The following is a 57,671-nucleotide window of genomic DNA, read 5'->3' on the forward strand; positions in this document are numbered from 1 at the left end:
GAAGAAGGAAGAAGGAAGAGGGAAGAAGGAAGAAGGAAGAGGGAAGAAGGAAGAAGGAAGAGGGAAGAAGGAAGAAGGAAGAGGGAAGAAGGAAGAAGAAATATTAATGCCCAATGCCCAATGCCCAATGCCCAATTATCAATATTTAACGGAATTATTGGAGAGAGCAGAGCAAATTCAGGAGTGGCTGAAACCGATTACTTACTACAATATATTAGGGCCGATCGGGCTGGCTATTCGCAAGGCAATTTTTCGGGTTCCCGATGAATGGCTGGACAAGGATAGCGCTCCTGAAATTGCTTCTGTGCGAGCGTTGCAGCAGTTGGCTCATAAATTGCGGCAAGCTGCTGTTTCGCAGTCGGAGGAAACTATTTCAGTAGCACATTTAGCACAGACATTTGCGGAAACTCCGGCTTTACAAGCAGAGTTTGAAAAGTGGCTTGAGATTTATGGATATTTGAGCGAGGTGGGAACGGATATCGCTGTTCCTACTTGGCGAGAACAACCGGAAGTTTACCAAAAACTGCTAATAAGTATGGCTCAAAAAGCCGACGTTAATTTAGTCAAAAAGCGGAAATTAGGCTTGAATTTTTCGCAGAAGTGGCGGCTAGATAAATGTCAGGAAAGAGCGCTCGTCAAAAACGAAATTAGCGAAATTTACGCGCGGTTGTTGGCTCATTTACGCTGGACTTTTTTGGAGATTGAAGCTTGCGGATTGGCTACGCAGGTGTTTCAGGAAAGCGGGGATATTTTTTATCTGGAATTTGAGGAAATTCAGCAGTGGATTCGTAGCGGGGCGAGTGTTTCCTTTAAGGATACAATTAGGGAAAGGCGCGATCGGCTAACAGGCGATCGCGATCGCCCAATTCCCCCTGTCGTCTACGGCAATTTGCTGCCAAACTCTCAGAAAAGGGCGATCGAACTTGCCACATCCGCAACTAATATTATGCAGGGAATTCCCGCGAGTATCGGTCGTGTCGAAGGCTTTGTCAAGATTTGCCGCACCGCGAGCACAGATTTAGGAGAAAATGCGATCGCAGTAGTCCCATACACCGATGCAGGTTGGGCGCCGCTGCTATTAGGAGCAACAGCAATTATTGCCGAAGTTGGTGGCCAACTATCTCACGGAGCAATTATCGCTCGCGAGTACAAAATTCCCGCAGTCATGAATATTCCCGAAGCGACAACTCGCTTGCGAGACGGTCAAAAAGTCCGAGTAGACGGATATCTCGGCACTGTAGAATTGCTGGAATAATTAGCAATAGGCTTTCTGGCCTGTTCCACAAAGAGTTGATTTCTTGTGGGACAGGCCGGAAAGCCTGTTCATAAAAAGATTATTGAAAATGGTGCAACATCTCAGCAATCTCGTAAACCGGCCCCCACCCCACAAAAAAGCTTTCCTAAGCCTTTAAGAAATTCTGGATAACATAGTTCCCCACCTTTCTACCCGCACTCAAACCATCTACGTTAGCACTCATGAAATGAATGCCTCCGTAAAGGCGACTCATGCCCGATTCGTCGGCGGCTTCGCTGAAGTTGTCAAAGGTTCGCAAAGTGTTGACACTCCTGTCCCCCCGATCTCCAAAGGCGTAATCCGAACCAAATACAGAACTCATAACAGGATCAGCAGCACCGCTAAAGGTACTGTGGCCCGACGTGTACTCAGGGAACGGCGGAGTAGTTAGCAGCGGAGTCCACAGGGGGTCGGCTGTCGTTTCGGGATTGTTGTCTGTGTCAGCTTGGCGGATAGCTGTCACCGGCCGCCACGAGTTGTACTGGTACTTGGCATCCCAGCAGCTAATAGCTGCATCGGCTTCGGCAATATTCAGCAGGGCGAACAAGCGGGCGCTATCTTCTAAGGATTGACCAGTGAGAGTCGCTGTTTCTTCGGCGATTTGGTTCCAGTGACCCGGAGGCGTAAACGTCCCAGCGCCGTTGGCCCAGAATTTGGCGATGACTGTTTGCTCTGGGGTGCGTGTGAGGCTGTCACTTTTGCCGATTTCTTTGACGTAGTTAAGTTCCTCTGCGTACTTGGCGCTGTCAAGGGTGGGCGGACCCGACGGGCGGAACTGGGAACCGCTAGTCATAGCAAAGGGAGTCACGTCCCGCCACTGTGGCGCGAGGGCGGAGGCCAAAGCGGGGGGAGTCGGCACCCAACTACCGGGTTCGGTTTTGGGGGTGTACTGCACTACTTTCGTGATGCCGTCTGTGCTCCGGGAACTGATAATTTGGTCGGCAACTTGCTGTCCCAGGGCTATCCCGTCTTGTTTGGCTTTGCCGTCGGTAATTGTAGCTAGAGACGATGCGTATGCTTCGTCAAATGTGACTGCTTGTGCTGGGTAGAGGTTGACTAAGACGCGGTGGGCGGCTGCGGCGGTGGCTGCTTCTGCTGATGTACCTGCGGGTGGGTCTATTTCCACGAGGTAAGGGGTGTATTTTTTGCTGATGGAGTTAACAGCATCGTAAATGGCTGCGTGAACCATTGCCATGTTGCGGGAGGCGAGGGGAGGCGGGGTGTTGGCTGTCCGCACTGCATTCAGCATGACTCCGTTCCACTTGATGACAGGGTTTCCCGATAGCTGATTTGTGAATTGGTCGCGGTTGATTGTGCTGCTGTTGACTCCCGGCAATACTGTTAAATATTCGCCCGTGAGTTTGTCTTGAATTACGGTGCTGTTGTTGTTGACTCCGGTGCCTTGTTGGATATTTAAATCTTCAAAGGTGAGGCCGTCTAGCAATCGAATTTTGTCATTGCCGTTGCCGAAGTCGGCGATGTAGTCGGCTGTAGCTACAGTTGGGCCCCCGCTGCCTTTAGCAATGGCAAATATATCATCGCCTGCGCCGCCGCTGATGGTATCGCTACCTGCGCCACCGTAGAGGGCGTCGTTGCCGGAATCGCCGGCCATGAGGTCGCTGCCTTTGCCTCCCCAGAGGATGTCATTATCTGCACCGCCGGTGATAGTGTCGTTGCCTGTGTCGCCGCAGATTTTGTCTTTGCCAGCATCGCCTTCGAGATAGTCGTCTCCGCTGTTGGCATAAATGATGTCGTTGCCATCCAAGGCGTTAAATCTGTCTGGTTGGGTGGTTCCTTCGAGATAGTCAAAGTTAGAACTAGGGGTCAGGGATGCCATCTTTATTGATTGGATATTTTGATTAAGGTGGAAAGGTTGGTACTGTAGGTAGATGCTTAGGTGTGTTTACCCCTGACTTAATATTAAACTTTGTGGTGGGGATGTAAACACCACAAAACAGCTTTATTGAATCTTTAATATTTAACGGGCTTTTTATGAACTTTTGCGGTCTGAAGCTACGTAAAAATACAGTCATTAAAACGGCCTTAGATACTGCAACTTTGTTAAAGTTTTACAAAAAAGCTGTTTGTTTTAATATTTAGAGCAATATAGTTTTTACCTTCATAAAAGGTGCGGATTGTGTAACTGAGTAAGTATATATTGATTAAGCACTTCTCAAAGCTGCGATCGGGTCGAGTTTGGCGGCTTGGCGGGCGGGGACAACGCCGAAAAAGAGGCCAACTGCACCGGATACACTGACAGCAAGGGCGATCGCCACGGGCGAAATACCAGCTTGCAAAGGCGTGAAATTACCTACAAGCAAGATACCGCCGACACCTACGCAAGTACCCACTATCCCTCCGGCGGCTGATAAAATTACAGCTTCGACAATAAATTGAAATAAGATATCTTGTTGGGATGCGCCGATCGCCTTTCTAAGTCCAATTTCCTGAGTACGTTCGCTGACTGAAACCAGCATAATGTTCATAATCCCAATGCCGCCTACTAATAGGGAAATGCTGGCAACAGCAGTTAACATAAGTGTCAGAGCCCCCGAAATGGCACCCATTGTTGCCATTAAATCTTTCTGATTTCTCACCGTAAAATCATCTTCGGTAGTAACTTTGTGCCGCAGTCTCAGCAGGTTTTCAACCTGAAATTGAGCCGCGTCCATTTTCGATTCATCTTTAATCGAAATGAATATCGAGGTGACAGCTAAACCGTAGGGAGATTTCCGCCCGACAATGCGATTGGCCATTGTGGCGATCGGCACCACAGCCGAGTTATCGTAATTCGTACCAAAAGATGTCCCTTTTGGCGCCAATACTCCAATTACTTTCATACTGACATTTTTGACTCGCACTTGTTCGCCGAGGGGGTTAGCATTGCCCAAAAGTTTCTCGGCCAATTCTGAACCGAGAACAACAACTTGATTGTTTTGCCTGACATCGAGATCCGTCAAAAATCGCCCTTTAGCCATTTCAAAGTTTCTGACTGTGAGAAATTCTGGAATTGTGCCGAAAATTAGAGATGAGACATTTTTGTTGCTGTAGCGAACTATTTCGGAACTGTTGAGTTCTGCGGAAACGCCTTGAACCGACGGGACTTGAGTTGCGATCGCCTTAGCATCTTCTACTATCAGTGTTTGAGGCGCATTTGAGATAGCACTCCGTCTAGCATTGGGAACTCCGGGCCTCACGATTAATACGTTTGTACCGAGGGCTTGAACTTGTCCTCCTACAAATTTTTGAGCTCCTTCTCCAATTCCAATCATGGCAATTACTGAGGCGTTGCCGACAATCATGCCAATCATCGTTAAACTGCTGCGAGTTTTGTTGGCTAGTAGCGTTTGACCAGCCATTTTGACGCTTTCAATAAAATTCATAGTTTGTTATTGGTTATTGGTTATTGGTTAGGAGTTATTTTGATAACAATCAACACTCAACCGTGAACAGTCAACAGTCAACCGTCAACAGTGAACAGTCAACAGTCAACACACTAATTAAGCACTTCTCAATGCTACAATCGGGTCTAATTTAGCAGCTTGTTTTGCAGGTACGATGCCGAAAAATAAGCCGATACTGCCGGAAACACCGACTGCAAGTGCGATCGCCACTGGGGAAACACTAGCTTGCAGGGGAGTAAACGCAGACACTAAAAAAACGCCGCCGATACCGAACCCAGTGCCGATCGCGCCACCGGCTGCTGACAAAATCACAGCCTCGATCATAAACTGAATCAAAATATCCTGCGGAGAAGCTCCGATCGCCTTTCTCAGCCCAATTTCCTTCGTGCGTTCGGTAACAGAAACCAGCATGATATTCATAATCCCGATGCCACCCACAAACAGCGAAATTGCCGCTACGAAAGCCAACATCAACGTCAAAGCACCGGTTATGCTGCCCAAAGTCTTCATTAAATCTTTCTGATTTCGGACAGTAAAATCATCCTCTTTCGTAATATTGTGGCGCAGTCGCAGCAAATTCTCTATCTGAAATTGCGCCGCTCTCATCAAAGTCTCGTCTTTAATGGAAACCGAAATAAATGTTACCTTTGTACCGTAGGGAGACGAGCGACCGACAATCCGGTTTACCATTGTTGTCAAGGGCAAATAAACGTTCATATCTTGATTGTCGCCAAAACTAGAACCTTTTCCCTGCATGACTCCTATTACTTGAAAAGTAGAGTTTTTGATACGAATATATTGACCGATCGGCTGTGTATTGCCAAACAATTGTTCTGCTGCTTCCGATCCTAAAGCAACCACATTTTCTTGTCTTGCTAAATCCAGTTTGTTTAAAAATCGACCTTGAGCAACATCAAAGCTTCTTACCGAAAGAAATTCGGGAGTAGTTCCGACAATGGAAGACGAAACATTTTTATTGCGGTAAGTAACGAGTTGACTGTCGTTGAGAGTTGGTGCAACTTCTTTGACAGAAGCAACTTGAGATGCGATCGCATCGGCATCTTCCAACACCAATGTCTGAGGTGGAATCACCGGGCGACTTTGCGCTTCAGGACTTCCGGGAATCACAAATAGCAAATTTGAACCCAGAGAGTTAACTTGTCCGGCAATAAATGTTTGAGCTCCTTCGCCGATACCGATCATAGAAATTACGGAAGCATTACCGATGATAATTCCTAACATCGTCAAGGTGCTGCGAAGCTTGTTTGCCATCAAAGTTGTGACGGCCATTTTGACGCTTTCAACAATATCCATAAGTCGATTTTGGATTTGGGATTTTGGATTTTAGATTAGGGAATTGGGATTATTGGTGTCAACTTAATATTTAAACCCATAATAAATCTCGCTTGTAGTCGAGTCTCGATCCCCCTAAATCCCCCTTAATAAGGGGGACTTTGAATAGTCTTGTCCCCCCTTGTTAAGAGGAATCTTGACTGCTCTTGTCCCCCCCTTATTAAGAGGGACTTTGACTGCTCTTGTCCCCCCCTTATTAAGGGGGGTTAGGGGGGATTTCCGGGTTTGAAAACACAAGAGAGCGAGATAAATAATCCCCTATGCCCTATTTCTGATTCTTGATAATATCCTCTAATTTTTTACCTTGAGGAAGTTCGGTAAAAACGCGATCACCCGCTTTGGCACCCTCCAAAATCTGAATTTTGTTACCAATAGTCGAGCCAACCGTAACAGGCTTAAACTTCGGCTGTTGTTTCTCATCGGGAACCAGCACACCCGTTTGACCTTTATTAGTCACAATTGCCACTGTCGGCACAACCAAAGCATTGCTCAACTTTTGACCAACAAATCTCAAATCTACGTTCATCCCCGATTGCAAGAAATCCTTGCCCGTAGCAATGGCAACTCGCACTTGAAATAGCGTCACATCCCGTTCCTTAACAGCTTCGGGTGCAATTAATTTAACCTTGCCTTTAAACACTTTATCTGGATAAGCATCGGCGACTATTTCAACTTCCTGACCCGGTTTAATTTGACTGATATCAGCCTCCGGGACTTTAGCCAAAACTTCCACATCTCTAGCTAAAGCGACAATCGATGTCGAAGTTGCCGAAGTTGCTTCCGAGGCCGAAGTTGCGGGAGTTACAAAAGCTCCTTGGATAGCGTATCTTTGGGTAATAATTCCAGCAAAAGGAGCGCGAACTTTCGTATCTTCTAACTGCACTTCTTGAAAGCGGACTTGAGCTTGAGCTTCCTCTAATTCAGCTTTAGCTTGAGCTATTTCTTCCGGGCGAGAACCGTTTTCTTGTGCCGCCAATTGGCTTTTTGCTTCAGCAACTGCTGCTTCGGCTTTGGCGATTTCTTCTGGACGGTTGCCGTTTTCTAGCTGCCCTAATTTGCTTTTAGCTTCGGCAACTTCTGCCTCACCTTTGGCAATTTCTTCCGATCGCGTGCCGTTTTGCAATTGCTTCAATGCTTGCTGTTCGACTTGCACAGCAGCTTGCAGTTGCTGAATTTGCGACAGCCGATTTTCTTGTAGTTGTTGCAGGCGTCTTTGAGATTCTGTTAATTTAGCTTGGGCAGTACGATTTTCTTTAATTAATTCATCGAGTTTATCTTTAGCAAGAGCACCTTCTTCCACTAGCGGTCGGTTGCGTTCCACCCGTTGAGCTGTTAGTTCAGCTTGAGCTTTACTCGATTCAATTTGCGTTTGTGCTTGGGCAATTTCTTGTTTGACACTGCCGGTTTGAGCGTCTGCTAAACGAGCTTGAGCTTGGGCTAAACGAGCTCGCCCTTGGCTGACTTCTTCCACGCGGCTGCCGGCTCGCAGTTGCTGCAAGCCAGCTTGAGTTTGCTGCAAGCGGGCTCTGGCTCCTGCAACTTCTTCTACGCGACTGCCGGCTTGGACTTGCGCCAGACTGGCCTCGGCTTGCTCTAAGCGCGCTCGGGCGCTGGCGATGTCTTCCGATCGATTCCCGGCTTCGATTTTGGCGAGTTTTGCTCGCACGCTGGCTTCGCGGGCTTTAGCTTGGGCTAGTTGAGCTTCTACATCGCGACTTTCCATGCGGGCAACAATCTGTCCTGCTTCCACTTTATCGCCCTGTTCGACAAACAATTCTGCGATCCTGCCGGAACCCTTGGGGCTGAGATTCACGCGCTGTACCGGCTGCACCGTGCCGCTGGACGTGATCCGCACCGTGAGGTTTTGCGCTTCCACCGGCACTGTCATAGTGGCGATCGCATCTACTTTCGGCTGCGATCGACTTTTTGCTACATATATAGTGGTCGGTACAGCTAGCAACCCGGCTGCAACCAACCCAATCGCCCACCGCTGCGGTTTGCGCGCGGGTTTCTTCGGAGACTGCTTTTGGGCGGTTTTTTTATCTGCTATTTTGGTGTCTGCGGCCTTGGTGTCTACAGTCTGAGTATCTTCCACCTTGACCTGAGCAGTTTCCTTTTTGGGGCTAACGATCATACCGACTCACCTAATTTAATCTCAGGATTACCTTTAAAGGTAGAATTTTTTCTGATGCTTGGCATCGTCTTTCAGACTCATCCGATCGGGTGAATTTAAAAAAGTTCCCCAACCAGCACCTGTAAACAATTATAGCTAATCTTTGCAAATTATTAAATAATGTTAAGTTTTTTCATCCCAAAGAGGTGGCCCCGAACTGAATCGCTGCCGGCTGCTGGCAAATAAAAATATATTTTAGCAGATAATATTGTTTTTGGGATCTAGGAGTGCGCTTCTCACCAGCAACAAAGGTGGATTTGACATTGATCGACCGTCACTAGGTTATTGCAGACTCGTGATAGCGATCGCAGCGGGATCTGCCAGTGCGAATCTCGCAACGACTAAAGTATGGACACACTTATTCTCATAAACCCGGTTTCACGGGTAGCGGTGCGTAAGTCCTGAATACATATCCGCCCGGTGTCCACAACAGGTTAAAATATTTTTCAAATTCGTTAAAAATGGAAAATATCAACAATGAATCGTCCTCAAAGTGTTACAGTTCTGGCAATCTTGCAGCTAATTAGCGGCATCTTCAGTTTGCTTGACGGCTTGTTCATCTTACTTTTTGCTGGCATTGTTGGCGGTCTCGGTGCGGCTGTCGGCGGGGCGAAAGTTGGCACTGTAATCGGCAGCTTCATTGCAATTTTTGCGGCGCTCAGTTTTATTTTAGGCCTCCTCTCCTTACTCTTAACTTGGGGTTTGTTTCAACTAAGAAATTGGGCTTGGACGGGAACGTTAATTGTCCATATCATCGCCATCCTCGCGCAAATTGTCAAAATGTTTGGCAGCGGGGGTACAGCAGTCAATTTTTTAACTCTGGGTTTTGCAGGGGCTAGCATTTACTACCTGCTGCGACCGGATGTTAAACAAGCATTTCGTGTCTGATTTCCTTTTCATTAACGGTACTGAATTCTCGGATCTAAAAAAGCATAGGAAATATCAACCGCCAGATTAATGAGTACAAAACTGACAGACACAAAAATTACTCCGCCTTGGACAATTGGGTAATCCCGCGTCAGAATACCGCTATAAATCCAAGAACCAATTCCCGGCCAGGAGAAAATCGTTTCAGTCAAAATAGCCCCGCTTAAAAGAGTGCCAAACTGCAAACCGATAGTTGTGACGATCGGCAAAAACGCATTTTTCAAAGCGTGTTTCAAAATCACCCAATATTCCGGCAATCCCTTAGCCCTCGCCGTGCGGATGTAATCTTGAGAAAGCACTTCCAGCATCGCAGAACGAGTGATGCGAGCTATAATCGCCAGAGGAATAGTTCCTAAAGTCAAAGCTGGAAGGATTAAATGGGCGATCGCATCCCGCAAAGCCGCCAAATCCCACCTCAGCAACGCATCCAAAACATAAACACCCGTAATCGACTTAAAACCAAACCCCAAATCTACACTAATCCGTCCGCTAGGAGGCAGCCATTTCAGATAAACAGCAAACAAATAAATCAACATCAATCCCAACCAATACACGGGCAAAGATACGCCAATTAACGAACCGCTCATCGCTAGATTGTCCAGCCAGCTATTTTTCCGAACAGCAGCCAAAATCCCCGCCGGAATTCCGATAAAAAGTGCCACCAACATCGCCACCACAGACAATTCCAAAGTAGCAGGCCAGCGACTTCTAATTTCATCAATTATCGGAATACCGCTAATAATACTATTTCCCAAATCCAAGCGCAGCAAATTCCATAAAAAAGCCAAATATTGCACAGGTAAAGGCTGATTTAAACCTAATCTCGCTCTCAACATTTCCACCTGTTCGGGAGTTCCCCGTTCTCCCAACAGCACTGTAGCTGGGTCTCCCGGTATCAAATGCAAAAATATAAATACAAGCAGAGTGATTCCGAAAAGGACTGGCAATAGTCCCAGCCAACGTTTGGCAATATATTGAAACATGGCTTTATTTTAGTTTGTAGAGTGCGTCAGCTTGAAGAATTGTTAAATTTTCATAAGTTTTAATGGGCTGACGAACCCTACCATTGTGATTAAAACCCGATCAAACTATTTCTCATGGCGAGAGTGTTAGCTTTCGCGAACCGAATAAAAGCAATCGCAAAGCCTTAAGCAAAATCAGATCGCAATAAGAATAAGTATAATGTAAAGTGCTTAGGGGCGAACATTATCCTCGATTTTCAAGACTTACTAACTTCCTCAAAAGACTCCGACCCCAAAGGGCTCGGAATCCAACCTTGAATATTCTTGCGTTTCCCTAAAAGCGGCTGCGAATGTACGATCGGCAAACGCACAGCTTCCTCGTGTAAAATCTCGCTAACTTCCGCATAAATTTTCGCCCTAGCTGCTTTATCCCCACTCGCCCTCCCCCGATCCAAAAGTTCCAGAACTTTCGGATTTTTCCAATTTCCCAAATCGGCCGTCGAACCAGGCCCGAAGTGAGGATAATAAAAATTGTCCGGGTCGCCATAATCTCCAGTCCAGCCCATCATAAAAGCTTGAAATCCGGGAGGTTTGAGCCGATCGGCTAAATAAGCAGACCAATCCTTTGTCAGTAATTTTACCCGAATCCCGATCGCGCTCAAATCCGCCGCAAATGCCTCAGCAATCGGCTTCGGCGTGGGAAAATAGGGACGGCTGACGGGCATATACCACAAATCCAAATCAAAACCGTTCGGATAACCGGCTTTCGCAAGCATTGCTTTAGCTTGCTGGGGGTTAAATTCATAATCTTTAACTCGCTCAGACTCCGCCAAATTCAGCGCAGGCGGGATAAATTGCGAGTCGTAATTTCCCAGTTCTCCCCAGAAAGCTTTAACTATTGCTGGCTTGTTAATTGTTTGGGCGATCGCCCGCCTGACTTCCGGTTTTGATAAAGGTTCGTAACTCGGATTTAACCCTAAATAACCGACATTAAAAGAAGGTCGCACAACAGCTTCTAAATTAGGATCTCCCTGAACTTCTTTCAGTTGATCCGGCGTTAAATCGACCGTCAAATCAAGTTGACCCGCTCTCAATTGAGCCAGCCTTGCCGCCGGATCATCAACAAAACGAATTACCAATTGATTGACTTTTGGCGTACCAGTTTTCCAATAATTCGGATTTTTTTCCAAAACAATGCGATCGCCCGATCGCCATTCCTGAAACACAAAAGGCCCCGTACCCACCGCCAGCGACCCCGGAGTGCCGTATTTAGCACCCGCTTTTTTCACCGCCGCCGGACTCGCCATCCCGAAATAACCAGACCCAATCGCCGAAGGAAAAGCAGCAAAAGCTTGATTTAAAACAAACTTAATTGTAGATTTATCAACAACTGCCACATCTTTTACCAAAGAATTTTTATCTCCCTTAAACCCGCCAAAAAAATCTTTCCAAATCGGATAATTCTTGCCCGCTTCTCGAAAACCGTTAGGATTTTTGGCATCCCACCAGCGCTCCACATTAAACTTAACAGCTTCCGCGTCAAAATCCGTGCCGTCGTGAAACTTTACTCCGGAACGCAACTTAAAAGTCCAAGTTTTACCATCTTTAGAACTTGACCATTCAGTAGCGAGACTCGGCTCAAGTTCCACAGTTCCCGGTTTGAAATCAGTCAAGCGATTGTAAATTTGGTCGATGGCAATAACTGAATTCCCGTCAGTAATATTTCCCGGTTCCAGATTGACCGGCGGCCCGCCCGCACCGTAAACTAAAGCCCCAGCCGGAACCGCAGCAGGAGTTAGCGGAGTTGGAGAATTATTGCTAACCGTGTTTGAGGGCGTGCCGCAATTTGATAAAATTACACCCATCCCAAAAACTAGAACTAATAAAACTAAACGCCAGGATTTTAACAATCTCATTTCCATAACTCCTGTTTAATAAAAAATTGTACTCATATAAATTTATAATTGGCTCATTCTCCCCCTCTCCCGCCTCTGCGTTCTCTGCGGTTCATTTAGTAAATTCTATATTAAAATACAATAAAATGAAAACACCCCATAAAATGGGCTGATGATATCATAATCAATGGCAAAATCTCAACTTACAACTTTACATTAGGCTACGCAACCAGCATGAAAGCCAAAGTTTGCTACCAAGCTATAGGGGCCATTCCATTGTATATCGTAGATTTTAAATTTACTCCACAGATGAATGTGAGAGTTGAACTTTCGTCTAAAATTTTATCTCTCCACCCCGTCGGGGGATGGTATGGGTTTTGGAGCGAGCCACAAGCAAAGCGATCTATTAATTCGACTGTTTGAAATACGATCTACGTGTGGAGCGTAAACATTCCTTTTCCCACCCAAAATATCTTTGAACCTCTGCATATAACAACCAGATTCGGCATTGGCAAACATCAATATTTTTCTCTCTTCTCTTTCTCTGCGCCCTCTGCGCCCTCTGCGGTTCGTTGAAAAAAATCTAGTTTACTTCCAGTAATAGGATGGCTATAGGCGATCGCACCCACCCTACAAATCAAAACTCTCTTCACCAATACTTCCCAGTTCCCCACTACCCAGAAACTCTTCCTCCTCTACTTCCTCAATCCCAGACTCGAAACTTTCCACCACAAACGGCAAACCAGCCGCCATCAAACCCCGTTGAATCAGTTCCGGCGTTTCGTCAAACAAAACAAATAGCGGATGAACAGCCTCAGCTTCATCGCTGTAAATATGTCTGTAGCGGTACGGCATCACCCATTCGTAACCTTTATCCAGCCAAACCTGAGACTGTCGCCAGCGGCCGAGCAACTCCGAAAATTCTTCGCCCGGACGATGAATGAAAATCAAAATTTCCACTCCAATTTTAACTTTCCATTCAGGATCGCACATCAAAATCGCCAAATCGCAGGGCAAACAAACTGCCTGTCCGGGCGATATGCTAGTGCCGCCTCTTCCCGCATACGAAACCCCGTCCCGTAAGCGCGCAATTGGCAAAGGAATGGTAATTAAACTATCATGGGCGCGGCGGATACTCGGAATCATTTCCATGTAAACCCGATATTTTTTCAGCAGTGCGATCGCGGCAGAAGATTCGCTGTACTCTGCTAGTAAGGCCTCGTAATGTGATTGTTTAACAGACATTTTCAAACCAAAGAATAAGTAATTATTAATTGCTGCTAATTGCTAATCGTTCGCTTCTCGTTACCAGGAAGCCCCGGATAATGAAGATTTGGAGGCTGAGCCTCCCAATTATTTTCTCCTTTTAATCGAGGCTGTACCTCCTCCAAAGGTCTTCCCAGGCAGAGCCTGGGAACGATTGAAATAGTCATTGGTTATGCGTTAATTGGTACTAACTAATAACTAATAACTAATTAGCCTTTTCTTTTTTACAGCTTCTGGAACACTGCGAACATCGGCAGATACATCGACAGCAAAATCGAACCTACGATACCACCGACGACAACAATCATCAGAGGTTCTAGCATACTGGTAAGTCCTTTTACTGCTTCTTCCACTTCCGTTTCGTAGAAAGCGCCAACTTTCATCAGCATCTTGTCAAGTTCCCCAGTTTCCTCGCCAATTGCCATCATTTGAATAGCCAAAGACGGGAAAACTTGCTGTTCTTGCAAAGCAATACTGATCATGCCGCCGCTTTGAATTTCCTGCCGGGCATATTCGATCGCATTAGATATCGCCTGATTCCCAGCCACATCTCGCACAATTTCCAAAGAATTGAGAATCGGCACCCCCGATCGCGTCAGCGACCCAAATATGACGCAAAACCGAGCCACAGCAGATTTTTCGATCAAATCTCCGAAAATCGGCAACTTCATGGCAATCCTATCAATTTGTAGGTGACCCATTGGAGTTTTATAGTACATATCGAAGGCAAATTTTAGCGCTATAATCACCCCAATAACCGTCAACTGTTGGATCGGAGGCCAAGCCGTACAAAATGCACTAATTCCCAACATGATCAGCGTAAAAGTTGGTAAATCTGCACCAATATCCTTAAAGATTTTAGCGAAAGTTGGTAGCAAGAATATAGTCATTGCGAAAAAGATCACGATCGCAATAAAGAACACAGTCTTCGGATAAGACATTGCCGAATTAATTTCAGCCTCCGTCTTGTGATTTTTTTCCATCATCACGGCCAGACGGTCGAGGGTTTCATCTAGCACCCCCCCGACTTCTCCCGCCGCCACCATACTGATAAACAGTTGGTCAAAAACATCAGGAAACTTAGCCATCGCCTCTGCCAAGTTTATCCCCTCCTGCACGTCAGCATTCATGCTTCTGAGCGCTCGCTTCAGCTTAGCATTAGAACACTGCTCGTGCAGCACGGAAAGGCATCTCACGATCGCCACCCCTGCATTAAACATAGCCGCAAACTGACGAGCAAAAATAGCCATATCCTTAACAGTAAGACTGGTAAGGTTATACTCAATTTGCTCCTGAATCTTACTGAAATCAAAGCCACCTTTCGGTTTTTCACGGATAACGTTGGTAGCCACAGCTCACCTCTGAAAATTTATTAAAAGTTATGACTCATCAGTCATCAGTCCTCAGTTCTTTCTACGGACTCCTGACTAATGACTGCTGACTGAATTAATGAGCTTTTACCGGGGCGCCACCAACAGGTGCCGGACCGATCAAGCGTTCGAGTTCGTCAGCCTTAGAAGCCTTGCTCATTGCCGCTTCCCAAGTGACTTTACCGCTCTTGTAAAGTTCAGCGAGAGCCATTTCCATCGTCCTCATGCCCAATTTCGCCCCCATCTGGATTTGGGAGTAAATCATTGGAGTTTTGCCCTCCCGGATCAAGTTAGCCATAGCTGGAGTATTCACCATGATTTCCATAGCGCAGCAGCGGCCGCCCCCAATTTTCACTACCAAATTTTGGCTGCAAATTCCCACCAAAGAGTTAGACACCTGGGCGCGGACCTGGGGTTGTTGAATTGGCGGGAACACGTCCAAAATCCGATCGATCGTTGCACCCGCAGAATTAGTGTGCAACGTTCCCATCACCATGTGACCCGTTTCTGCAGCCGAAATTGCCAGACCGATCGTTTCCAAGTCCCGCATTTCCCCCACCAGAATCACATCAGGATCTTCGCGCAAAGCTGCTCTGAGCGCATTAGCAAAGCTCTTAGTATCTTCGCCCTTTTGGCGCTGGTGGAACAAACTCTTGATATTAGGAAACACGTATTCGATCGGATCTTCAACTGTTAGAATATGTTCCGCGCGCGTCCGGTTGACCAGATCCAACAAAGCCGCCATCGTAGTAGTTTTCCCGGAACCCGTTTGTCCCGTCACCAACAGCATACCCCTGGGTCTTTCCGTCAGATCCCGCAAAATCTGCGGCACGCCTAAAGCATCAGCATTAGGAATCTTAGAAGCCAGAGCCCGCATACAAGCAGCCCAAGCACCCCGCTCCCGGTAAACATTGACGCGGAACCGAGCCAATCCCCGAACGCCGTAAGCGCAGTCGAGTTCCCACTCCATTTCCAACTGCTTGCGCTGCATATTGTTGAGCATTTGGAAAATTAGGATCTGCACTTCCTCAGCAGACAGAATGTCGCCGTATTGCGTCTGAGGAGTTAGTTTACCGCTGACTCGGAAGAATATAGGCGCGCCCGCTTGGATGTGTATGTCCGAACCCCCTTGCTCTACCAGGGACTCCAGTACGTCTTCAATCATTAGACCCATAGATACCTCTCCTCGATCAAATTGATAGTTATTGACCAATCTAGCTCAGTTAACAGTCAACAGTTAACTGCTGAATCAATCCAAAAAGCGTGGTGTCAAGCAGTACGGACAATCCAGCATCTCCGGCTTCAATTCCGCCTGACAAGTTTTGCAGGTAAGCCCCTGCTTGCGTTTGGCTTTCATTTCAGCCTCCAGGCCAGAGTCAGTAAACGTCACCCGCTCGACTTCTTCAAAAGTAGTCGCGCCTTCCCGCACCAATTGCAAGCTGTAAGCCAACAACGTTTTCATCCCTTCTTCTACTGCTGCTTCCTTAATTTGCTCTGTGGGAGCTCCTTGAGTGATCAGAGTTTGAAGCCGCTCAGTATTTTTGAGGAACTCGTAAACCCCTACCCGTCCTTTGTAGCCTAGGCCGCCGCACTTCCGACAAAGTTGCTCGCGTTCTGCCAGTTCCTTCCTTTCCTCCACCGGTATAGTGTTGGCTTTGTAAATAGTCAGATCAATTTCTTGAGAAGCCGACAGACCGTACTTGCCGAGTTCTGCGGCAGTAGGCTGGTAAGGAATGCAGCATTTGTCGCAAACGCGCCGCATCAGACGTTGAGCCAACACGCCCAACAGAGCAGCCGAAACCATGAACGGTTCTACGCCCATTTCTGCCAAACGCGCGACTGCCCCGGCTGCGTCGTTCGTGTGCAGCGTCGTCAGCACCAAGTGTCCCGTCAAAGCAGCTTCCAGAGCTGTTTTTGCCGTTTCCTTGTCCCGCGTTTCCCCCACCAGCATCACGTCAGGGTCTTGCCGCAAAAATGCGCGCAGGATGTTGGAAAAAGTCAAGTCTTTTTCCCGAATTACTTGACATTGGGTAATTCCTGGCAAAGCATATTCGATCGGGTCTTCCGCCGTACTGATATTAACCCCCGGATCGTTCCGTTCCGCCAGAATCGAGTACAGAGTAGTTGACTTGCCCGAACCCGTCGGCCCCGTCACCAAAATCAGTCCGAACGGACGGCTAGCACTCTCTCGCACTAAAGCCAGAGTTTCTTCGTCAGAGATTAACAAACCCAAACCCAACTGAGTGCTGGAACTGTCCAAAATCCGCAGCACGATTTTTTCGCCGTACCGGGAAGGCAAGCTGTTCACCCGGAAATCCACCGTGCGTCCCTCAAACACCCGGCGGATGCGGCCGTCTTGAGCTTGTCGGCGTTCGGCAATATCCAGGTTGGCAATAATCTTGAAACGAGCCGTAATCGATGCGACTACCTGCTTGGGAAACCGGAAATACTCTTGCAGCACCCCGTCTTTCCGCATCCGTATCCGCATGAATTCTTCTTGAGGTTCTACGTGGATGTCAGACACCTTTTCCGACAAAGCTTTAGCCAAAATGATATTGACGGCCTTAATTACGGGAGCAGCCTCTGCATCGTCCAAGGTGTTAGCGAGGTCTTCTTGGTCGCTACTCTCCTCTTCTAGCGAGAGCTCGCCAAAATCTCCCTCCCCTAAATCCATCTTTCTCTGCTTTTCGATTTCAGCTTTTTTAGCTTCCCTCTTAACTTGGTCGTCTTGATAGGCAGAAGTTATGTCCTGATAGTCGTCTGGCGTAATCACCCGTCGCTGCAAAGCCAAGCCGTGAGGCTGTAAAATCCGCCGCAAATCTTCTATCGCGTTGAGGTTGTCGGGATCTACCATTGCCACTAAAACCGCCGCAGGCTCAGTTTCAGTCTTTGCTACGGGTAAAAACCGACCTTGGTGACAAATGTCGATCGAAATCTTCAACGCCTCGAGCATAACTCCGAGTTGCTCGTTAGACATTTCGCTCATCTCCGGGTCAAATGCTTCAACGCCGTAGACTATCTTCCGTTCAAACATCTGCTGCTTCTTGTAAAGTCGCAGCAATTCTGGGGGTAATGGCTGCCCGGTAAGTGCTTCTAATACCTCCGTCAAACGCTTGCCGGACTTCTGGCTTTCAATTTGAGCTTGCTTCACTTGCTCGCCGTTGACGTAACCCGACAGAATCATCTTGGTGAGAGCCGGAGTAAATTGGCTCACAGAAACTATGGATGTGTTGGAGCGAAGCGGGGATGTGCTAGTCATAAAAAACACTCAATAGGTGGGAAACTCAGTCACAAAGAGTGCTGAGAGGAAAACCAAGGCGGGGTTTTAACCCTCGTATTCTTTGCTTATGGATCAGCTATCATTTTCTTGCTCAATCCCTATCTCTCAAGTGTAAGCTCGAAGTCCCCTCTAAGCTTCGTCCACAAATTGACGAGATGTTGGAGGGATTTGCCGGTGCTTGCAATCAAATCTTGTTCGTTGAGTGCTAAGTTGCTTACTTACCTGATTAACTTGGGGGATACTCTCGTTATAGCGTCAGGACACATCACTTGGGGATTCCCCGTACCGGGAGAGAAAAGTGGGGTGGGGTGTGTGCCCTTCCCAGGCTAATTCTATTTTCCCAAACTGTTTGCTCAAATTACACCGCCCGTGGTGGCGCGCTTAGCTGTACTAAATTAAAGATGACCTATGTTCTGTGATGATAGCTTTTCCGAAAGCTTGGATCGCCATTTTGAAATATATTTTGATTAATTATCTGCGATCGGTCACTTCCCGATCGTCGCCTGCATCAGTTCCCAGGGCAAGTTTTGAGCAACTCTAGTTTTGGAGCAGTAAATATTACTTTGATTCTAGTTTGGTGTCTGAACCTTTGTGACGTAAGCTTAACGGTTCATAAATGTTGGAAAGCAGCCAATTAGATATCAGTCTAATCTACAGATAATTACCTCTGCCAGACCAGCTAATGTCTATCATTGGGCTGACCAAAAATCGAGATATCAAGCGAATTCGGCGTTATTGAATCAGAAAAACCACAGCCCCAATTCGCATCAAAATTAACAACTTACTATCTGAGTTACACAAGCACACACCTAACTACTTACTTACTCACTCCATACAAATTCCTTTTTCTCCAGACTTGGGAAACTCAGAAAATGGTAAAAAGTGCCAGCGTCAGATTGCAACTAAAACAGCCTGACCGATGATAAATTTAAGACCCTATCGTTTTAATCAAACCTAGAAACATCCAGCCTCGTAAGTGGGAAATTTGGTAGTAGAATTAATAGCAAAATATACTTATAAAAATTGTTGTAAATGCGATCGCGCTAAGGAAAAATGAGAAACCAACAAACGTTGGGTTTGCCCCATTGCTGCCATATTATACGTAAATATCTAAACGGGCCTTTGAATATTTTATGGAAAGCTTTGAGCCATGTCTCTAGATCGGGCGAGACTTCCTCTTTTCACATTCTGCCATACACAGTAAATTCGAGTCCTCTAGATTTACCGGGTTAACTGTATCTGCTAGAATTGATAGGGTTCTGTCGCGCAGCTTTTATGATTGACGAGGAAAAACAGCAAGATCAAGATCCTAACTCAACTGGGGAAACCACCCCAGAGGGTTCGCCAATGGCAAGCGAAAATCCGGCGGCATCAGGAAACTCGAACGAATCGGCGGATTGGGAGCTCGAACTTGCTCGAGCTTATCAAAGTGCTCAGGGCGATCACACCCCAGCAAACGCATCGGGGCCTACCGTCACCGGCAGTTCAACCAACAGTCCGACTGCAGACGCGGCGGAGCCTTGGAAGAAGGAACTGGCCCAGGCAAACGATGAAAAAGAGGCTTTAAAAACTCAGTTGCAAGCCGCATCCGCTCAACTAGAAGAACTGAAAAATCAAAATCTCCGCCTAGCAGCAGATTTTGAAAACTTCCGCAGGCGTACCCAAAAGGAAAAAGAAGAGCTAGATTTACAGGCAAGGTGTCTCACGATCAAACCCCTGTTGCCGGTAATTGACAATTTCGAGCGCGCTCGATCGCACATCAAGCCGCAAACCGATGGCGAAATGAACATTCACAAAAGCTACCAAAGCGTTTACAAGCAAATGGTAGACGGCCTCAAGCAAATCGGGGTTTCTCCGATGCGCCCCGAAGGTGAACAGTTTGACCCCAACCTCCACGAAGCTCTGCTGAGCGAGCCAACTGACGAACACGAGGAAGGAACAATTATCCAAGAACTAGAACGCGGCTACATTCTGGGCGAGCGCGTCTTGCGGCACGCCAAAGTGAAAGTTGCAGCGGCTGGGCTATCTGTGGTAGCCTCAGATGAAAATCCCGATAGTTCGGAAGGTTAATCGGGATACAAGCTACTGCATTCCTCAAAGTCACTGACCCCCGAATAGAATTCGGGGGTTCCAAGGTGGCCGACTCACCAACTTCTTAATTAAAGATGACTAAAAGCAGGTCAGCGCTTTATCCAAAAATTCTGAAAAATGTTTTTACCAGTCTTTGATATTGCCTTAGGACATTAAGTTTATTTCCTACAAATCTAGTCTGGTAATGCTTGTTTAAACAAGCTGAGTCGTTTTTCCTCCCCCAACCTGTAGTTGGAGGTTTCCAAACATCCCACAAAGTTTTATGAGGCGCTATGGGAAAAATTATTGGAATTGACTTAGGCACAACTAACAGTTGCGTAGCTGTGTTAGAGGGCGGTAAACCCGTCGTGATCGCCAATTCCGAGGGCGGCCGCACAACTCCGAGTATAGTAGGATTTGGCAAGGCGGGCGATCGCTTAGTAGGTCAATTGGCCAAGCGGCAAGCTGTAACTAATGCTGTAAATACTGTCTACAGTATCAAACGATTTATCGGACGGCGGTGGGACGACACGGAAGAAGAACGAGCCCGAACTCCCTATACCTGCATAAAAGGCAAAGACGATACCGTTAACGTCCAAATTCGGAACAAGGTTCACACTCCCCAAGAAATCTCGGCAATGGTACTCCAAAAGCTCAAGCAAGATGCTGAAGCTTATTTGGGACAAACTGTTACACAAGCCGTGATTACAGTGCCAGCCTACTTCACAGACGCCCAACGGCAAGCTACTAAAGACGCCGGTACGATCGCGGGCCTAGAAGTCCTGCGGATCGTCAACGAACCGACAGCGGCAGCGCTTTCCTACGGGCTGGACAAGCAAAATATAGAACAGAAAATCTTGGTCTTTGACCTGGGCGGCGGTACTTTCGACGTTTCGATCCTGCAACTGGGAGACGGAATTTTTGAAGTCAACGCTACCTCTGGTAACAACCATCTCGGAGGAGATGACTTTGACGACTGCATAGTCCAGTGGCTGGTAGAAGCTTTCCGCACTCAAGAAGGCAGTGACCTTTCACAAGACAAAATGGCCTTGCAGCGCCTCCGAGAAGCTGCGGAAAAAGCAAAAATCGAACTCTCCAACCGCGAATCCACCTCAATCAATTTGCCCTTCATCTCCTCTGACGAGAAAGGGCCGAAGCATTTGGAAATGGAACTCTCCAAAGCTCAGTTTGAAAAACTGGTGGCTCATTTGGTACAAGCGACGATCGATCCGGTGACTCAAGCCCTCAAAGACGCAAGTTTGACCCCCAAAGACATAGACAGAATTATTTTAGTGGGAGGCTCAACCCGGATTCCGGCAGTTCAAAAGGCAATTAGCAAGTATTTTGGGGGCGTTTCTCCCGATAAATCCGTCAATCCCGACGAAGCTGTAGCGGTAGGCGCGGCAATTCAAGCCGGGGTGTTGGGTGGTGAAGTCAAAGACTTATTGCTGCTCGATGTGACGCCGCTCTCTCTGGGACTCGAAACCTTGGGCGGGGTGTTCACCAAAGTAATAGAGCGCAATACAACTATTCCCACCAGCCGATCGCAAATGTACAGCACGGCGGCCGACGGGCAAACCTCGGTAGAAATTCACGTACTCCAAGGCGAGCGTGCATTGGTTAAAGACAATAAAAGTCTTGGCAAGTTCCTGCTCAAAGGCATTCCCCCAGCTCCCCGTGGCGTACCTCAAATCGAAGTTACCTTTGAAATCGATGCCAACGGGATTCTCAAAGTGGCTGCTGAAGACAAGGGAACCGGAAAAGAACAAAGCATCCAAATTTCCAATACAGGGGGATTGAGCGAAACCGAAGTCGAGCGGATGCGACAAGAAGCCGAACTTTACGCCGACGAGGACATCAAGCGCGCTCTACTCGTCGAACTCAAAAATCAAGCTGACTCCCTCGTCTATAATTGTGGTGTAACTTTAAAAACCAACGCGCAACTGCTGAGCGACGAGCTCAAGGCCGAAGCGGAAACAGCCGCAGCAGCCTTGCGGGCAGCGATGACTAACCCCGACATCACAATCGAGGAACTCACCCCCGCAATCGAATCTTTCAAGCAACTGCTATACTCGCTGGGGACAGCAGTCTACGACCAAGCCCGCAGCGGGGCAGCCCCGTCAGGATCTGTTGTTGAAAGCGAGATGATGTCAGAAGTAGAATCATCAGAACCAGAAGAGGTTAAAGCGGACGACGACAGCATTTTGCTGAAAGAAGAGCTGCTGGTGGCGCCCCAAGCTCCGCCGGAACCAAAGCCGGAACCAAAGCCGGAACCAAAGCTGGAATCAAAGCCGGAATCAAAGCCGGAGCGACAGTCAAAACGACAGTCAAATCCACAGCCAAGTCCACAGTCCAATCCACAGTCAAAACAAAAACAGAAGGTTCCCGAACCAGAAGTTGATGATATGAATCCTTTCCTTTAAAACTGAAAAGCTAAGAATTAAAAGTTAAAAATTAACAATGAGAATTTTTGATTTTTAATCTGTAATTTCAGGAAAGGTCGCCCGTTTCTTTTTCGTACACTTTTTGTTATTTACCTCCAGGCAAGCAGCTCTATGGCCGGTGATTACTATGAAATATTAGGCGTTTCTCGCAGCGCAGACAAAGAAGAAATTAAGCGTGCTTACCGCCGCCTAGCTCGCAAGTACCATCCAGATGTCAACAAAGAATCAGGTGCTGAGGAGCGGTTTAAAGAAATTAACCGCGCCTACGAGGTACTCTCAGAACCAGAAACCCGCGCCCGTTTCGACCGTTTCGGCGAAGCAGGCGTCAGCGGTGCAGGCGCCCCGGGGTTCCAAGACTTCGGTGACAGCTTTGCCGATATTTTTGAAAGCTTCTTTCAGGGTTTTCAGGGAGGTGTCGGCCAACAACAGCAAGGTCGCAGGCGCAGCGGGCCGGTGCGCGGAGACGATTTGCGCCTCGATTTGCGGCTGGATTTTCGGGAAGCAGTGTTTGGTGGCGAAAAAGAACTCCGCATCAAGCATCTAGAAACCTGCGAAACTTGCACCGGGACGGGCGCCAAACCGGGAACCCGACCCCAAACTTGCTCGACTTGTACCGGCAGTGGTCAAGTCCGACGCGCTACCCGCACTCCTTTCGGCAGCTTTACTCAAGTTTCAGTTTGCCCCACTTGCAACGGCACGGGGCAAGTGATTGAGGATAAGTGCGAAACTTGTGGCGGCCGGGGCCAGAAAGAAGTGATGAAAAAACTGAAAATCACAATTCCGGCTGGGGTTGACAACGGTACTCGCTTGCGCGTTTCTAATGAAGGGGATGCAGGCAAACTGGGCGGGCCGCCCGGGGATCTTTACGTGTTCTTAGCGGTGAATGAAGACCCGCTATTTAAGCGCGACGGCACTAACGTTAGCTCGGAAGTTAAAATTAGTTATTTGCAAGCAATTTTAGGGTGCCGGTTGGAAGTGGAAACCGTAGACGGGCCGACGGAATTGTTGATTCCTAGCGGAACTCAGGCGAATACTGTTCTGACTTTGGAGAAAAAAGGGGTGCCTCGATTGGGAAATCCGGTTAGTCGCGGCGATCATTTGATTACGGTTTCTATTGACATTCCGACTAAGGTGACGGCTGAGGAACGGGAGTTGCTGATGCAGCTTGCTAAGCTGAAGGGCGATCGTACCGGTAAAGGCGGCTTGGAAGGATTTCTGGGCAATTTGTTTCAGAAATAAGCAATTTTTGACACCCATGGGTGTCAAATTTTCCTCTTTGAGAATTCCCCGGCCATTTGTTTTAGTGTCTGTCAAAAAATTGTGTGCAATTGCTCACAAAAATCTCAGGTGGGACGCTTCCTGGGCATTAGGTTTCAGCAGCGCTCAAAAAAGTGAGCGCAATTGCGCTCACTTTTTCCCGAAATAATAATCTGTGTCCAATTGGACACAAAATTTGAGATTCTCCCTTTTCCAGGCAACTTGTTTAACAAACTAAGGCTTTCAGGATTTGAGATTGCAAAAAGCATTATGAATTCAAAATCGAAAATTGAAAATCCTAAATCCCCAGATGCCAAAATCGATCTGCGGGGTACTCCGTGTCCTCTGAATTTTGTCCGCACTAAACTGCGCTTGGAGCAAATGGCACCGGGAGCAGTGTTGGAGGTGTGGCTGGACGCTGGGGAGCCGATCGAACAAGTGCCCGATAGTCTCAAAATGGAAGGCTACCAGATTCTGGAAACGCAATTTGTCGCGGATGAGCCGGAGTCGGGCTTTTTTTCAATGAAAGTGCAGCGCCCAGAAGACAAGGAAGCAGGATGAGCCTGAATTCACCCTCGATCGTGGGTACTGTAATTGCTGTTCAGGCTAACTTCTACCAAGTCAGGTTAGATCCCGCTGTCTCCATTGAGGGTAAAAATGCCCCCCTTGCTGATTCTCCGATTCTCCTGTGCACTCGTCGCACTCGACTGAAAAAAATTGGCCAACAGGTGATGGTGGGCGATCGCGTGGTGGTAGACGAACCGGACTGGACTGAGCGCCGGGGAGCAATTTCTGAAGTCTTCCCGCGCCAAACAGAACTCAACCGCCCGCCTGTAGCTAATGCCGATCGCATTCTCCTCGTTTTTGCCCTTGCTGAACCCGACTTAGATCCGGCATCATTAACTCGGTTTTTAGTCAAGGCCGAATCTACAGGTTTAGAAGTGAGTTTGTGCCTGAACAAATGCGATTTGGTCACGCCCCAGGAGTTGGAACAGTGGCGCGATCGGCTTTCAGGCTGGGGCTACGAACCAATGTTTATTAGCGTCCGTAGCGGCTTAGGAGTCCAGGAAGCTGCCGCTAATTTTCAAAATAAAGTTTCTGTCGAGAAAGTAGCTTCCCAACCTTTATCGGACAAAATAGATAGTTCTCTCTTGCCTTCTGAAGATAAACCCATGCTGGCAAATTCGGTTTATCCATTACATCCGTTAAATCCTGTACAAAGTCCGTTGCCGAACTTGCTTCAGGGTCCCATCCAAGGGAAAATAACGATAATTTGCGGCCCTTCTGGGGTCGGCAAGTCCAGCTTGATCAACCAACTGATCCCGGCCCTGAATCTGCGAGTGAACGCTGTTTCCGGCAAACTCGGCCGCGGGCGCCACACGACTCGCCACGTCGAACTATTTGAACTCCCCGGCGGCGGGCTTTTGGCCGATACTCCGGGATTTAATCAGCCGGCTCTCGAATGCGATCCCTCAGAGTTAGCTGAATATTTCCCAGAAGCGCGCCAGAGGCTGGCTTTGGGTAGCTGCCAGTTTAGCGACTGTTCGCACCGAAGTGAGCCTAACTGTGTGGTGCGGGGATCTTGGGAGCGCTATGAGTATTACTTGCAGTTTCTCGAAGAGGCGATGATCCGCCAGCAACAAGAGCAAAACTCTAGTAGCGCCGAATCGAGTTTGAAGCAGCAAACCAAGTCCGATGGTACGCAGCAATACGAACCGAAGCTGCAAACTAAAAAGTATCGCCGCTCTTCCCGCCGCCTTCAACACCAGTCGCTGCAAGATAGGTGTCAAGACGACTTAGAAGAGGTTTGAGGAAATAGTCGATCGCGATCGGTCGATCGGCCTCGGAACACAGTACATTAATAGCTAAAATTAAATGGCCTTAAATTTGTTAAAAAAAGTACAACAGAAGCAAAGCCAAGCCGGTTATGCAGGAGTAAAAATACTGTGAATATTCAAGAACTGTTTCAAAAAGGTGGTCCCGCCATGTGGCCCCTGTTAGTGTTATCGATTCTATCTTTGAGTACAATTATCGAGCGCTTGTGGTTTTGGGCGAGCCTCCTGAGCAAAGAAAAGCAAATAGTTAACCGCATTCTTGAAGCCGCTCGCAGCGATTGGGGGGCGGCTAGCGAGATGGCCAGACAAGCTAACCGACAGCCGATCGGGCGATTTCTATCTGCACCGCTGCGCCTGTACAATCCTGAACCAGATTTATTTCGACTCGCACTCGAAGCTGCAGCCGATGAAGAGTTGGCTTCGATGCGCCGCGGCGACAAAATCTTAGAAGCTACGATCGCTCTAGCCCCTTTGCTGGGCTTGCTGGGAACAGTTCTGGGCTTGATTAACTCGCTCAGTTCTATCCGTCTGGGCGACATCGGCACGTCGGCAACAACTGGGGTAACTTTGGGGATTAGCGAGGCGCTGACCACGACTGCTACTGGGATGATAGTAGCAATTTTTACCTTGGCGTTTTATCGGATATTTCAAGCTTTTTTGTTCAACCAGGCAAAAATATTTCGCAAAGCTGGAAATGAACTGGAATTGCTTTACAGGCAATACTGGCCGACGGTTAATGCTAAGGGTCGAGCACCTGGTGCAGAGTACAGCAATTCTTCTTTTGGTGCCGATGGTTTGAACAGGCGTTCTCTCAATTCTCAAGAATCGGGAGAACGGAATCGGGAGCCGAAATTGAAAGGTTCCGATCCGGCTGAAGATGCACCTTCTAATAATTAGAACCAAGGAGAACGGATGAAGATTCACTTAGATACTCCTGCTGAAGAGGCTCGGATAGAACTGGTGCCTTTAATTGACGTGATATTTTGCATTCTGACGTTTTTTCTGCTGGCGGCTTTGCAACTGACTCGCCAGCAAGCAATTAATGTCGATTTGCCTAAAGCGAAGACGGGACAAACGCAGATGCGAGAGATGCTGATTGTCAGCATTGACGATTTCGGGCAAACTTATATCGACCAATTGCCTGTTAATTACCAACAGCTCGATCGAGTTTTAAAGAGTTTCCAAAGCAAAAATCCTACGGGGTTGATGGTGCTGTACGCTCCTCAAAATGCTAGATATGCCAAAGTTGTCGAGGTTTTAGACAAATTGAGAGAGGTAGGGGGCGATCGAGTGGCCCTAGCAACTCTTCCTAGTTCGGCTGCCTCCCCATTGCCCAATCCCTCGCTTCCCAATTCTGGCATTCCTGCGGCACCTGCGATCGGCAATTCCGGTCAACCTCTGCCGTCTCCTGTGCCTCCGGGGCAGCAACAGTTCAATCCCCCCAATCAGTTTCAATCTCCTCTCCCGGCTCCGGGGCAGCAGCAGTTCAATCCCAATCAGTTTCAATCTCCTCTCCCGGCTCCGGGGCAGCAGCGTAGCAACTTTGGGGCAAATCAGGGCATTCCTCCTGTTTCGCCTGCACCTGCTGCTCCCAATTTCCGATCCGGAGGGGCCACTCCACCCCAGGATGGCGGGTCCTCGAATTAGTTAGAAGGAATAAGGAAGAAGGGAGAACAGAGAAAAAGAAATTCTCCCTTCTCCCCATCTTCCGCTATCCAGCTCTCCTCATCTCCCCCTCTCCCCTGGCGGAGAGAAGCTCCACCCGATTTGGTATAAAGCGCTTCAATTCTTTTGGTTCGTACTGAGCCTTTTTTCTCTTGACAAGTAGATACACTTGTATATGCCTGCAGAAGGAACTTTTGCAGGCATTTCGCCATCTCTCTCACTAAGTTATTTCCTGGGACAGATGGTAATTTTGTCAAATGATTGTTACCTTTTGTAATATACACTCAAGCCAGATGGGCTATCGGGCATCCCGAAACCAAGGGTTGATCGCTGAAACAATTTACAAATCTGGTTAATCCAGGTGTTCACTTTTAAGTCACCTTTACTTACAGAGGAGTCAAAGTCATGAGCCAACCAGCAGAATTGTCTTTGGAACAGCAATTTAGCCTGTGTTCCTTCAAAACACAGGTAAGTGACATGAGCCGCGAACAAGCTCAGGAGTTTTTGGTCAAGCTTTACGAGCAAATGATGCTGCGGGAAACCATGTACCGCCATTTTCTGAAACACCACTGGGGTTTAGAACCTAACCCAGGCCTTGAGTAGGAAACAGTCGCAGTCGGCGACCTCCGTCTCTTACTCTCTTCCCTCAGGCGGAAAGGAGTTGGGGGTGATGGGGCGTCACTCGAAGGCAGAAGGTAGAAGCCCTCTGTACAGACTTGAGGAAAATTTGACAGTTTCTTTGTGGATTTCACTCTATTTGGGGAGTCGAGCTAAGCAGTTTGTCGATCGACACTACAGATACAGAGAGTGCAAATATAATTTATCGCGCCTCAACGCAAAAATTGGATAACTATTAATAATAAGTGTTAATTTTTTAATCCCTTAAATTTTTTAACAAATTCAATATATTTGTCTTTAGTTGCAGCGGATGAGGTTTGACAGCAATGGCGCTAGTCGGACATCTGAGCTGGACCTCCGACTAGCAAAACCTTGAATTTTCACATCAAACCCTAGAACTCGCAAGTGTTGACTCTAGAAAGAGTTATTCCCCCTGACGTTCGAGAGTCGCTTCCATTGTACTCGTCAGGTAATGACCCGACATGATACCACTAGATTGGTAGTATCGGTTGTCATCAACGCGGTGAAGGGTATCAAAACCCGTCCGCCGCTGGCGTTCGTCTCCCAATACCCAATAACGCTGGACGATCGACTGGGGAGCAATCCAACCTTCGCCCTCGACGCGGGCGAGTTCGCTGTGTTGGAGTACAAAAGTATACTGCCGTTCATCGCTGTTGAGGTGTCCTCGGTACTGCAAAATAATCTCTTCGCGATCGCCTCCAGGAAATACGAGCTTTGTCACCATACTGAACCAATCTGTTCGGTTCCAGCTCACTAAAGTTTTGCCTTTAACCGTAATTGGCACGCCATTGCGCTCAATCCAGCTTCCTTCGAGCGTCCATTGGCCAGATTCCATTAAAAACGTGTGAGCCACAGTGCTGTTCCTATGCTTTTCCTGCTGGCTACAATGCTGGTGCAACAACGCACAGCCGTTGTCCCTCAGACTCTATGCTATCACGCCCAACTGTGCCAACAAGAGTTAATTTCCCCTAAAAGTACCGGTGCCCGGGCACCAGTAACTTGAGGCAGATTACCGGGAATGCCCCGAACCCGCCATGCGGCTAAAACCGCAAAAGCGATCGCCTCTTTAAAATCTACATTCAAGCCTGCCTCAGAAGTAGTCAACACTTGCACTGGATGCAATTGAGATTGCAATCGGCGTTTTAAGTAGAGATTGTGGCTGCCACCCCCGCATAGTAAAACTCGATCGGGCATAGCCGGTAAAAAAGTTTGGTAACTGTGAACGATCGAGGCAACAGTCAGTTCTGTCAGAGTAGCCAGCACGTCAGCAGGACTGAGGTTGTAACCTTGGGCCTCGACCAAACACCTGTCAAAATAGTCTACACCAAATAGCTCTCGCCCCGTTGATTTCGGCGGTGCTTGGCGGAAGAACTCTGATGCGAGCCACTCCTCGACTAAAGCTTGACAGGGAGTTCCCGATGCCGCCCAAGCTCCACCTTCGTCGATCGTCTTAGTGCCCCCTGAGAAGTGCTGTACTGCCAAATCTAACAGGGAATTCGCCGGGCCTGTGTCCCACCCCGATATGCCATCCCCAAGACTGAAAATCTCAGACTCGTCATTGTTTCCCCCTTTTCCTCTTGCCGGAAGATAGGTAACATTGCCAATTCCCCCCAGATTTTGGATGCAGAGGCTGCGGTTGGGTTCCGCCAGCAGGCAGGCATCAACTATGGACACTAAGGGTGCTCCTTGACCCCCGGCAGCAATGTCTGCCGAGCGAAAGTTACTCACAGTAGTAATTCCTGTCAATTCCGCAATTAGCGCGCCCCGCCCGATTTGCAAGCTGTAGCCCATTAACCCACCGGCGCTGTCTTTCTGGGCTTTCCCAGCAGGTCGGTGGTAGACGGTTTGACCGTGAGAGCCGATTAATTCGGCTTTATTATCATATTCTGCTTGAATTGTCAATGCCGCCGTAGCAAATTCTTGGGCAATGGCATCATCTAATTGCGCTAGTTCAGCCATTGACAAAGCTGAGCCACTGCAAACCGAGAGAATTTGCGAGCGCAAATTAGCAGGATAAGGGAAAGTCTCGCCGGCCACCAATTGCACTTTCAAGTCTGTTTGGGAACCGACCACATCCACCAAAGCAGCATCAATGCCATCCACCGACGTGCCGCTGATCAAACCGATAACGCGGGTCATTCAATTTTAGATTTTAGATTTTAGATTTTAGATTGTTCAATTTTTCGATTTTTCGATTTTAGATGGTCGGGTGCGATCGGGCGAGCGAATATTATTTGAGGTCGATCGTCACGATGACCACAGTAATATTATCGCGTCCACCTTTATCCTTAGCTGCTTGAATCAAAGCAGTTGCAGCACCCTCGCAGGCGCGAATCGACTTCAGAGGAGAAGCAATCAAAGGATCGGAAAGTTCCTCAGTCAAGCCGTCGCTGCAGAGCAGCAAGCGATCCCCTGGCTGCACGTCCACCGGCAAAATATCTATTTCCCGCAAATCATCGCGGCCCAAACACTGGGACAAAACGTGACGCCAAGGATGACTGCGAGCCTGGTCGGGAGTTAGGGCCTTTCTTTTCACAGCCTGAGCCACCCAAGTCTGGTCTTCAGTAATCTGCTCCAAGCGAGAGCCGTGTAGCCGATACAAGCGAGAGTCCCCGATATTAGCGCACCAGGGTCTGCCCTCATCCCTAAACATTAGAACCACAGCCGTAGTTCCCATATCAGCACGCTCCGGATGGTCGAGCTGATCCGTCAAAATTGCTTGATTGGCAATTAAAAAAGCCTTTTCTAACAACAGCGGAGAATCCTCAGGTTCTTCCCAATGTTCGAGCAAATAAGATTGAATCGCCTGAGTCGCAATCCGGCTGGCTTCTTGACCTCCGGCGTGTCCTCCCATTCCATCGGCCACTATGAAAAATCGCCCGTCAGAGTCTATGTAGTACGAATCCTGATTTACGGAACGAACTAGCCCTGTGTCTGTCTTACCTGCGAAAGAGCGTTTCATAGATTGGGTGATTGGACTCATCGAACTTGAAAGCTTGATTTAATGGGGTGCGATTTTTTATTCCAAAACTTAAATCCCGAACGAACTTGAAATTCTGCTGCCCGCGATCGCCAGTTTTGGAAAAATTGCACTTCCTTGACCTCATATTGTAGATCGTATGATGGTAATCCCATCTTAAAATTTTGGTAAATCCAGTAAATTCAGCAGCACCTGCAAAAAAAAAACTGGATTTCTACCCAAAATTAGAGGTTTTGCTGGCGAAAAATCTAGGCAGCAACCGGGTTATTAGCCTCAAAGCGCGTATGTGTTGTAAATTTCAGCAATCTGTGGTCAGCCAGCCAAAACTTAACATTCGATGTCAAATTTTGGCTGGCGAGAAATCTCAAACCTGAAATTTCCCCTCGCAAATTGCACAATTATGACATCCTGTCTAAACGATCGATCCGCTTGAACAAACGCAGCATAGCAAACCCTGCACCCGCTGCCAGCAGTGCCACAGCGACAGCCGGCCAGACTTGATTGCTGACAAACAAAATTGTCGCCGACAAAGTAAAAGCACTCATCAGCAAAGCATAATTCGTGCCCATTTGAGCGCTGCTCATGCGACGGAGCAAGCGCTCTGTTTCTGCAGAACGGACGCGAATCCGCAAATCTCCCTGTTCGAGTTTATCAATAGTCTCCTCAATCCGGCGGGGCAAACCCAAAGCACTCGAACTCACCTGAGCCGCCTGACGACCGATTTCGTTAAAAATGCTGCTACTTGTATCATGGCCATTTCCATTAGTCATAAGCTGCATGGCAAAAGGTTGTGCCACCTCCATAAAGTTGAACTCGGGATCTAAACCTCGGCCCACCCCTTCGATTGTGGAAAAAGCTCGCATTACAAAAGTAAAAGTAGCTGGGAAGCGAAAAGGTTGGTTGTAGGCAATATCGTAAAGGTCGTCAGTAATCGCGCTCACAGACTGATTTTCAAAAGGCTTGTCCATGAAATTGTCCAGCATATACTGGATTGATCGGCGCACCGGACTCATATCACCCGTCGGCACCAAAGCTCCCAAATTGATCAGAGAATCCATAATCCGCTGTCCATCCTTGGAAGCAATACCGTAAAGCGTCTCCATTAGTCCTTCGCGGACGTTCGACTGGATTTGCCCCATCATGCCAAAATCGTAGAAAATCAGACAACCGTCGGCACTAACAGCGATGTTGCCAGGGTGTGGGTCAGCGTGGAAAAAGCCATCGTTGAGCAACTGCCGCAAATAAGCTTTTGCCCCTAACTGAGCGATTAATTTGCGATCAATACCCGCCGCTTCCAAAGCTTCGTAATGGCTGATTTTAATCCCCGGCAGGTATTCCAAAGTCAGCACTCGCGGAGCCGCATACCGCCAATAAACCCTCGGCACCCGCACCCAGTCACAGTTGCTAAAATTGCGGCGAAAAGTATCAGCATTGCGGCCTTCATGGAGATAGTCAATTTCCAGCCACAGAATGCGACAGCATTCTTCATAAATCCCCATCCAGTCTCGGCCCTGGCCCCACTTAGGATGGTTTTGAAAGTAACGGGCAATTCCCTTAAGAATTTGCAAATCGATCTCGAACAGCTTCCGCAGTCCCGGTCGCTGCACCTTGACCACCACTTCCGGGCCCGAATGCAGTTGAGCTTTGTGTACCTGACCCAGACTTGCAGCAGCCAGGGGCACTGGATCAAAGCTGTGGTAGAGTTCTTGAACTGTCTTGCCCAAATCTTGCTCGACAATTACTTCCAACTGCTCGTAGCTGAAAGCAGGCACTTTATCTTGCAGCTTAGAAAGTTCCTCGACAAACTCTGTCGGGAACAAATCGGCGCGGGTGGAAAATAACTGCCCAACTTTAATAAAAGTAGGGCCCAAATCCAACAGTGTTTCTCGCACCCAGATAGCTTGAAAGCGGCGTCTGGCAACTTTCTTTTCTTCAGTCACGCCTCCCCAGTAGCTCCAATTTTTGCTGTCGAGCCACAGCGAAGCCAGCCAGAGCAAGACAAAGGCCCAAATGTCGAAGAAGCGCCGCTTCCGGGAGTATTTTTCGCGATTCCAGCGATAAGCTTTACTTTTGTAGGATTTACTAGCAGTTTTTCGCTCATCGGTTTCGCCAGTGTGCTTGGGGGAGCGCTGGCGATTAACAGAGTCATCAAGGAGAGCAGACACTTGGGTTCCCAAATTGCTTATTTTATGTTTTTGCTTTGATTGAAAGTAGGAGCGCAGGAGCGCAAAGCAATGCGCTCACGTAGTAAATAATAGTTGTGGTCGAATCGAGCGCTAGGGCAAACTGCTGCGGTAACGCTGCAATTCCGATCGCACCAGAGCCACTTCGGCGCGCAGCTCGTCAATAGTCGCTTGCAACTCTGCAGGATGGATGTCTTGAATGGTGGTGGTGCTTGCAGTGCCAGTTCTGGTCTGCATCGCCTCATCCGAAGCTCGATTTGCCCGTTCCACAACTCGATCGGTGAACTGTCGCAGGCGTTCTCTTTGTTCTGCGTCAAATTTGCCGAGTTCAGAGAAAGCGTTGGTTGCTGCGCTTTCTAATTGCTCGTACAGTGCTTCGGCAAGTGCTCTGCCTACAAAAAAAGCATGAACTGGGGGTTTACTCATAAAAAATCTCTGTGCGCTTCCGCAACAAATTATAACTTGCTTGTCCCCGATGATGCTTGCTCCCAAAGGAAGGAAGTTTGGGGGAATTGACACTCCCACCCCGAGTCTCGGGGATGGGATTCTTGAGAGTTAGAACAGTCTAGCGCGCAACGGCTTAGCCCAAATGCGTCGCTTACACTCGCTCAAATTCGAGGTTGGGGTTGCTTTGTACCAAAATGTTTGCAGCTTGGCAGTATTAACACGCGACCTCTCACCACCTCAGCGCCGCGCACATATTCTAACATAATTTAAATCAAAATAGAACACCGTCCTGCATTTTTTTGCGGGCATTTAGATTGCAGAGGGAATAGGAAATATTCGATAAACTCAGACGGCGACTGTTGGGATTTTCAGATTCGACGGAAGTTTTGGGAAGATAGTAGTGGGCTAGGTAGGGCCTTATTATCTCAACTACTGAGCAGATATTTGCTGACTCATAAAACCAAGTATTTGTCTGCACTTTGAACTAACAAAAACCATACTAATTTGTCGCAGGTTCGGGAAAAGGCACTGTGGGCTCTGCTACCGGGGGTGGTGAATCAGGTGCGATCGAACTATCTGAATTGCTGCCACTGCTGCTGGGTATCGCAGGCTCAGGCGATCGCTCGATCGGCGACGCTATTACTGGCGGCGCGGATTCCGACGGCGGCAAGGTTTCAGCGCTAGCACTCCCAGGGGCAGGCAGGGCGGGTGCGGCGGGCGGTTCTGCAGGCAAGGGCGCAACTTCCGGTACTGGTGCGGCTTTTGGTTGGGGAGCTGGCTCGATTTGGGTTTGAGGCTCTGGAATGGGGGACTCAGAAGGCTCCTGTGCCGGTTCGGGCGTCGGGGATGGCTCAGGTTGCGCTTTGGACTCTGGGGCGGGAGTTTCCTGACTTGGAGACTCAGAAGGTGCAGCGCTAGTTTCTGAGGGATCGTCGCTCTTTTCGGGAATGTTGCTGCTGCCTAAGGAGGGTTTAGGGCGCTTGTTAAGTTCGATCGGGTAGAGAGGGCTGCTTTCAACAGACGGCTGTCCGAACATCGGCCCTGACAAATCGCGGGATTTGAGCAAATCTTCCAGAGATGGGAAGGATTCAATTTTGGGACGATTGCTGAGAGTGGTGCTGTTGTAGTGCCATGCTAGGTCAAAACCCATCCAGCCTGCAATTGCAGCCGTTACGACAAACGCCAGAAAAGTCAACTGCGGCGGGGGAGGTGCGGGCAATCTTAGACTTTGCTTGTCTTTTCTTTTTACTGATACTCGCTCTGTTTCTTGCAGCATGGTGAGCCAATTTTCGACTGTCTGAGGGCGGTTGTGGGGGTCGATTTCGAGTCCTTGAAGGATGGCTCGCTCGATTCCTGAGCTGAGGTTGGGCTGAAATTGCCGTAACTCAGTCAAGGGAATGCGATCGCGCAGGGGTGCTGCTACGGGCGCCACGCCGGAGAGTAAGTAGTAGAGGGTGGCTGCGATCGCGTAGATGTCAGTGGCCGGTGTACATTTACCGTCATAGAGGTATTGTTCGATCGGCGCGTACCCGGGGGAGAGCAAGTTAGTGTGGGTTTGTTTGGTGCCGGCGGTAAAGCCGCGGGCAATTCCGAAATCTATTAACATTACTACGTGAGAATCGGCTCGCCGGATAATATTTTCTGGATTGATATCTCCGTGGAGCAATCCGCTGTGGTGCACTGTACTTACGGCTGAGGCTATTTGCCGAATATAGTGCAGGGCCTGGGCTTCTGGCAGCGGCTGATCGGTTTCGACTATTTGGGCCAGAGTTTGCCCCGGAATGTAGTCCATTGCAATAAAAGACTGTCCGGCTTCTTCAAAAAAGTCGATTATCCTGACTATGTTGGAATGCTGACACCGCGATCGGCGTTGGGCTTCGGCAATAAACTGCTGCTGAAATTGGGCAGATTCTGGGTGTTGGCGCAGGCTTTCGTTGAGAGTTTTGAGTACGACGGTTTGGTTTAAATGGGTGTGGATAGCTCGGTAAGTGATGCCGAACCCTCCTATCCCTAAAGTCGCGTTAATTTTGTATTTGCCCTGTTGCAGGACTGTTGCTGGCGCTAAGTTCATCTTCAGTTGATGCCGTTTCCCAAACTATGCTACCGCCTTTGGGTTATTTTGCAGAGTTAGGGGTGAAGTTCGATCGGCGGCTTAGTTTGAGCTTTAGCTCTGCTATAGCAATCCTATATGATTTGTGAGAATTTATCATAACTATGAAGCTTGACGAAATAAAATATCTGATAATGAGTAACTAACTTCAATATATGTTTAACGAGAGCCAATGTCTGATACAGATGATAGGACTCCCTAATCAATTGTTTAGCTTGTAACCAAATATCTTCTATTGGATGCTGAGGCGGAGCGTAGGAGTGCGAATCTCAAACAAGTGATTTTCCAATCCGATTCATCTTGCATCATTATTCACCCATGAGAAAAAGTCTTTAACCTTAGAAAAGAAGAATGATATTTAGCGCCATCCCCCATTAATGCTATCCGCTTGTCGTTACATTGGCTCATCAGATACTTTAAATATTGACGGGGTGACCACCCCGTCAACTATCAGGTGCTTTTCACTTAATTCTACGTCATAACATCGGAAAGTGCTGTAAATCTTTTTTGCAAATGTTTTCTCCCACGACCCCAGCGATGATTGACAGGATCATAGCAGTTGCCCTTAATTTGATGAATCAGAACAATTTAAGACATTGGTTCACTCAATGCTGCTACTGTACCTCATAGCATCGCAAAGTGCTGTAAATTGTGCAGAATTACCGATTGACTAAAAACACAATTCGCCATTCCCCCATTTCATCGCATTTCAGGAACTCTCACAGTCTCTGTAGGAGGCATAATTGCTTCTTTAGCATTCAACTTTTGATTCAACTCCCGAATCCGGCGCGACAGCAAGCGAATAATATTCACCGCAATTCCCGGCGTTTCATCAATCGCATCGTATAGCTGCATTTGAGTCAGCATCAAACACTCGGATTGTTCGAGAGTAGAAATAGAGGCAGATCGAGGTTCTGCATCAAACAGCGACATTTCCCCGAAACAAGCCCCCGCTTTCAACTGTGCTAAATCCCGATCGCCTATATGCACCCGCACCGTTCCCGATACCAAAATATAGAGAGACCGACCTTCTTGTCCTTCCGTAAAAATCCTGTGCTTGGAAGGAAAAGAAAGTTCATCCATTACTGATGCTAGACGCACGAGAAAATCATCCCGCAGTTCCTTAAAAATCGGAACCTCCCTGACAAACAATAGGCGTTCGACGCTGGTTAACATAATGCGATGCAGTGATTAATTTAAATTTAAACAAAGGAAGAGGAATTGGGCATTGGGCATTGGGCATTGGGCATTGGGCATTGGGCATTGGGCATAGTTTCTTTTTATTTCCTCTTCCCTCTTCCCTCTTCCTTCTTCCTTCTTTACCTTTTTCCCCCAGCACCCAACTCGGCCATCATCTCTTCAACTTGAGCGGATACCAAATTATCGGGGTCATTTTGCAGCCTGGGCAACAATTCGACCAAAGCCCGCGGCGAGGCTATTTTCAAATAGGCTAACACTGCTTCGCGGACAAAACCCGTCGGGTGCTGCAGACAGACGAGAGTTTGTTGAGCGGTAAGGCTCCAGCGCGCTTCCCTCGCCAAGTGAAAGCAGCACGCCAAAGCCCAATCCGAAAGGAAGTGGCGCAATTCTAGCAAGCGACGCAAGCGATCGCTAGGGGCTAGAGGTTTGTAAACCATCAATTCCGAGAGGTTGCTCAATTTTTCTCTTTCCGAGTGTTGGTCTAACAAATTGATGAGCGATCGCTTCCTAGCTATATCCACAGTATTATCGAGAATTTCCAATCCCCTAGCAACCAAAGAAGGTTGGCCAGAAGCGATGTTGAAAGCAGCCGCTTGTACCGTGTCCAGCGGATAAAGAAACTTCATCAGCAAAAAACACCGCTCCTTAGCATCAGCTTCCAACCCCGCCAGAGCACGCTGCAACAATTGAGCCGTATCGTTCCCAGGTTCCCTGCCGCTGTTGGCCTCTCGCTCTGAGAAATTGCCGTAGCTTGTTACCCCCGACAAATCTACCAGACCTGCATAAATTTGACCGATAAACATTAACTCCTGTTCGATAAGAGTTTCCAAGCCACTACGGCCGATGCGGTCTAGAATCCCTTCTATCCCCGCTTCCGAAGGCATTTTCAACAGGATGCGGAGGATATTGCGCCTCGTCGTTCCCCAAGCCGTCATCAAATTGCTCACCAAAATGTCGAGCGCCTCGGGAGTCCCAATTTGGCCCAGAGCCGTCCAAGCTTGCAACCTGACCAAATCAGACTTGTGGATATCCTCAGCCAAATACACGAGCAAAGGAATGGCGTCGTTGTGAAGTTTGACTATAGCCTGCAAAGCCGCTTCCCTAGTCGATTTGTAACCAAGTCCGCGCAGCAGCGAAGGATAATATTCTTCTGAATGAGTAGACGAAATCACGTCTAACAGAGCGCAGCGAACTCGCAGAGATTCATCTTGCAACAGATTGGGAATATGCAGCCGCAGTCCTTGCAAATAATCAGCTTCTCCCAAAGCCCGCGTCCCCATAACACGTTCCCGCTCTTGCTTGTGTGTCAGCATTTGCCGCAGCGTATTAGTAGCCTCTGCCTTTTGCTGGCGATCGCCCCTTCTCATAATTAAAGCAGCCGCCGTACCCCGCACCACCGGATCGACGATCGGCTGCAAGTAAGGCCGCAAGCTCTCAATATTTGGTTCAGCTTCCGTCAGCCAGATGTAGCGCAAAGCCAAGGCCAGAACCTCTGGTGGCAAGGATTGCTGCGAAAGTGCGCGGACTGATTCTAAATATGCGGGGTTCGGGTGTTGCAGCATCGTTTCCAAGCTCTGGCGCTGCAAACCAGGGGACAGCGAATCGAGGATGGGAGCTAGAACTTCTCCGACATTTTTGGGGTCAATTTGCGTCAGGAGTTCTATGCAAGAGCGCTTTTCATCTTCGCCCCCCGGCTTTTGTAGAGTTTCTACCACTGCGCGCTTCAGAGCTTTGAGGTCAACGTCTGTGACACCCAAGCGCCCCCGCTCCGCACTTTTGACCAATAAACCCACGTATTGAGAGCGGATCAGCCATACGACAAAGACCCACAACAGTGCCAATATTACGATCGCGCCAATAAATATCAAGCTTTGCTGGTCGTGAAATGCCTTTTCGTCTTGCTGGGGAAGTATCTTCTCTGTCACCCACAGCATAATCAGGATGCCGACTCCTGTAACTCCGCAGGACAAAGGTTCGCCCACACCGTTGACCAGAGTTTGAATGCCCGATCGAATATTGTCGGGAATCGGTTGAAATAAAACCGGGCTAACAGTTTCCAACAGCGTGTAGTGCAGCAGTTCGTCTAAAAATCTCAGCAATATCAGCCCGATAAACACAGATACTAGCTGGCCGAGGGATGCTCCTATGGTCAGCACCCCGAGTATCGCGATACCCGCCGGCAAAATCATTGCCGTCACGAACACACCGATTCTTTCCACCAACCGACTCGAAGCGAACCACTGAGTCGCCACTTGAAACAGGCCTTGTATGCCTTCGTAAATGCCCAGGAAGCTAGCGATCCAGCTAGCTCCGTCCCCTGGGTTTTGGTATTCTAGCTGGCTGTAGAATTGGAAATCTACTAGGACGTAGAGGACTTCTGCGAGGACGAAGAAACTGACTAGAGGTACGGCGTATTTTTGGAGCGGGCCTGTAACTTTGCGGGCGGTAAATTCTTCTTGGTCGTCGTCTTCGTCGTCATCCGTCCAGTGAGCTGTTTCCGGGAATGCTTGGCGGTATTTTTCCGTTAGGTAGTAGAGTAAAACCGAGCCTGTCGCCACCATTAACCCCGATATCAGGGTAACGTTTTTGAGTCCGACTACGTGCAGTAAAACAGGCAGAGAAAATCCGCTGACTACTCCAGCTACTAGATAGCCGCTACTGACTAGCGGATAGGTGCGCTTAATTTCTCTAATATTAAACAGTTGGTTGGAAGTGATAGAAGTGTTGAGGTCATTGAGGACATAGCAAGCTTCCACCCACAGCCACATCAAAAAAATAGTAATAAAAGCGATGCTGATGCCAGCTATCTTAGTATTTTCGTAGCCAATTCCGAATCGAAACAAAAATAGCGGTACCGACATCATGCCCAGAACCACTACCACGGTGCGCCTCAGCGGCAGGATTTTTTGCAGCCACGAGTAGACAAATCCCAAGCCAGAACCAATAAAGGCGCTTGCTATGTAGATAAAAGGCATTTTGTCGGCACCGTACTCGTCTAAAAACAGACCTACTGTGCTGAGTTCCAGCCAGATCAGCCCCACGGAGGTTAGAGTGTAGACGAGGAACATCAGTACGGTTCGCTCTACTTCTTCCGATCGCAGGTTAAGCGATCGCAGCACTCCTTGTCTTACTCCCGCCGAACCGCTGATTTGAAAATTTTCCATGCAGCGTTGATTTCCCTGTGTGGTAGCTTATTCCTGACTAACTTCAGAAGTCATCAGTTATCAGTCACCAGTTTATGACTGATGACTGCTGACTAATGACTATCTATTTATACTTTCTTCGGCGACAGCAGCATCATCATACTGCGTCCTTCTTTTTTCGGGGCTTGCTGCACTTCTGCGATTTCCTGCAAATCTGTGGCCATGCGCTTAAGCAAGTCCTCTGCTAGGTTGCTGTGTTGGATTTCCCGACCTCTGAACATGATCGTGGCTTTTACTTTGTCCCCAGATTTGATAAAGCGGTCTGCTAGTTTGAGGCGCACTTGGTAGTCATGTTCTTCAATTTTGTAGCGCATCTTCACTTCTTTAACATCCGCAGTGTGCTGCTTCCGCTTTGCTTCTCGCGCTTTCTTTTCCTGCTCGAATTTGTACTTCCCATAGTCCATTACCCGGCATACGGGCGGGTCAGCTTTGTCGCTGACAAGTACAAGATCCAGTTCTTTTTCTTCTGCCAGGCGCAGCGCTTCTGCAGGCGTCAATATCCCTAGTTGCGCGCCGTCGGTATCGATTACCCGGATTTTGGGGTATCGAATATTTTCGTTGATCTGGGGTAGGTTGCGATTTTGTCTTCTTTCAATCACAGGCATGAATGGTTTTACAAGCAGTAGTTTAATAGCGAAGCTTCTTGATAGTTACAGGTTTGATCGCTCAATATTTCGCTTGGACGATCGAACTGTTTTATAAGGTGTTACCCTTACCGGACGTACTACCGCGCCCTGTGTCCCCTCCGCTAAAGCCTTGGGGAATATTTGGACGATCGTAAATGAATTCTTACAATACTTGCTATTCTACTCAGTCTGGCTGAGTTTCTGCCTAGTTTTATTTTAACTTCACACACGATCCCCCGCCCCCCTGCCCGATTGATGACAAAACCGTCCAAAATTCAGGGTAAAAGTTTAAGGATGAGGTACAACCGCTTTTGGTAGCCCATCTCGCCCGGTCTGGCAAGTCCCCCAAGTCGCCTGATCTGCCTTGTAGAATAGGTATAAGCAAGTGTAAATTTATGTTGCGAGCTGAGGCAAAATTGACAAATTCTCTGCTGTGGCACCAACGGGTGGGAACTCAACGAGACTGGATGTGGCGGGGTTGGCAAACTCGCTACACTTATTTGCGGCCCGATGGGCTACGAAATCAAGGCGCGCTGGAATTTCAAGATTCTGCGGCTGAGGCAATGGCCCCGCACGCATCGGGAACGCCGATTATTTTACTGCACGGGTTTGGAGCTTCCATCGGTCACTGGCGACAAAATCTCGCCCAACTCGCCGAAAACCAAACGGTTTACGCCTTGGATTTGTTAGGGTTTGGCGCTTCCCAAAAAGCTCCGGTCAACTACTCTGTGTCTTTGTGGGTTGATCAAGTTTATGATTTTTGGCTAACTTTTATCAAAGAGCCAGTAATATTGGCAGGAAACTCGATCGGCTCGCTGATTTGTCTGGCCGTGGCCGCGGCTCATCCGGACATGGTGGCCGGCACGGTAATGATTAGCCTCCCAGACCCCTCTGTGCGAGCCGAAGCGGTGCCCGGATGGCTGCTTCCGGTGATCGAAGCGGTTGAAAGTTTGTTTGTTTCTCCGATCGTACTCAGGCCTTTATTTTATTTTGCCAGCAAGCCTTCCTTTGTCCGTCGCTGGGTTGGCTTTGCCTACTCCAACCCCGAAGCTGTTACCGACGAATTAGTGGAAATTCTAGCAGGGCCTGCGGGCGATCGGGGAGCAGCCCGCGCCTTCTGCGCTTTATTTAAAGCTGTAGGCAGTTCAAAATTTTGCCCCAGTGTCAAGATTGTGATGCGAAATTTAACAATCCCCATGCTGTTAATTTGGGGCAAACAAGACCGGATGATTCCCCCTCGGTTCGCCCGACCGCACCAATTTGTTGAATGTAATCCCAATTATGTAGAGCTAGTTGAATTAGACAATGCGGGCCACTGTCCCCAAGATGAATGCCCGGAACAAGTAAATCAAGCCATTTTGAACTGGATGAGCCGGAATTTTGCACCTATGGGCGAGAGCGAATTGCAGCACTGTTGATTAGACAGGGGGCCGTGGATTACTAAGGGAAAAAAATCACTTGCGGGTATCGATCGCGCTCAAAAATAAATTTGCTAGAACTCGATCGCACCCGGTGGTATGGTATAGCAGATGTTGAAGGCGATAGCGGCGCAGCGGAGGGGGTAAAAAGAAGTCGGAGGGAAGGCGCAATCGACGGCTTAGGTTTCAAAAATTAAGAACCTCCTAACCGTCAGGGCGGTTGCTATATTACAGAACTTCCCTATCTTGAGAGTCAGTCGATTTGAGGTTCAAGATTGACTCCCCACCCGCTATCTGGAGGCTTGAACTAACCTAAACAACTTTTTTGCTATGGGCGACTCCTGCTGGAAAGTAAGTCTCCGTCTTTCTGTGATGTCATGTATCTACTGTTATTGATGGTTGCTTTTTTGAGAAGCTCAGAGATTGACACATTCACCAAGATAGTGTATCTTCTCTAACTGGTAGTACACATCCAAGTTATGCAGTTAGTCGAAAGGCAAGTCATTAAACCAAATCACAGGTTTTACCCAGAAGCCGATCGATTGTCCTTGCTGTCCAACAACTTTTACAACTGCGATAACTATATCTACGGTCAAAACTTTTTCTCAGGTCAACCAACCAAGGCTCTGGCTGTCGATCGTGTACTCAAAAAGGGTCTAAAGGACAAAGCATTGTCCACCCAAGTAAGACAGAAAACTCTCGCGTTAGTGCTGAAAACATGAAGTAGCTATCATAGTGTCCAATTGGGGGGCGCGATCATGATTGCCCCACTAAGTTTCAAGCAGCACCGAAAATCCCTGATTAAAAAAATCAGAAAAAAGAGAGCAGGGGCAATATGTAGTTGTATTTAACTGTCAATCTGTTAGCAAAAAAGTAGCAAAAAAGCTTTTTCCCAAGAATAGGTCAGTTTGTGTGGGACAAACATTTAACAACCTGGAAAAGTTACCTAAATGTTGAAAATCCGGATTGTTACCGAGGTAAGTTGTTAAGTTATTGAGGTAGTTTAGGAAAAGTTAGAACAACACGCAAGTGTAAAGCGGATTATAACCCTTGCCGTAACGAGAGTCGGCAACATTAAAGAGCTATGAAACCCCTCCCTGGAAGAAGGGTAAAATTATACCTTCTAACTTGTACCTTCTAACTTCAAGAAACACCTTGTTTCTTGCTCCTAAAAATAAATACCTTCCCTTGTGCCAAAAATCTTTCAGTCTGCTTATAACCGATCGCCCCCAAGTATACGGGAAAGTTCAAAAATGCCAGATAGCGGCATTTTGGAGCCTGTTAACGCATAAAAAAGTCAATTTAGCCAACAACTGACGGCCCCCGTGCCCCCGGTCGGCTGGCGGCTAACTGCTGAAAGCCGATCGGGCAAGCAGCGCCCTTCCAGCTTTTGGCAGTAACGCAAACGAGGAAAAAACTGTCGTGAAATTCCACTGGCTACTACCGAGTTTCTTAAGTGTATTTTTGCTCGCCGGAGCCGCCGAAGCAGCTAGACTGCAATCTTGGCGGTTTGATGCTTCAGAGAACCGGCTTTACATTACAACAGACGGGGGAGTACAACCCAAGGCTCAACTGATTTTCAACCCGATGCGGTTGGTAATCGACTTGCCTGGGACGAGTCTGGGTCGTCCCTCGGTCAGCAAACCGCTCTCAGGGGCGATCGAATCGGTGCGGGTAGGGCAGTTTGACAACGATACGACCAGAATTGTGGTCGAGCTCAGAGACGGGTTTACTATAGACCCTCAGCAAGTAAAATTTCGGGGTATTTCTCCGAGCGAGTGGACAGTGGATTTGCCAACGCCGGTGCGGGGAGGAACTCAAAATCCGATTTCAGAGCCAGGGGGAGAAAGGTTATCGGTTGAACCTTCAGCATCCCAAGCCCAGTCGGCCGAGGCGACTGTAGTTCAGAACGTTCAGGTGACGGCGGACGGTTTTTTAGTCCGCACTGCGGGCGGTCGCCCCCAAATTAATTTTCAACAAAGTCGGGCTGGGGACATCGCCACCCTCGATATTGAAGGAGCTAGTTTAGCTCCGGGCCTAAGCAGCCAACAACCTCAAACGAACGGTCAGCACGGGGTTGACAAGATAGAAGTCCGGCAACTACCAACAGACCCGCCCGTTACCCGCGTGACTTTGCGGATGAAGAATTCTAATACTCAGTGGCGGGCATCTGTGAGCAATTTGGGCGGGGTTGTGCTATTGCCTGGAAGTGTAGTACGACAACCCTCGGTTTCCCGCAGCCTGACTGTAGATCCTCCGGCTAGACAAGCTCAAGGAAATTTAGCGAGAGTTCAGTCCATTGATTTAGCCAGTAACGGCACGCAACTGGTGGTGAGAACTGACCGCCAAGTCTCCTATACCAGCGGCTGGGACCAGGGGTCGAGAGCTTACTGGATCAGGCTCGCCTCTAGTTCCCTAGCGGGGGAAATTCCTCAGCTCGATGCCAACAGTCCTGTATCGTTTACTGCCAGCCAAGAAGACTCGGAGACGGTGGTGATTTGGGTGCAGCCACGATCGGGGGTAGAGGTAGGCCGGGTGACGAGGCCGAGTCCGCAGTTGCTGTCTTTGCAGTTGCGATCGAATGCTAGCGCGCAGCAACCTTTGACTCGCACTCCCAATTTGTCGCCTTTGCCGAGAAGGACTTTGGGAAGCGAGGATTTGCCCCAAGCTTCTAACCGCCGGGCCGTAGTAGCGATCGATCCTGGTCACGGTGGCCGCGATCCGGGGGCAGTCGGGATTCAGAGCATTCAGGAGAAGGAGATTGTTTTGGATATCTCTTTTCAGGTGGCGAGGCTGCTGGAACAGCAGGGAGTGCAGGCGGTGATGACTCGGACTGATGACAGCGAAATCGACCTAGAACCAAGAGTTTCTCTGGCGGAACGGGTGAATGCTAACCTGTTTGTCAGCATTCACGCTAATTCGATTAATATGAGCCGGCCGGATATTAGCGGGATTGAGACTTATTATTTCGAGAACGGGGAAGATTTGGCCCGGGTGATTCATGGCAGTATTTTGCAAGGGACCGGGGCGACTGACCGCCGGGTGCGGCAGGCGAGATTTTATGTTTTGAGGAAGACTTCTATGCCTTCTGTTTTGGTGGAGGTGGGTTTTGTCACGGGTGCTGAGGATGCTGCTAAACTTTCTGACCCAGCTTACCGCAGTCAAATGGCTGCTTCTATCGCTCGCGGCATTTTGCTTTATCTTCAACAAAGATAATAGGCAGTTGACGGTTGACGGTTGACTGTTGACTGTTGACTAATGCCAACTAACAACTGCCAACTGCCAACTCCCAACTGCCAACAGACAACTAACTATTAACAAATGACAACAGACTCTGGACAACAAAGAATCGGTATTTTTGACAGCGGCGTGGGCGGTTTGACTGTTTTGACCCAGTTGTACGAACAGTTGCCCAACGAATCAATACTTTATTTTGGAGATACGGCGAGGCTGCCTTACGGTACTCGCACGCCGTCAGAAATTGTGGAGTTTGTCCGCGAAATTATGGCCTGGTTGGTGGAACAGGATGTGAAAATGGTGATTATGGCCTGTAACACCAGTTCTGCTTTGGCGATGGAGATGGTGCAGGCTGAATTTGATATCCCGGTGTTGGGAGTAATTCTGCCCGGGGCGCAGGCTGCGGTGCAGCAAGGCAAGCGGATCGGGGTCATCGCAACTCCTGCTACGGCTGCTAGCAATGCTTATCGAAATGCGATTTTGGAGATGGACGATTCTTGCCTGGTGTGGCAGGTTAGCTGTCCGGCTTTTGTGCCGCTGGTGGAGCAAAACCGGATTCACGACCCTTATACTTGTGAGGTGGCTCGGGAATATTTGGCTCCTTTGATTCAGCAGCGCATCGATACGCTGATTTACGGCTGCACTCATTATCCGCTGTTGGCTCCGGTGGTTCGCTCGCTTTTGCCTGCTGGGGTGACATTGATCGATCCTGCGGTACGGGTGGTGGCTGCTGCTGCCAGAGAATTGGAGCTTTTGGGGCTGCGGAATCCTGGTACTGCGCTACCGACTCGTTTTTGCGTGAGCGGCCCCCCGCAGCAGTTTGCGGAGTTGTCGGTGCAGTGGCTCGGTTGTACTCCTGCTGTTGAGAAAATATCCCTGCCGACAGTTGTACGATCGCCCGTATCGTTGGAATCGGGCGAATAAGCCGGAAAATTTATAGGTTAATCTAACCCCCCAAAACTCAGGTAAAGCTGGCTCTGGGGGGTTTAATTATTGCGATGTAACCTAGCAATTACACATCAATAGGTAATATTATTGAACAAAAGCTTTGATGAACAATGCAAATAATGTCCTATACGTGCTGGATCTCTTCAGCCTTGAACCATGTCACCCTATGTATCACAAGCAGTTTTACTTGTAGACGGCTATAACATAATTGGACTTTGGCCTCGACTCCGAGAGAAGCGCGATCGCGACGAACTCGAAACAGCTCGCCGCGAGTTGATTGAGGTTTTAGTTAACTACAGCGCCGTTCAAGATTTTGAGGCTCGGCTGGTGTTTGACGCGCACTATCGAGATAGTCCCGGCGTTAAAGAAATTATTACTAAAAATTTATCAGTGCACTACACTGACTTCGGTCAGACAGCGGATACCTATATTGAAAAATCTTGTGCTAGTTTGCGCTACGAGTTGCGATCGGTCAAAGGCAAAGGCCGCATGATTGTCGCCACTTCAGACCGAGCGCAGCAATTGACCGTAGTCGGCTACGGTGCCGAATGGATGTCCGCCGAACAACTAGCGGCTGATGTAGAATCCACCGCCCGCCGCAGCGAGCGCCAGCACAAATCCCGCAAACACAACTCCAGTCGCTTTCTCGCCAATTCCCTCGATCCAGAATCACAGCAGCGCCTCGCCAAGTTGAGAATGGGACTGCATTAGCGGCCCAAACCCGCTCGCTGTATGACACAAAAAAAAGTTTATCAAAGGCCTTGCCAAATCGAGTAAGTTCAGCTATTGTTAGTAAATGTGGGTAACAAAAACCCCCAATCCTCGGTAGCTCAGTGGCAGAGCGGTCGGCTGTAATGAATGCAAGCCTTTGGCATCAACCAAAAGCCCTAGTAACATAGCAGCTCTATCCGGTAACGGGTACTGAAAAATCGGGTGAATTCAAGGAAACCGCAGCACTTTGGGTGGCGGCAATCTTGAGCCAAGTCTGGCGAAAGGCAGCGGTTACGATCGCAAGTAGCCGGAAAGGTGCAGAGACTAGAGATGAGGAGCCTAACCAATAAATCTCATAGCGCCCGACATCCGACGACAGGTCACCAACATGATTTGTAGGGATGATGAAATAGTCCGCGCCCTTCGGAAACGTTGGGATAAGTGTAACCGATTGGTCGTAGGTTCAAATCCTACCCGGGGAGTTAGTAAAAGTCTGAAGTTGGAATTTTCCAGCTTCAGATTTTTTGTGTTTGTTGGGCTGGCGAAAGAACATTCCAATTCAGTGGCTACTAATAACCTGGAACTCATCACCAGCCACGTTCGTAAGTCTGTTGCACGAGAATTGTTATACAGGATTATTTAGAGTGCAGAAATGCAATCAGATATCAACTTGTTCATTGGGCTAGCGTTGGAGAAATACCCCAAAATATGATTCCTACTGATTTTAGTCTGTTTACGGCAGCCTACTGCTGCTGACCAAGATAACCAATCTGACTTTCCAAGCTGAGGCACCATACAAATACTAAATCTATAGTTTTTTGCCTATCAGTTTATTCATGGTAAAGTGCGTCATAAACTAGATTTTTGAGTTGACTCAACTATCTGGCTAACGCACTATACCGAATACTAAACATCGCGTTCTGTCCGTACCCATTTAGTTTGCCGCTTCAGTATAAAACCCAAATACAAAGGGATTTTCCACAGGATGTAAAAAGGTACGGATAAAAGAGTTGCACCGGAAATATCGGCACGCCCAAATTTTGCCCAAGCGCTGACAATTGAAACTAAAATTAGCAATCCTTGTACTCCTAACAAGACGGCTGGAATTGGGGATGTTCCCAAAATTGCTGCTAGTAAAGAGGTGGCAAAAGCAGCTAGCCAGATAGCGACTAAAAGCGATAGTGGAGGGACGGATAAGTCGAGGGCGATCGCCAATAAGTCAAAACGTTTTTGCTCGACTGAAGCTGCTGTCAGCCGGGGAGTTTGAGTTAACAATGTCTGTATGTGACCGTGTTCCCATCGGGTTCTTTGACTTTTGGCTGCTTGTTGCTGCTGTGGCAAACACCCGGTGACGTTCGCTTCGGGGCAGAATACGGTTGGATATCCGGCGATCGCCAAATCCAAACTCATCTGCATATCTTCAACAATATTGCTGCTTGCTAGGGAAACCGATCGAATTATCGACCAGGGAAAAGCCATGCCAGTACCTGTTAGTAATGATGGGAATCCTAACTGTTTTAATCCGCTGGGACGGACTAAGTTTTTCACAAGAAATGCTAAAGCAGAAATGGAATCTTTCGGAGTAGGATTTGGTGGCTGTTCCATGAGATAAGTTGCTTGGACAGGTCTTTGTTCAGCAACTGCAACCCGGGCTAATTTTTCTATAGAGTCTGGCTGACAGATGCAGTCTGCGTCAACCATGATGACTACTTCTGGGGGGTCAGATTCGATCGACTGCAAGCCAAAATCCAGTGCGTATCCTTTGCCCTTGCGTTGGGTGTCTTGGCGCTCGATCGCACTGGCACCGGAGTTACGGGCGATTTCTGCCGTGGCGTCCGTGCAGTTGTCAGCAATCACCAACAGGCGGTCTTGAGGTGTTAGCTGTGGCAATATGGTAGAGATGGTGGCAGCAATTCCTGCTGCTTCGTTGTAGGCAGGAATTAAAACTGCTACTTTGGGGCGGGGTGCTTTACTTTCCCGTGTCTCGCCCTGGCCGGACAAGAAAGCTGCACTGCATTCTAGAAATAGAACTGCAACGGGAATTAGAAGGATCAGGGCGATCGCCAATAGCACAACATCAATCAATAGGAACAGTAGCTGATTAATTTCCAAAATTCTATTACCTTAATTTAATTTTATTTGTTGCGTTCATTGAGTTTATTTAAGGTTATTGCACTTTTGTTAACTCACGAAGCCACCCTCTCTAAACTATCATTATATCATGCACGCCAAAAATCATCATTTTCACATTTTTTGTGACGACTTAAGCCATCCTAAAATTACTAAGACTAGCGTCATTATTACCAATTAATTTCAGTGCGGTTGTGCGGTCGTCACTAATATAGAAATCCTTGCAGGAGTCGTAAACTTTTTACCCCACCCCAACCCTCCCCTTATCAAGGGGAGGGAGTAAGAAACTCACAAATGATTTACGATGGCTATATCATATCATGTCTATTCTGACAATGTTAAGTCACTCAACTTAATTAAACCTCAAACAAGGCCAGACTGGAGAAACCAGATTTCTAAAAGAAACCTGGTTTCTGGGTGTTATATTTTTAATCCACTAAACACTTAGTCGATGTTTAACATCCAATCCGGTTGCATCGGAATAATAAAATCGACTCAACAGTTAGCACTCAACCATTCAGTTTTCCGACCTTGAGTCAACAGTCAACAGTCAACAGTCAACAATCATTTCGCTCGTGCAACCGGACTTGATATAACTCATTCATCCCCTGTGGGTAGGCAGTCAGGAAGCAATCTCCAAACTCAAAACTATGTTCAAGCTACGCTGCATCGGGGAGAGCAACAGGTTCAGATTTTTTGGTGAACTGTGCGGGGGGTGCAAATTCTCTGAGATATCTCGACACCGATCGCAAATATCCCACTTCTGCTTGAATCAAATCCAGGGTAGAAAGACTCTCAACTAAGTCATCAAACTCATCTGCCGTAACTCCAGCACTGTGCAAGACTTCTTGGCTAAGCCGCCCGTATATTCCTTGCAGTAGGAGCTCAATAATATCGCTGTAATCAGCGATTGCTGTTCCGTAACCTTGCAATTTCTTCGGATTGATTCCCCACTGCAAAATCTTCAACAATTCTTCGGGGGCGCTCCACGCAAAAGAGGAAGCAATCACTTCTTTTTCCGCTGCGACAAGAGCGTGCTTGATTTGCACTTCCGGGAAAGCAGGATCGATGATTAAGCTTTCCAGTTTCGACACTTGTTTATCTAACACACGCAAAGAAAAAGGAGCTAATTCTACACTCACCATGTCGCCCGTATCGTTAACACTTCTAAAAGGATCTTCCAAAACATTAATTAAGAGGTGAATGTCTGTAGGTTTTTTCCAGTCAAACTGTCCCAGGAAAAACGGTTCTTCGTATCCCGGCAAAAGTCCTTGAAAATAAATCGGCAGATTTTTGCCTGATTCAAGAATTTTATAAAGAGCTACTTCCAATGTTTCTGTCGGCCACCCGAGATTGCTCACGGCGACAAATTTCAGTTTTCCCGGAACAGATACAACCAGCGAATTCAGCAATAAATGTACGGCTTCTATAAGATTTTGAGCGGTTACGTAGCGGTGGGGAGCGTGAACGTTGACAGTTTTACTTTGCTCTACTTTTTTGGACATTTGCTCGCAGAACAAGCTATTTTCCAACATATGAGTAAAGCGAACCATCCCGTAAGTGACATCTCCTTCTTGAGCTGCTTTGGCAAATTGCCATTCGGCAAACTTCTTCGAGGCGGCGTAAACTTCGGTTGTAAAATATCGAGATGTTTTGCCTGTAGAAGAGAAGATGCAGTGTTCTACGCCGTATTCTTCGCAGAGTTGGATGACGTGTTTACATCCTAACAGGCTGGTTGTAACTGTTTCTCGGATTTTGATTTCAGCTAGTCCGGGTTGGCGTTGGGCTGCTAGGTGAAAAACAATTGCTGGTTTTTCTACCTCAAATATGTGTTTGAGCGCGTCGAGGTTGCGAATGTCGGCCGCATAGAAAGTTACAGCATCTTCTCTGGTAAAAAGCGGGAGATTTTCTTCGGGGTTTTGACATCGGGCGTTGTCTGCAGAAATGATTTTAGTTGCGCCTAATTCAAGGAGTTTTGCGATCAAGAAACGACCGACACATCCTTCTCCACCGGTGATGAGGATGGTTTTTCCTTTGATTTGGCTGCTGACTGCGGATGCGTATAGGTGAATAGTGCGACCACGCACATCGCTAAAAGGTTCGCTTTCTAATTGTCCGTCGGCTTGATAGGCTGCGATTAGCTGTGCGGTGAGAGTTTGTAAAGCCGCAAGGATTTCAGGATCTTGGGGTTCCGGGGAACCGGGGGGAACTAGCTGCTGGATGCGCTCAATTATTTCTGCTTTGCTGGCACCTTCAAACACTTCTGATGGGTTAAATGCACTCTTCACTTTGTTTTGCTCCTTTAAATTGTAGAAATACGGTTGCTGATAAGCGCGTTGTTAAACAAATTTTCGAGGTACAGAATCTTTAAAACTCTGCTCGGTTGTAGGATTTTTTGGACGGAAAGCTACTTAATTGGAAATATCGGCAATCGGCTCTGCTTGTAGTTTTATTAAGCGCTTTTTTAACCTGCTTACTTCTGCGATCGGCAAATATCGGCAAAGTCGGAATGTTCTCTGTCCAAAATTTGTCACTACAACTATATACTTAAATTGCTGAGTGTTGGCAATACTCCGAACATATCTTTACTATTTCTTTGCAATCACCTGCGAGTTTTCACGCAATTTTAAAGTTTATGTAAAGTACGGTCTACCTTTAAAAAACTTAACAATACAATTAATATTGATTATAGCATTTTAGTTTTTAATTAAAATGTATTTTTTGTTACTAAACATATTTAAGTATTAAGTAAAGATACGCACACAACCCGTAATCAAATATTTCCCTCTGCTGAAAATCTTGTTACTGCATGGGTGGGGTAGTCCTGCTGTGCCTACCCCTGTATGTGTGCTGCTACTAGGCGCGAACAATGCGTTCTTTTTTGCTGCCTTCAAAGCCACGAGCGTCCCCAACATCGTAGCCTCCTGTTCGCAAGCGACGGTCTAAATCGCTGGCTTCGGGAGAAGTTTTTGCTGCTTCTTCGATCGTCACTCTGCCTTCAAGCACCAGTTTGTAAAGACCCTGGTTGATAATCTGCATTCCTTCGTAAGTATCATGTTCCATTAATCGGAAAGCTTCATCATCAGCACCTTTCATCAAGTAATCGTGCATGGCAGGTGTATTCACCAAAATATCGTGAACTGCTACCCGACGGTTGTCAACAGTTGGCAGCAAAAGTTGGGCAATTACCGCTACTAAAGAATCGCAAATTTGAATCCGCATCGCCTGTTGTTCTTCGGGCGGGTAGAGGTTCAACAACCGATTAATAGCGTTAATGGCGCTGCGAGTGTGGAGAGTTCCCAATACTAAGTGACCTGTTTGAGCTGCTTGCAACGCTGTATTGATGGTAACGCGATCGCGCATTTCCCCGATCAAAATCACATCCGGATCTTCACGCAATACCGCCCGCAAAGCCTGCTGAAACTCGTGGGTATGCAAGCCGACTTCCCGCTGGCTGACCAAGCATTTTTTAGAAGGGTGAATGAATTCGATCGGGTCTTCAATTGTAACTACGTGCTTTTGCTCCATCTGATTCAGGTGGTCGATCATCGCAGCTACGGTTGTCGATTTCCCCGAACCGGTAGGCCCTGTAACCAATATTAATCCCTGCGATCGCAAAATGATATTTTTGAAAACTTCTGGCAACCTCAAGGCATCGATAGTAGGTATTTCCAAACTAATCAACCGCAATACTAGGGCACCGCCGCTGAGGGAATCAAAACAGTTTAGCCGACACCGCACGAAGCCTGGGTAAAAAATTGCTGAATCTAATTCCTTGGTAGTTGCAAACTGTTTTCGCTGTTCGGGGGTGAGAATTTCGGCTAGGTAATGTTCAAAAATTTCTGGCGTTACTTTAGGGTGGGTAGTTGCTACTTGCATCACGCCACGAATCCGAAATCGAGGTACTTGGCCGACTCGAATGTGAATGTCGGAAGCTCCTGCGCTATGGGCATCTCTGACCATTTGTTCGATCGTACTGACGGGTGTCTCGACAGGCCGCTGCTGGGCAGGAGCGGGTGCAGGAGGCGCGGGTGCAGGAGGCGCGGGTGTTGCAGCCAAGGGCGGCGGTGGCGGCGGTGTTCGTCGGCGGGCTTGAGCCTCTGGTTGAACGGGTGTAGGATTGTTTAATGGGTTCATTTTTTTGTCTCCAGTCAGTCTATTTTAGATTTTAGATTTTAGATTTTAGATTTACTCCACAGATTAATCGGGGAGCAGGAACTAGAGTCTAAAATTTGGGGTTCGACCCTGACTGAGTGTCGGGGGCTTGTATCCGTTTTTGGGCGGGGTCAATGTAGATTTATTGCGAAAAAATGCCCGATTTCTAATCTTATCGCTCGCAGCTAAGTCGGTGCTAAATGCTGAGAATATTTTACAATTAGGCTTGATGGGGCGATCGAGTAATTAACAATTTAAACTCCTATGAACATCGGTCACAAAATTGCTGACTGGCTCGAAAATCGCGCTGTTACCCCCGCCTACGCGGGTTGGCTGCTGTCGGGGATGACGGTTTTCTTTTTTGGGTCGGCGACTAATACAATGTCTGGGTGGCTATATGTGCTCAGCGGTGGGGGTTTGGCGCTGTTGGGAGTAGCGGCCGTTTTGCCGGGAAAATCGCTCCGTTCCTTGGAAGTCCGTCGCCGCCCGATCGAACCGGTGAGTGCGGGCGATCAAATCACCGTCGAACTAGAAATCGAAAATCGCGCCAGGGAACCTAAGACTCTGTTGCAAGTGGTAGACATCTTGCCGTTTGTCTTGGGAGAACCCGTCGCCCGCCCCATCGAAGTCATAGAGCCTAACAGTATATACAGGGATACATACTATTTAGAAGTCCGGCAGCGCGGGGTCTATCGGTGGCAAGAGGTAAACTTGAGGACGGCGGCACCTTTAGGGTTGTTTTGGTGCCGGCGCAGTCGCCCAGCCAAAGCCGTGGCGGTTGTCTATCCACAAGTTTTGCCCTTGAGCACTTGCCCTTTGATCGATCGCATCGGTCAAGAAGACAGCCCGCAATTTTACAATCGCAGTCGATCGCAAACTGCTACCGAAGGCCTCACCCGCAACCTGAGACCTTACCGCCACGGAGACCCCACCCGCCTAATTCACTGGCGCACCAGCGCCCGCTACGGAGAACTGCGGGTGAGAGAGTTAGAAGTTGCAGCCGGCGGTCAAGAAATTATTATTGCTCTCGACAGCGCTGCGGCGTGGCAACCAGAAGAATTTGAACGAGCGGTGACAGTAGCTGCGTCTCTTTACTTCTATGCTAGCAAGCGCCTGTTAAACGTCAAACTTTGGACTGCCGGGACTGGACTCGTCTCCGGGAACCGGGTAGTTTTGGAAACTTTAGCGGCGGTTAATGCTGGGGAAGATGCGGTTGAGAATCGGCCGAAACTGCCGATAATTTGGCTGACTCAAAACTCTGCAACTTTAAGCACTCTTTCCCTAGGCAGCCGCTGGGTACTCTGGCCGTTGGCAACTGCTGAAACAGACGAAAAAATTTTAGTAAAACACGATTTACCAGGCTTAGAAATTCGCTCCGACCGACCCTTAGAACTTCAGTTACAAGAAAGCATTTCATAAACTTGTAGAGGCTACGCTCGTTAAGAATGAAGAGCGGAGCCGCTTCAGTCAGAATGGCAGCATTTTTATCATTTATTTTATAAAAATATGAAAGACGAATTTGATGACAAAGAGAGAAAATTCGCTCCCGCCGATCGCTCAAACCCTCTTTTTGGGCGAACAGAACTATATTTATTGCTGCTGTTGTTCGCCGGTGGCATTGCGATAGACTACTGGTTTAGGCATCACCCACAACAGCTTTGGCGATCGCCCACCGAGCAGCCTGCAGGTCTCAATCCAGCATCCCCCAAACCGCTGCTTTAACCGGATCGTCAACGTCTGCACTTTCACCAAAGGCAAAATGATACGCATCGGAAAACTTATCTGGAGTCGCTTTTCGCATCTGCTGTTGCGTCCCAAGCGATTGGCGATTTTTGAAGCCTGCCTGATTGGGCTAGTGTCGGGACTGGCTGCGCTCTTGTTAGCACAAGGAGTTGGTTGGCTCGGCGGCTGGCGGCAGCAGGCAACGCATTTAATCCCGGCTTATGTAGCGCTGCCCTCGATCGGAGCGCTAGGCGGATTCTTGTCTGGATTGATTGTCGAGCGCGTGGCTCCAGCAGCCAGCGGGAGTGGCATGAGCGAAGTGAAGGCGGTACTCGCTAACGTTCCGATGCCTTTGAATTTACGAATTGCGCTAGTAAAGTTGGTCAGCGCCACGCTCGTACTCGCTGCCGGAATGCCCCTCGGACGAGAAGGACCGACGGTACAGATTGGGGCAGCGTTAGCGAGTCAACTGAGTCGGTGGTTCCCAACTTCACCGGATCACCGCCGTCAAATCCTCGCAGCAGGCGCCGGAGCGGGACTTGCCGCCGCGTTTGATGCGCCGATCGCAGGTGTTTTATTTGTGGTCGAAGAACTGTTGCAAGACGTGTCTGGCATCACCTTGGGAACGGCAATCCTGGCTTCGTTCATCGGGTCTGTGGTCGCTCGGATCAGCGGTTCGCACAATCTCGATTTAGATCTGCATCTGGTGGTATCTAATACTAGCTTTTCTGCTCCTGAGATTCCCTTTTACTTGCTTCTGGGAATCCTAGCAGGCTTACTGGGCGTGCTGTTCAATCGATCGATTCTGAGTAGCTTGACGTTGTACCGCCGCTTTCTCAATGTCAGCTTATCCAAGCGAATCGGATTTGCTGGACTGATCGCGGGAATTGCACTCGCCACCTTACCAGATATATTTCGAGACAATGCCGGACTCAAAGAACTCCTCTTAACCGGAAATGCAGACTGGCAACTTGTGGCGATCGTCTTTTGCATCCAGTTTTTTCTGATTGTCGTCACTTACGGTTCTGGCGCACCGGGCGGGTTGCTGATTCCCAGCATGGTACTCGGTGCTGCGTTAGGATACCTCGTAGGAGTCGGAGAACACCAAGTTTTGGGTTTAAGTCTGGCAACCACTTATGCACGGGTTGGGATGGCGGCATTTTTCTGTGCGGTTGCCCGCACTCCGATTACTGCGGTGATCCTGGTGTTTGAGATGACGACTGACTTTAATTTAGTCTTGCCGCTGATGATCGTATCTGTGACTTCTTACTTGATTGCAGAATTGCTCGAGGAGGGCTCGCTCTATGATCGCTTGCTCGCGTTTAAGGGCATTCACCTGAAGCAAGAAACCACCGCTCGAGATCCGTGGACAGATCTAACTGCACGGGATGTGATGCAGCCTAAAGTAGAAACGCTTTCTAGTCGAATTCCGCTCGAAGAAGCGTTGCAGGCGTTTTCTAAGTCTTCCCACCGCACTTTTCCGGTGGTGGAAAACGGCAAGCTGGTCGGCATTTTAACTCAAAAGGATATTGCCAATTTTTCTGCACGAGGATTGAATAGCGAGAACCTCGTCAGCGATCTGATGACACCAGATCCCGTTCGCATTCACCCAGAAGATACGCTTGCCTACGTGCTGCATTTACTCGACCGACACAATCTCAACAGTTTACCTGTGGTGGAAGGACGGCGATTGGTTGGTATTATTACCCGCACCGATATCATTCGCGTTGAAGCAGCTTATCTCAACAGCGAAAGTCTCCCTCAACCCAAGGTAGAACGAGCTCGGATAATTTACCAAACCCGATCGCCCGAAACGGGAAAAGGACGCATTCTCGTGCCGTTGAGCAATCCCAAAACTTCCCTGACGCTGTTAAAAATGGCAGTGGCAATTGCCCGCGATCGCAACTATGAAATTGAATGTTTGCAGGTGATTGTTGTGCCAAGACATCATGTGCTTGCAGAAACTCCAGTAAAAACGGCTGAGGGTCAAAAGCTACTAAAGCAGGCAATCCGTCTATGTCAAGCGTGGCGAGTTCCGATCCATACCCAGATTCTAGTGGCGCATGATTTGTCAAGTGCCATTCTCGAAACCATCCAAGAGCGACATATCGATCTTGTCTTAATGGGGTGGAAAGGCAGCACTAAAACACCGGGGCGGGTTTTTAGTCGAGTTGTCGATACTATGATTCGACAGGCTGTTTGTGAAGTGGTGTTGGTGAAGTTAACTGATCGAGCAATATTTCAGCGGTGGTTGGTACCAATGGCAGGCGGACCCAATGCCCAGCAAGCAGTTCGGTTGCTACCTGGATTGATTTCTCTGAGCCAAACCGCACAAGTCAGATTATTTCATGTGTACGATGCTTCTAAGGAGCGCCAAGGCGACGATCGTGGTGATTTTGAACCAACTGAGGAAGTCTTGAAACTTGCCGCTGAGTTTCTCAAGCCTCAAGTGGATGCCTCTATCTTGACGACTTCTGTATGTGCTGATTCTGTGTCGGCCGCAGTGTTGAGTTATGCCAAACAGGATCGAAGCGATGTGATTGTTTTGGGTGCGAGTCGAGAGGGATTGTTGCAACAGATGAAACAGGGAAATATTCCAGCCGTGATTTCTCGCCAAAGCAACTGCAATGTGATTTTGGTGAGAGCGTTATGAATCTGGAAACTCAACAACAATTGAATCGTAGAGCGATCGTTCATCCGGTGATTTGTTCGGATATTCCAACATTTTTTATATAAACGAGAAGAGTTTTTGAGGGAGCATCTCAGT

39 protein-coding genes are annotated in these 57,671 nt (G+C 48.1%); 17 read left to right on the forward strand and 22 right to left on the reverse strand.

Translation table 11 applies throughout. From position 1 onward, the window contains the following. Positions 1-127 precede the first annotated feature (127 nt). The gene (locus QT994_RS05005) at positions 128-1,255 is read left to right on the forward strand and encodes a PEP-utilizing enzyme (protein ID WP_333172254.1); all 1,128 of its coding nucleotides are present in this window, start codon (positions 128-130) and stop codon (positions 1,253-1,255) included. A gap of 145 nt (positions 1,256-1,400) precedes the next feature. Here QT994_RS05005 and QT994_RS05010 read toward each other — a convergent pair whose 3' ends face one another. The 4 genes from QT994_RS05010 to QT994_RS05025 all read right to left on the reverse strand — a co-directional run bounded on the left by QT994_RS05010 (position 1,401) and on the right by QT994_RS05025 (position 8,185). Next, positions 1,401-3,131, reverse strand: coding sequence for a chemotaxis protein CheB (locus tag QT994_RS05010; protein WP_333172256.1), 1,731 nt, complete (start codon positions 3,129-3,131; stop codon positions 1,401-1,403). A gap of 325 nt (positions 3,132-3,456) precedes the next feature. After that, positions 3,457-4,677 (reverse strand): ABC transporter permease, encoded by a 1,221-nt coding sequence (locus QT994_RS05015; RefSeq protein ID WP_333172259.1) that lies wholly within the window; start codon positions 4,675-4,677, stop codon positions 3,457-3,459. A gap of 117 nt (positions 4,678-4,794) precedes the next feature. Continuing rightward, positions 4,795-6,012 (reverse strand): ABC transporter permease, encoded by a 1,218-nt coding sequence (locus tag QT994_RS05020; RefSeq protein ID WP_333049862.1) that lies wholly within the window; start codon positions 6,010-6,012, stop codon positions 4,795-4,797. Positions 6,013-6,316: 304 nt separating this feature from the next. Beyond that, complete coding sequence (locus tag QT994_RS05025; RefSeq protein ID WP_333172261.1) at positions 6,317-8,185, reverse strand: efflux RND transporter periplasmic adaptor subunit; 1,869 nt, start codon at positions 8,183-8,185, stop codon at positions 6,317-6,319. A gap of 516 nt (positions 8,186-8,701) precedes the next feature. Between QT994_RS05025 and QT994_RS05030 the strand changes: the two genes are divergently transcribed. Beyond that, on the forward strand, positions 8,702-9,112 hold the full coding sequence (locus QT994_RS05030) for a hypothetical protein (protein ID WP_333172262.1): 411 nt from the start codon (positions 8,702-8,704) through the stop codon (positions 9,110-9,112). 11 nt (positions 9,113-9,123) lie between these two features. On the opposite strand, the gene QT994_RS05035 is transcribed toward QT994_RS05030, so the two are convergent. From QT994_RS05035 to QT994_RS05060, 6 genes are all read right to left on the reverse strand, one after another. Then, on the reverse strand, positions 9,124-10,134 hold the full coding sequence (locus QT994_RS05035) for an ABC transporter permease (RefSeq protein WP_333172264.1): 1,011 nt from the start codon (positions 10,132-10,134) through the stop codon (positions 9,124-9,126). Between the two features lie 236 nt (positions 10,135-10,370). Then, entirely contained in the window at positions 10,371-12,029 is a 1,659-nt protein-coding gene (locus tag QT994_RS05040; protein ID WP_333172266.1) for an ABC transporter substrate-binding protein, read from the reverse strand. 609 nt (positions 12,030-12,638) lie between these two features. Further along, on the reverse strand, positions 12,639-13,253 hold the full coding sequence (locus QT994_RS05045; RefSeq protein ID WP_333049857.1) for a hypothetical protein: 615 nt from the start codon (positions 13,251-13,253) through the stop codon (positions 12,639-12,641). 245 nt (positions 13,254-13,498) lie between these two features. Next, positions 13,499-14,626, reverse strand: a complete 1,128-nt coding sequence (locus QT994_RS05050; protein WP_333049856.1) for a type II secretion system F family protein — start codon at positions 14,624-14,626, stop codon at positions 13,499-13,501. 94 nt (positions 14,627-14,720) lie between these two features. Then, positions 14,721-15,818 (reverse strand): type IV pilus twitching motility protein PilT, encoded by a 1,098-nt coding sequence (locus QT994_RS05055; RefSeq protein WP_333049855.1) that lies wholly within the window; start codon positions 15,816-15,818, stop codon positions 14,721-14,723. A gap of 75 nt (positions 15,819-15,893) precedes the next feature. Beyond that, positions 15,894-17,903, reverse strand: coding sequence for a GspE/PulE family protein (locus tag QT994_RS05060; RefSeq protein ID WP_333049853.1), 2,010 nt, complete (start codon positions 17,901-17,903; stop codon positions 15,894-15,896). A gap of 1,296 nt (positions 17,904-19,199) precedes the next feature. Here QT994_RS05060 and grpE point away from each other — a divergent pair. From grpE to QT994_RS05100, 8 genes are all read left to right on the forward strand, one after another. After that, entirely contained in the window at positions 19,200-19,994 is a 795-nt protein-coding gene (grpE, locus tag QT994_RS05065) for a nucleotide exchange factor GrpE (RefSeq protein ID WP_333172268.1), read from the forward strand. Positions 19,995-20,287: 293 nt separating this feature from the next. After that, positions 20,288-22,417 (forward strand): molecular chaperone DnaK, encoded by a 2,130-nt coding sequence (dnaK, locus tag QT994_RS05070; protein WP_333172270.1) that lies wholly within the window; start codon positions 20,288-20,290, stop codon positions 22,415-22,417. A 132-nt stretch (positions 22,418-22,549) separates the two neighbouring features. Further along, entirely contained in the window at positions 22,550-23,677 is a 1,128-nt protein-coding gene (gene dnaJ, locus QT994_RS05075; protein ID WP_333042223.1) for a molecular chaperone DnaJ, read from the forward strand. 288 nt (positions 23,678-23,965) lie between these two features. After that, positions 23,966-24,256, forward strand: a complete 291-nt coding sequence (locus QT994_RS05080; protein WP_333048503.1) for a sulfurtransferase TusA family protein — start codon at positions 23,966-23,968, stop codon at positions 24,254-24,256. Beyond that, a complete protein-coding gene (rsgA, locus tag QT994_RS05085; protein ID WP_333172272.1) occupies positions 24,253-25,506 on the forward strand; it encodes a ribosome small subunit-dependent GTPase A in 1,254 nt (417 codons plus the stop codon). The genes QT994_RS05080 and rsgA overlap by 4 nt, the downstream gene beginning before the upstream one ends. Positions 25,507-25,641: 135 nt before the next feature. Further along, entirely contained in the window at positions 25,642-26,427 is a 786-nt protein-coding gene (locus QT994_RS05090; protein ID WP_333172274.1) for a MotA/TolQ/ExbB proton channel family protein, read from the forward strand. A gap of 15 nt (positions 26,428-26,442) precedes the next feature. Continuing rightward, entirely contained in the window at positions 26,443-27,177 is a 735-nt protein-coding gene (locus QT994_RS05095; protein WP_333172276.1) for a biopolymer transporter ExbD, read from the forward strand. A gap of 423 nt (positions 27,178-27,600) precedes the next feature. After that, positions 27,601-27,798, forward strand: coding sequence for an NblA/ycf18 family protein (locus QT994_RS05100; RefSeq protein ID WP_106150106.1), 198 nt, complete (start codon positions 27,601-27,603; stop codon positions 27,796-27,798). Between the two features lie 439 nt (positions 27,799-28,237). Here the strand turns inward: QT994_RS05100 and QT994_RS05105 are convergent, their stop codons facing one another. From QT994_RS05105 to infC, 9 genes are all read right to left on the reverse strand, one after another. Beyond that, positions 28,238-28,687, reverse strand: a complete 450-nt coding sequence (locus tag QT994_RS05105; RefSeq protein ID WP_242722026.1) for a hypothetical protein — start codon at positions 28,685-28,687, stop codon at positions 28,238-28,240. Positions 28,688-28,767: 80 nt separating this feature from the next. Continuing rightward, the gene (locus tag QT994_RS05110) at positions 28,768-29,973 is read right to left on the reverse strand and encodes an anhydro-N-acetylmuramic acid kinase (RefSeq protein ID WP_333172278.1); all 1,206 of its coding nucleotides are present in this window, start codon (positions 29,971-29,973) and stop codon (positions 28,768-28,770) included. A 91-nt stretch (positions 29,974-30,064) separates the two neighbouring features. Continuing rightward, the gene (locus QT994_RS05115; RefSeq protein WP_333048508.1) at positions 30,065-30,796 is read right to left on the reverse strand and encodes a PP2C family serine/threonine-protein phosphatase; all 732 of its coding nucleotides are present in this window, start codon (positions 30,794-30,796) and stop codon (positions 30,065-30,067) included. 416 nt (positions 30,797-31,212) lie between these two features. After that, positions 31,213-32,979 (reverse strand): AarF/ABC1/UbiB kinase family protein, encoded by a 1,767-nt coding sequence (locus QT994_RS05120; protein WP_333048509.1) that lies wholly within the window; start codon positions 32,977-32,979, stop codon positions 31,213-31,215. Positions 32,980-33,090: 111 nt separating this feature from the next. Continuing rightward, positions 33,091-33,423, reverse strand: coding sequence for a DUF6825 family protein (locus QT994_RS05125; RefSeq protein ID WP_333048510.1), 333 nt, complete (start codon positions 33,421-33,423; stop codon positions 33,091-33,093). A 520-nt stretch (positions 33,424-33,943) separates the two neighbouring features. Next, positions 33,944-35,515, reverse strand: a complete 1,572-nt coding sequence (locus QT994_RS05130; protein WP_333172280.1) for a protein kinase domain-containing protein — start codon at positions 35,513-35,515, stop codon at positions 33,944-33,946. Between the two features lie 738 nt (positions 35,516-36,253). Further along, positions 36,254-36,730, reverse strand: a complete 477-nt coding sequence (locus tag QT994_RS05135) for a Crp/Fnr family transcriptional regulator (protein ID WP_015176146.1) — start codon at positions 36,728-36,730, stop codon at positions 36,254-36,256. Positions 36,731-36,873: 143 nt separating this feature from the next. Continuing rightward, the gene (locus QT994_RS05140) at positions 36,874-39,918 is read right to left on the reverse strand and encodes a HEAT repeat domain-containing protein (protein WP_333172282.1); all 3,045 of its coding nucleotides are present in this window, start codon (positions 39,916-39,918) and stop codon (positions 36,874-36,876) included. A 107-nt stretch (positions 39,919-40,025) separates the two neighbouring features. Beyond that, on the reverse strand, positions 40,026-40,562 hold the full coding sequence (infC, locus tag QT994_RS05145; protein WP_006635262.1) for a translation initiation factor IF-3: 537 nt from the start codon (positions 40,560-40,562) through the stop codon (positions 40,026-40,028). A 416-nt stretch (positions 40,563-40,978) separates the two neighbouring features. Here infC and QT994_RS05150 point away from each other — a divergent pair, with 416 nt between their 5' ends. The 4 genes from QT994_RS05150 (at position 40,979) to QT994_RS05165 (ending at position 46,897) form a co-directional block, all read left to right on the forward strand. Then, complete coding sequence (locus tag QT994_RS05150; protein WP_333172284.1) at positions 40,979-42,001, forward strand: alpha/beta fold hydrolase; 1,023 nt, start codon at positions 40,979-40,981, stop codon at positions 41,999-42,001. 1,422 nt (positions 42,002-43,423) lie between these two features. Next, a complete protein-coding gene (locus tag QT994_RS05155) occupies positions 43,424-45,217 on the forward strand; it encodes an N-acetylmuramoyl-L-alanine amidase (protein WP_333172286.1) in 1,794 nt (597 codons plus the stop codon). A gap of 105 nt (positions 45,218-45,322) precedes the next feature. Then, the gene (gene murI / locus QT994_RS05160) at positions 45,323-46,162 is read left to right on the forward strand and encodes a glutamate racemase (RefSeq protein WP_333048515.1); all 840 of its coding nucleotides are present in this window, start codon (positions 45,323-45,325) and stop codon (positions 46,160-46,162) included. 180 nt (positions 46,163-46,342) lie between these two features. After that, a complete protein-coding gene (locus QT994_RS05165; RefSeq protein ID WP_333172288.1) occupies positions 46,343-46,897 on the forward strand; it encodes an NYN domain-containing protein in 555 nt (184 codons plus the stop codon). A 906-nt stretch (positions 46,898-47,803) separates the two neighbouring features. Here QT994_RS05165 and QT994_RS05170 read toward each other — a convergent pair. The 3 genes from QT994_RS05170 to QT994_RS05180 form a co-directional block, all read right to left on the reverse strand. Continuing rightward, entirely contained in the window at positions 47,804-49,009 is a 1,206-nt protein-coding gene (locus QT994_RS05170) for a glycosyltransferase family 2 protein (protein WP_333172290.1), read from the reverse strand. A gap of 677 nt (positions 49,010-49,686) precedes the next feature. After that, positions 49,687-51,315 (reverse strand): polysaccharide biosynthesis protein, encoded by a 1,629-nt coding sequence (locus QT994_RS05175; protein ID WP_333172292.1) that lies wholly within the window; start codon positions 51,313-51,315, stop codon positions 49,687-49,689. 568 nt (positions 51,316-51,883) lie between these two features. Then, on the reverse strand, positions 51,884-53,164 hold the full coding sequence (locus QT994_RS05180; RefSeq protein WP_333172293.1) for a PilT/PilU family type 4a pilus ATPase: 1,281 nt from the start codon (positions 53,162-53,164) through the stop codon (positions 51,884-51,886). Positions 53,165-53,446: 282 nt separating this feature from the next. Between QT994_RS05180 and QT994_RS05185 the strand changes: the two genes are divergently transcribed. The 3 genes from QT994_RS05185 (at position 53,447) to QT994_RS05195 (ending at position 57,557) form a co-directional block, all read left to right on the forward strand. Then, complete coding sequence (locus QT994_RS05185) at positions 53,447-54,601, forward strand: DUF58 domain-containing protein (RefSeq protein ID WP_333172295.1); 1,155 nt, start codon at positions 53,447-53,449, stop codon at positions 54,599-54,601. 87 nt (positions 54,602-54,688) lie between these two features. After that, a complete protein-coding gene (locus QT994_RS05190; protein WP_041622497.1) occupies positions 54,689-54,904 on the forward strand; it encodes a hypothetical protein in 216 nt (71 codons plus the stop codon). A gap of 37 nt (positions 54,905-54,941) precedes the next feature. Then, positions 54,942-57,557, forward strand: a complete 2,616-nt coding sequence (locus tag QT994_RS05195) for a chloride channel protein (protein ID WP_333172298.1) — start codon at positions 54,942-54,944, stop codon at positions 57,555-57,557. Positions 57,558-57,671 lie beyond the last annotated feature (114 nt).

The sequence above is a fragment of the Microcoleus sp. S13_B4 genome, from assembly GCF_036700885.1.
GTDB lineage: Bacteria > Cyanobacteriota > Cyanobacteriia > Cyanobacteriales > Microcoleaceae > Microcoleus.

Bases quoted from the DNA above. Each gene is read 5' to 3' on its own strand.
- QT994_RS05005 (WP_333172254.1), top strand. From the start codon at position 128: ATGCCCAATTATCAATATTTAACGGAATTATTGGAGAGAGCAGAGCAA.
- QT994_RS05010 (WP_333172256.1), bottom strand. From the start codon at position 3,131: ATGGCATCCCTGACCCCTAGTTCTAACTTTGACTATCTCGAAGGAACC.
- QT994_RS05015 (WP_333172259.1), bottom strand. From the start codon at position 4,677: ATGAATTTTATTGAAAGCGTCAAAATGGCTGGTCAAACGCTACTAGCC.
- QT994_RS05020 (WP_333049862.1), bottom strand. From the start codon at position 6,012: ATGGATATTGTTGAAAGCGTCAAAATGGCCGTCACAACTTTGATGGCA.
- QT994_RS05025 (WP_333172261.1), bottom strand. From the start codon at position 8,185: ATGATCGTTAGCCCCAAAAAGGAAACTGCTCAGGTCAAGGTGGAAGAT.
- QT994_RS05030 (WP_333172262.1), top strand. From the start codon at position 8,702: ATGAATCGTCCTCAAAGTGTTACAGTTCTGGCAATCTTGCAGCTAATT.
- QT994_RS05035 (WP_333172264.1), bottom strand. From the start codon at position 10,134: ATGTTTCAATATATTGCCAAACGTTGGCTGGGACTATTGCCAGTCCTT.
- QT994_RS05040 (WP_333172266.1), bottom strand. From the start codon at position 12,029: ATGAGATTGTTAAAATCCTGGCGTTTAGTTTTATTAGTTCTAGTTTTT.
- QT994_RS05045 (WP_333049857.1), bottom strand. From the start codon at position 13,253: ATGTCTGTTAAACAATCACATTACGAGGCCTTACTAGCAGAGTACAGC.
- QT994_RS05055 (WP_333049855.1), bottom strand. From the start codon at position 15,818: ATGGGTCTAATGATTGAAGACGTACTGGAGTCCCTGGTAGAGCAAGGG.
- QT994_RS05060 (WP_333049853.1), bottom strand. From the start codon at position 17,903: ATGACTAGCACATCCCCGCTTCGCTCCAACACATCCATAGTTTCTGTG.
- grpE (WP_333172268.1), top strand. From the start codon at position 19,200: ATGATTGACGAGGAAAAACAGCAAGATCAAGATCCTAACTCAACTGGG.
- dnaK (WP_333172270.1), top strand. From the start codon at position 20,288: ATGGGAAAAATTATTGGAATTGACTTAGGCACAACTAACAGTTGCGTA.
- dnaJ (WP_333042223.1), top strand. From the start codon at position 22,550: ATGGCCGGTGATTACTATGAAATATTAGGCGTTTCTCGCAGCGCAGAC.
- QT994_RS05080 (WP_333048503.1), top strand. From the start codon at position 23,966: ATGAATTCAAAATCGAAAATTGAAAATCCTAAATCCCCAGATGCCAAA.
- rsgA (WP_333172272.1), top strand. From the start codon at position 24,253: ATGAGCCTGAATTCACCCTCGATCGTGGGTACTGTAATTGCTGTTCAG.
- QT994_RS05095 (WP_333172276.1), top strand. From the start codon at position 26,443: ATGAAGATTCACTTAGATACTCCTGCTGAAGAGGCTCGGATAGAACTG.
- QT994_RS05100 (WP_106150106.1), top strand. From the start codon at position 27,601: ATGAGCCAACCAGCAGAATTGTCTTTGGAACAGCAATTTAGCCTGTGT.
- QT994_RS05110 (WP_333172278.1), bottom strand. From the start codon at position 29,973: ATGACCCGCGTTATCGGTTTGATCAGCGGCACGTCGGTGGATGGCATT.
- QT994_RS05115 (WP_333048508.1), bottom strand. From the start codon at position 30,796: ATGAAACGCTCTTTCGCAGGTAAGACAGACACAGGGCTAGTTCGTTCC.
- QT994_RS05125 (WP_333048510.1), bottom strand. From the start codon at position 33,423: ATGAGTAAACCCCCAGTTCATGCTTTTTTTGTAGGCAGAGCACTTGCC.
- QT994_RS05130 (WP_333172280.1), bottom strand. From the start codon at position 35,515: ATGAACTTAGCGCCAGCAACAGTCCTGCAACAGGGCAAATACAAAATT.
- QT994_RS05135 (WP_015176146.1), bottom strand. From the start codon at position 36,730: ATGTTAACCAGCGTCGAACGCCTATTGTTTGTCAGGGAGGTTCCGATT.
- QT994_RS05140 (WP_333172282.1), bottom strand. From the start codon at position 39,918: ATGGAAAATTTTCAAATCAGCGGTTCGGCGGGAGTAAGACAAGGAGTG.
- infC (WP_006635262.1), bottom strand. From the start codon at position 40,562: ATGCCTGTGATTGAAAGAAGACAAAATCGCAACCTACCCCAGATCAAC.
- QT994_RS05150 (WP_333172284.1), top strand. From the start codon at position 40,979: ATGTTGCGAGCTGAGGCAAAATTGACAAATTCTCTGCTGTGGCACCAA.
- murI (WP_333048515.1), top strand. From the start codon at position 45,323: ATGACAACAGACTCTGGACAACAAAGAATCGGTATTTTTGACAGCGGC.
- QT994_RS05165 (WP_333172288.1), top strand. From the start codon at position 46,343: ATGTCACCCTATGTATCACAAGCAGTTTTACTTGTAGACGGCTATAAC.
- QT994_RS05180 (WP_333172293.1), bottom strand. From the start codon at position 53,164: ATGAACCCATTAAACAATCCTACACCCGTTCAACCAGAGGCTCAAGCC.
- QT994_RS05185 (WP_333172295.1), top strand. From the start codon at position 53,447: ATGAACATCGGTCACAAAATTGCTGACTGGCTCGAAAATCGCGCTGTT.
- QT994_RS05190 (WP_041622497.1), top strand. From the start codon at position 54,689: ATGAAAGACGAATTTGATGACAAAGAGAGAAAATTCGCTCCCGCCGAT.
- QT994_RS05195 (WP_333172298.1), top strand. From the start codon at position 54,942: ATGATACGCATCGGAAAACTTATCTGGAGTCGCTTTTCGCATCTGCTG.